The following is a 47,350-nucleotide window of genomic DNA, read 5'->3' on the forward strand; positions in this document are numbered from 1 at the left end:
ATGATTTAGTCTACAAAACTCGGGAAGTTGAAAGACCAGGTAGAAAGCTACCCAGGCTCAAAAAGCCAAAAAAACCTCATTATATGAATTATAAACCAATTTAATCCTTAACTAAACGACATTGAATCAAAATTATTTTTTTTAAATTGTAAAAAATACTCCGATATAACTATGTTTTTAATATCAAAAAGAATACTATCTAGTGTCGTTCTAAATATTTTTTTTATCACCTTTCCTTTCTATGCACATTCCCAATATAAGTTAGAAAAAACAGAAGAATTTACAATCAATTCTCTATACCCTATTGAAATCCTTGACTACTATCCCAAAACTCGACTCTATTTAGGATATCTAAGAACTCCTGATGGTCTTAAAGTATGCCTTGTTAATCACGAGGGCAAAATAATTGTTCAAAAAGTGTTGGTTGGAGAAGGGCCTAATCAGATATCAACTGCAAGTAACAGTATGGCATTTTCGAAGGAAGGGGAAATTTGGGTACAGTCCCCCACTGAAATTGTCTTGTTTGATCAAAAGCTAGATATTAAAGCTAGAACAAAGTACCAGCCGGGGACTAATGTTCAAATATACGGAAGGATGGAATATTTTGAATATTATTATTCTCAAAATACTTCTTCAAGTTTAATTTTTTCTACTATTCCTAGTGGTACCAGTAGATATTTGGATGGTAGGAATTTTATAACAAGTCATTTGATTGAATTTCTTGATCTTAAAAGAGGAAAGTTGTTTGAATTAGCCTCAGTTTCCGAAAGAAATAATTTTGAACGACTTGATAAATCTATTGGCTCAATTTATTTTCCGATATATAAAATAGATAAATCAAATAATAAACTTTTTTTGACTACTTCATTAGATGATGAAATTACAATTTATGATTTAAATTCCCACAAATTGGAGCTTAGATTAAAAATTCAACATGGTGAATTTAAATTGCTCAATAGTGAGCGTATTTCATTATCAAGTTTACCCTCCTATAAAGGAAGGATCAGCTTAAGCTCAAGAAACCATAATATTTTTCTTCTGGATGGAGGAAAAATAGTTTTGGATTATATAAGAGAAATTCCCTTCGGCATCTATCAGAAAAAGATTGCTGAAAACCCCACTTACCATCATTTTCAAGATCCAAACTATCATAGACTTATAGTGTTTGATGGTACTAAACAAGTGAGTGGAGATATTGAGCTTCCAGTAAATGGTAAATTAATGACCGCCTTGCGGGGGAATCGGCTTTTGTTTCAAATAGTAGATCCAGAAGTGGAAGAGGATTTTATTCGCTACGCAACATACGAAGTTGTAAAAAAATAACTTTCAAATAAACTGATTATAATGGCTGATCAAAAAAGGAATCCTATTAATCACCTGCTTCTTTGGGGAATTTCCTTGGTACTTCCCCCTGTTTTTAAAATCCTGCAGATTTAATCCTTCTATTGATTTTCAAATTTATTCCCTTTTGAGCAAGCGAATGCAGAGCTGAAAAACCTTCACCCTAAATTAGTGAATCATACAATTTTCGAAAACACAGGGCATAATATTCATTATGAAAAGCCAAAACAATTTCTTGAGACTGTCTTAAGTTTTCTGAGCTCGCTTAAATGAGTTACCCCTTTTGCGTATAGTAATTGTAATCATTGATGACTCTCTCTAGGAAGCTCATGTTTTTCTCCTCGGGTTCTACTTGCATCATTGAGGCTGTTTTTTTAGCAAGCTTGTCGATAAGGTCAAAGTCTCCACTTCTCAATGCTTCGAATTTGATTTGCTTGATGTTTTGTATCTGTCTATCTGTAAGAGACATTACTTGGGGATATTTTGGTACATAATCCTCAGCTACTTCTTGAAGTAAAGTATGCCTAAGACCTATTGGGGATTGTTCCGAAATCACTGTAGTACCAGCAGCCAAATCACCAATTCTCTGTCCTTTGCCAGAGATAAGTATCCATAAAATCGCCAATCCTCCAGATGTGAAAGTAATATCGATCAATCTTGTCAGCCATCGGATGAAATAATTGCTCATCGCTGGTTTCGACCCATCCAGTTTTACTACTCGGATTTTCAGAGCCATTTTACCTGGAGATTGTCCATTCATGAAAATCTCAAAAAGTAGGTGATACAGTAATACAGGTAGTGATAGTAAAGTGTAAAGTGACCACAAATAATCCATGCTCTGAACACTTCCCGCTACGGCAAAGATCGCAAAAATGATATAAAAGAAAATAATCAAACTATCAATCAGGTACGCCCCAATTCGGGTGCCTACATTAGCAGCATTTTGACTTATACTAATATTTTGGGCAGTCTTGATTTGAAATTCTTTCATTTATTGTTTTCTTTGATGAAATTGAAGTTATAAATGCGGGAAGCAACTTTTATAAAACGAAATAAAGATAAATGGACCAAGTTTGAAAGTGTTCTAAGTAACAATCTCAAATATACTCCAGCAGAATTAGGAGATTTGTATATCGAAGTTACAGATGACCTTAGCTATGCACAGACATTTTATGCCGACAGCAATACGCATATCTATTTGAACCAGCTTGCTTCCAAAGCCCACCAAAAGATCTACAAAACTAAGAAAGAATCCCAAGGTAGGTTTAGGAAATTTTATTTGGAAGAATTTCCTGAGATGTTCTATCAATATTTGCCTCAGCTGGCCGTAGCCTTTGGGACTTTTATGCTATTCACGTTGGTTGGAGTCAATTCAGCTGCTACAGATGGAGCGTTTGTAAGGAGCATTCTAGGTGATAGTTATGTCAATATGACCTTGGAGAATATTTCCAAAGGAGACCCTATGGCAGTATATAAGGACATGAACAAAGTTGACATGTTTTTAGGGATCACTGTGAACAATATCAGGGTAGCATTGACAGCATTCTCTCTTGGTGTATTGCTGAGTGTTGGGACATTGTTTGTATTGATGAGGAATGCTATCATGCTAGGTTCATTTCAATACTTCTTTTATGATCAAGGTCTACTTTGGGAATCTGCTAGGACAATTTGGATTCATGGGACGATTGAGATTTCGGTGATTATCATAGCAGGATGCGCTGGAATTGTCCTAGGCAACAGTATATTATTTCCAGGTACTTACAGCCGATTGGTTTCTTTCCAGAAAGGTGCAAAAGCAGGATTGAAGATTCTCATCAGCACCATACCTTTCTTTATCATCGCTGGATTTTTGGAAGGTTTTATCACTAGAATTACAGATTTTCCCGATATCTTTAACATAGCGATCATCACATCTTCGCTGTTTTTAATCATTTACTATTACGTTATATTACCTATCAAGCTGCACAAAAAACTAACTCATGATAAACGGACACATTCAATTCAAGAAGCGTAGAGAACTAGGTGAAATCCTTTCAGACACTTTTTCTTTTACACGTCAAAACTATAAGCCTTTGATTGCAGTCTTGATCAAGACGTCTTTAATTCCCTATATTTTGGTCGTGCTGGCTTCAGTATATTATCAATATGTAGTAGCTGATCTTGCAATGTTGCAGTCTACTAATTTCGGGATTGGAATTGGAGCTATGGGGATTGCTTCTTTGATATTTTTCGCAACATCATCTTCAACAGTCTTTAGCTTTATCAAAGAATATGAGGCTTGCAAAGGGGTTGATCTTGATCATAACTATATTTTGGACGAAGCAAAGAGTAATTTTGGCAATATGATAGGCTTGGCATTACTTGCTTATTTGATGTTGATTTTTGGGTTGGTTTTTTTTGTTATACCAGGGATTTATTTTATGGTACCAATAGCAATGTTTTTCCCAGTGGTTTTATTTAGAGAAATGAGTATTTTCAGTTCAGTAGGAGAAAGTTTTCGATTGATAAAAGGTTACTGGTGGGTAACTTTTGGTACATTGATAGTGACCGTTGTTGTGATTGGAATCATGTCTTTTGCTTTTTCAGTTCCTTCTCTAGTATATACAATGGTCAAATCTATGGTGTCCATATCACAATCAGGGGACTTATCTACCGTAGGGCAATCACAGGATTTTATTGCTATACTCTTGAATGCTATAGCTTCTGCTGGTAGTAATTTGCTTTCCGTAGTTTTGTTGATAGCGCTAGGGTTTATCTATTTTGACTTGGATGAAGAGAAAAATAGAACTGGACTTAGGCAGAAAATTGATGAGCTAGATGCTTAATATGTACAAATACTTCTTTACTTTTTCACTATTGATGATTTCTTGCTGCATTTATGCATTTCAAGAGGAATCAACAACCTCTACTGGCTCTGAAACGATTTTGGCGCCAGTTGACTTTGGAGATGCCTATATCGACCGCTATAGTGCTGACCCAGATTTTCTGTATATTGAAGAGTCACTTGAAGAGTCTTGGATTGACAGACTGCAAAAGAAGTTTTTTCAATTAGTAGACAGATTTTTTTATTGGTTGATTGGAGATAGGGAGTTCGGGAAAGTAGCACAGTTTTTAATGCAATCTTTGCCTTACTTGGCTGTTTTCATTCTTTTGATCATACTGGTCTGGGCTGTGATGAAATATGATGATGAGGGTTCTGATAGAAAAATTGAAGGCTTTGCTGTAGCGGAAAGTGAGAATTTAGAGGTATTGGCACAAGAAGACATCAATAGTTTGATTGGATCGGCCATCGCGGTTGGAGACTACAGGTTGGCTGTTCGATACTCTTATTTATCTGTTTTGAAATCCATGATGGATAAGTCTCTGATCGATTGGGGAATACAAAAAACCAACCATGATTACATGAAAGAGCTGCCAAGTGGGAGTCTTAAGGCCAGCTTTGCAGCTGTGACTAGAATCTACGATTATATATGGTATGGAGGGTTTGATGTAGATAAAGAAGACTTTGAACGTGTGAATGCTGTCTTTGGAGAGTTAAAAAAGGAGCTATGAGACGAAAAAAGTTTAAAATACTCATAGGTGTACTTGTGTCTCTGATTCTGTTGCTTTTGTTCTTACAGACCCAGAGCAGACAGGGTACGAGCTGGCTAGAGAGCTATGATAAATCAGACAGTTCTCCTTATGGTGGTCGTGTGTTTCATGATTTACTTATGAATATTGACCCTGATCGACCAGTAGAGGAAATCGACCTATCTACTTATGAGTGGTTGAGGAGGAGTCCTGAAGATGGAGCACTTTTGGTTTTTAACCTTAACTTTTCTGTTGACAAAGAGACACAAGAGAGGCTTTTGAACTGGGTGAGCCAAGGGAATACAGCTTTCATTTCTGCTAGGGCGATTAGGCGGGAGCTCTTAGATACACTTGGTGTAAAGAGGCATTTGATATTCGCTGCGAATGACCTAAGAGGAGAGGCTATTTTAAGCCTGAAAAATAAAAGCCTTCTAAATCAGGATGAAATCCTTTTCAACCAGTCTTCTAACTTAGAATATTTCACCTTTAGCGATTCATTAGATATCAAGGTGTTGGGAAAAAACAAGTATAAAGCGTCAGAAAATGAATCTCAACCTAATTTTATTCAGGTAGATTTTGGGGAGGGAAAGTTTATATTACATACTTTTCCTTTAGCATTTTCGAACTACTTCCTATTAGATAAAGAAAGAAAAAGATACACTGAAGGCATATTGGCCTATTTCCCTCAAAAAGGAAAATTATATTATGACAATTATAACAAAATAGGTAGGAGAGTATATGATTCACCACTTTATCTTTTCCTTTCAAATAGGTATTTAAAAATGGCTTACTATGTTTTTTTAGTTGCGGTTGGCTTATGGGTAGTGTTCGAAGGAAGAAGGAAACAGAGAGTCATCCCTGTGGTTGTGCCTCTGGAAAACCAAACGGTGGCTTTTGCAGAGACAATTTCAGGGATGTATTTGGAAAAAAAAGCCTATTCAGAGAATATAAACCAACAAGTCTTGCTGTTCAATGAGTATTGTCGTAATCAGTATCGAGTAGATATTCAAGTGATAGATGAGGAGACAGTCACAAAGCTATCATCTCGTTCTGGGTGTCCAATTGGAGAAACAGAGGAATTGTTTGATATGATCAATCAGTTGTTGAAGCAAACTTCTCATAATGAAAGCCAGGTTTTGAAATTGAATAAGAAAATCCACGAATTTAAAAGTTATAATCATGGAAGAAAATGATACTATTCCCACAGGTGGGATGGAATTTGAAAGTAGGTTGCCACTGCAGGAGCTTTGTGAATCAGTAGCTCGGATCAAAGCCGAAATCAACAAAGTAATCGTAGGGCAAGAAGAGATGATTGACTTGCTCGTGATTGGACTCTTGTCAAAAGGTCATATATTGATCGAAGGAGTACCAGGTATTGCTAAGACTATTTCTGCCAAGCTTTTTGCTAAGACTATTAAAGTTGATTTCAGCAGGATACAATTTACACCTGATTTGATGCCAAGTGATGTACTTGGTACTTCAATTTTGAATATGCAGCAAGGGGTATTTGAGTTTAAGAGAGGTCCCATTTTCTCAAATATGATATTGATAGATGAGATCAACCGAGCTCCTGCAAAGACCCAATCGGCACTGTTTGAGGTGATGGAAGAGCGTCAAGTTACCATTGATGGAAAGCGATATGAGATGGATGCACCATTTATGGTTTTGGCTACGCAGAATCCTGTCGAGCAAGAAGGTACTTACAACCTTCCGGAGGCACAATTAGACCGATTTTTATTTAAGATTAAGTTGGATTATCCTAATCTTGAGGAGGAGTTTGATATTCTTCAGCGCCAGCATATGAGAAAGTCTGAAGAAGCACTGGAGCAGGTAGTTGGCATATTAAGCCCCGCTGATGTGGTTTCTTTTCAGGCGATTTCCTCATCCGTGAGTGTAGAAGAGAAAATTCTAAGGTATATCTCACAAGTAGTTGTGAAGACCAGGAATCATCCTAGCCTGTACCTTGGCGCCTCACCTCGAGCAAGCTTGGCGGTGATGCATGCTTCCAAAGCGATGGCTGCGGTCAATGGTAGGGATTTTGTCACGCCAGAGGATGTAAAGCGGGTAATTGTACCAGCACTACGCCATAGGATCATCCTAAATCCTGATCGAGAGATGGAAGGATTGACGACTGATACGGTGATAGAAGGGATCATCCAATCCGTAGAAATTCCAAGGTGATGATAAAGCGATTTTTTATACAGTTTTTTTTAGGGAAAAGGCTTTATGCTGCATTGGTGGCTATCTGCTTGACTTTTCTGGTGTCTTATTGGTTTACGGCATTGTTTACACTGGGTGTGATTTTGTTGTATACACTAGGTTTTTTCTTTCTTTTAGATACTGTTTTTCTATTTAGACAAGGTAATGGGCTGGTTGCTAATAGGCTACTTCCAGAGAGGTTTTCAAATTCAGACGCCAATCAAGTGTTGATTTCGCTTGAAAACAAGTATAGGTTTGCTGTGAAAGTCACCTTAATAGATGAAGTTCCAGCCCAGTTTCAGATGCGAGATTTTGAGATTTTTGATCAGTTGGAAGCCAAGGAAAAGAAAGAGGTCTTTTATACATTGACCCCATTGGAGCGAGGTGAGTATATTTTTGGTGATCTTCATGTATTTGTATTAAGTAGAATTGGTCTGGTGAAGAGGAGGTTTAGTTTTCAAAAAGGGCAAATGGTCAAGGTTTACCCCTCATTTATTCAAATGCAACAATTTGATTTTCTGGCGACTAATATCCGACGGTTTGATTATGGCTTTAAAAAAATCAGGAGAATCGGCCACACGATGGAGTTTGAGCAGATCAAAAATTACATCCCCGGAGATGATATCAGATCCATCAACTGGAAAGCAACTGCCAAATCAGCTGACTTGATGGTCAATCAGTTCCAAGATGAAAAGTCTCAACCTATTTATTCTATCATAGATATGGGTAGGGTCATGCAAATGCCATTTAATGGGCTCAGTCTATTAGACTATGCGATCAATAGTTGCCTAGCATTCTCCAACGTGGCTATCAAAAAGGGAGACAAAGCTGGTGTAATTACATTTTCGCATCGCATGCAAAAGTCTATGCAAGCAAGTAGTCGGAAATCTCACCTTTTAGGGATTTTGGAGATGTTGTATGGCTTGGATACTGATTTTCTAGATACAGATTTTGGCTTGCTTTATAACTGGCTGAAGCGAAAAGTAAGTCAAAGAAGTATGTTGCTGATATTCACAAATTTTGAGCATCAGACAGCCCTTCAGCGGCAATTGCCCTACCTCAAGGCAATTGCAAGACAGCATTTGCTCGTGGTGGTTATGTTCGAAAACACACTTCTAGAGAGCCTAACTGAGCAAGTGCCAGACAAGATTTCAGAAGTTTACAAGCAGACAGTAGCGGAGAAATTCATGTATGACAAGCGACTTATGGCTAAGGAGCTCAATCGCCACGGCATTCAAACTATCTTGACCAAGCCTTCCGAACTCAGCATCAATACGATCAACAAGTATTTGGAGTTGAAGGCCAGGGGGTTGATTTAGTAAGGATGGTATTTTTAAAGCTAACAGCTTGAAGTAAACAAAATTTCAGTGCTCAACAACTAGCTCATTCTACCCAAAAGCTGAATCCTATGAGAGTCCAGTTTGATAAAGATAAATAGGAGAATAGTGAAAGACCACAAAGAAGAGCCTCCATAGCTGAAGAATGGAAGTGGGATACCAATCACAGGAAACAGCCCAATGGTCATTGCGATATTGATCGTAAAGTGAAACATCAGAATAGACACTACACAGTATCCATATACTCGAGAGAACCTATTCTTCTGTCGCTCTGCCAGCATGATTAGCCTGATCAGCAAAGCACAAAAGAGGAATATCACCACCAGGCTACCGATCCAGCCAAACTCTTCACCCAGAGTGCAAAAGATGAAATCAGTATGTTGCTCTGGTACAAAGTCAAATTTTGTTTGGGTTCCTTCCAGGTAACCCTTGCCCAAGAAACCACCAGAGCCTATGGCGATCTTGGATTGAGTCACATTCCAGCCTACACCTAGCGGGTCAAGATCTGGGTTGAAAAGCACCATAATCCTGTTCTGGTGATGCTGAGGAAGCTTTGATACCACGTAGTCTAAGCTATAGCTGTAAGCAATCGCAAGAAGACCAATCAGGGAAAGTGAAATGATTCTTCCCACTGATTTTTTCCCTAGGAGTATGATTATAATGATCACCAATACTATTCCAGCCACCAAGTAAAGGTTGTTTTCTATTCCTAATGCGAGGAGAGAAACAGCTACCATTGTCAAAGCAAGTGCGTAGTACTTTTGGGGCATCCCCTCCCTATACAGCATGATGAAAAATGCCGAATAGATCATCGCACTTCCATAGTCAGGTTGAAGACATATCAGGATCACAGGAATCATGATGATAAGTAAAACCTGCATTTGGTATTTTGGTTGGCTCAAATCGACACTTGGTCTTTCCATGTATTTGGCCAAAGTAAGTGCTGTTGCAAATTTGGCAAATTCCGCAGGTTGTATTCTGAAATTTCCAAAACCAATCGATAGGATTTGACCATTCACTTCTTTTCCTACATAGGGTGTGATAAGTATGAGGAAAAGAAATAGCCCATAGAGTATCAAGGATAGGTTTTCAAATAGCCTGTAATCTGCCACCATGATCAATGTAATTAGCAATACAGCTGTTCCAATCCATACCAACTGTTTTCCTGAATTGATCGAAAAATCAAAAATGCTCTTGGCTGCTTGCTCGTCATACACGGCAGCATAAATGTTGATCCAACCTATGCAGACCAATGCCCCATAGATAAAAATGGTAAGCCAATCAATCTTATTAATATATAAATCGTCCTGTCTCAATATTACATGAATTTTCCAGCTAGAACATATTCTTCCAAGGCAGGTCTGGTAACTTCACCTCTGATATATCTTTCTATCAACAAGCTCGCGGTACTTGCCGCAGCTCTACCTCCCCATCCAGCATTTTCCACATACACAGCAATTGCGATTTTTGGATCATCTTTAGGAGCGAAGGCTACAAATACAGAGTGATCTTCCCCATGCGGGTTTTGTGCGGTTCCAGTTTTTCCTGCTATCTGAATGTCGGGTATGGCTGCTCTTGCTGCTGTTCCAAATATAGCTTCCGCCATTGCGTCTTGGATCAAGTCAAAATGATGAGCATCTACTCCGACATCTTTTCGTGTACGGAACTCTGGTTTGATTCTGTCAGGATCACCATCTATGGCCTTTATCAAGTGTGGAGGGTAATAATACCCTTTATTTGCGAAAATTGCAGCCAAATTGGCCATTTGAATGGGTGTGACCATCATCTCACCCTGACCTATGGATAGGGAATAAATGGTGGAATATTTCCATCGACCTTCTCCGTAGACCCTGTCATAGTAAGTTGAAGAAGGTATGCTTCCCGATTTTTCATTGTAAATATCTACTCCCAAACTACTTCCTAATCCAAATGCAAGCACTTTTTCTCTCCATTGATCCAAACCAATTTTGGTGTCTTTGAAAGTGTTGGAAGATGCTTCCCTATTGATCATAGCCCGGTAGGCCTGATGATAATATGGATTACATGAGTTTCTTATTGCACCAAAGAGGTTCACTGGGCTGGCATGATTGTGACATGCTACCAAAGACCTATTGCATGCATAAGTAGTATTTGGTGTCAATATGCCCATTTGAAGACCAATCAGCGACTGAACTATCTTGAAAATCGACCCTGGGGGATAAGTAGCCATGATTGGCCTATTGTATAGGGGTAGTTTTTCATCTTTATTCAAAGCGGAGTAATTGGTCCCAAACTTAGATCCTGTAAGTAAATTTGGGTCATAAGTTGGAGCTGATATCATGGCAAGGATTTCTCCTGTTTTTGGTTCAATGGCTACCACAGTGCCAACTTTACCAGTCATGAGCATTTCTCCATATCTTTGTAACTCCAAGTCAATCGTAGACGTAAGGTTGATTCCTGCGACTGAAGTGGTGTCGTATTCACCATTCTTAAATGATCCTTTATCTACACCTCTTACATTGACCATTTTGTATTTGACACCTTTGACACCTCGAAGTTCCTTTTCATAAAAGCCTTCAAGTCCAGCTAATCCCACAAAGTCCCCCTGTCTATAATATTTTACTGTATCTCTTTCCAGTTGTCTTGCACTAATTTCTCCAATATATCCAAGAGCATTGGCTGCTACTGGCTGTGGGTATGATCTTACTGACCTTGTAGTTACAAAAAGACCAGGGTAGTCGATCAAGTAGTCTTGAATTTTCGCAAATTCAGTAGTGGAAATTTGCTTGATCAATGGGGAAGGCTTTACAGATGAGTATTTCCTTGCTGCTGTATAGCTTTCTATGAGGTGCTCTTTGGTGATGTTGAAAATCTCACAGAACCGGGTGGTGTCTTTTACAGAGAACTCCTTTGGAATGATCATCAAGTCGAACAAGGGGTTGTTATAAACCAATATTTTCCCTGTACGATCATATATCAATCCTCGGTAAGGATGATCCACAAGCCTTTGCACAGCATTTCTTTCAGCTCTCTTGAGAAAGCTGTCATCTGCTACTTGAATCAAGAATAATTTTGTCAATAAAATAACACCGACCAATGATATTACAATGATCAGTACGATGGGCCTTTTGTCGTTCATTATATGCCTCTCCTTCTCCTGTAAAATAACAGTTGAACAATTATACTCATTACAAATACAAAAATAGTACTTGCTATGATCTTTTGAACGACAGGAAAGAATAAATCAGTACCTAAATTTTCTATAAAAAAGAAAACTAAATTGTAAATCAGTAATAAAGGCAAACTGTAAGTAGAAAACCAACCAAAGCCAACATTGAGTAAAGTAGGTCTCATGTTGTCATCGTAGCCTCCAGTAGGTGTCAGTATTTTGATCCATGGACTTCGTAAAAATGCTATCACGAGCATAGATGCAGTATGAATTCCGATAGTGTCATAGAACAAGTCAACAAACAATCCAAGTACAAACCCTATAAATAAGCTTGGAATAGTCTTGGTCTCTATAGGTAACAAAAGCAAAAACAAAACATGTAGAAAACAGAAGGCGGTACCAAAAAGGACAAGATTCTTAAGGACAATGATTTGCACCAGTGAAAATAAGATAAAACTTGCGGTCAATATAAATGCCCTGCTACTGTTCATTTTTGATTCCGGAAATACTGTATAATGAGTCTAATTCTGCTTCTACGGTGTTTTCTACTAAGTACACATATGAAATTTTAGTAAAATCGGTAGCCAATTCTACAGTTATATCAAGATAGTTGGTGTCAGAGCCTTGTTTTACTTCTGAAATCACTCCCACCTGGATGCCTTCAGGGAAGACTGCATTGTATCCAGAAGTCACGATGTTGTCACCTTCGGCAACTTTAACGTGCCTTGGCACATAAAGCATTTTTGCAAACCGTGGACTTACACCGTCCCATTTGATTGAGCCAAATACTTCTGAAGAATCTACTTTGGAAGAAACTAGCAATTCAGTATGTAATAAGGAGATTACAGTAGCAAAATTGGTAGATACACCTTTGACTCTACCTACAACGCCTTCACCATTGAATACACCCATACCTGGTTTGATACCATGTCTAGATCCTTTATTGATCGTGAGATGATTTTGACTTAGCCTAATCGAGTTGTTTATAACCTTGGCCCCTTTGAAATCAAAGTTTGCAGCCAAGGTGCTGTCTACAAAAACATATGCACTATCTGCTGGTTTCCTTCGGATTTCAAGCTCTGTGAGAAGCTCCGCATTGGTATCAAGCAAACGAGCATTGACATCAGCCAAAGAAAAGTACTCGGACACATTTTTCTGAGCAGTCAATACTTTGCCACTAAATTTGTTGGAGCTGTTGAAAAATGCAGAACCTTGCTGTGAATTGTAGGAGACAATCAACCATATGGCGATTGCCTCCAGAAATACAAATAAAAGAAATGCCCTTAAACTATATAAGAATAATAAAATGCGCTGCATTCAGTCATTAAGTCATCAAAACGGTTCTGAAATTGGAAATATTTTTCAAGGCGGTTCCTGTTCCTCTTACTACTGCCCTTAATGGGTCTTCAGCAATATGAATTGGCAGCTTGGTTTTTTGATGTAATCTTTTGTCAAGACCTTTGAGCAATGCACCACCACCAGTGAGGTGAATACCATTGTCATAGATATCAGCAGACAACTCTGGAGGGGCGATCTCAAGCGCTTTGAGTACTGCTTCTTCGATTTTGGATACAGATTTATCAAGTGCAAATGCGATTTCAGAATAGGAAACTTTTATCACCTTCGGTATACCTGTCATCAGGTCTCTACCTCGGATTTCATAGTCTTCAGGTGCATCATCCAATTCTGTAAGTGCTGATCCAATGGCTATTTTGACCTTTTCCGCAGACCGTTCACCTATCAGGAGGTTATGTTGCCTTCTCATGTAGTCCAAGATGTCTTTGGTAAATGTATCACCTGCTACCCTTATAGATTGGTCAGCTACTATACCTGATAGGGCAATTAGTGCGATTTCAGTGGTGCCACCTCCGATATCTACGATCATCGAGCCCATTGGCTTCTCAATATCAATCCCAATACCAATGGCGGCAGCTATTGGCTCATATACCATATAGACTTCCTTTGCACCAGCATGCTCTGCAGAATCCCTTACAGCTCTCTTTTCCACCTCGGTAATGCCTGAAGGAATACAGATTACCATGCGGTGAGACTGAGGGAACATGCCTTTCTTGTGACCTGGAATCATTTTGATCAATCCTCTGATCATTTGCTCAGCAGCATAGAAGTCCGCAATCACCCCGTCTTTCAGGGGCCTGATTGTTTTGATGTTTTCATGCGTCTTTTCGTGCATGTTCATCGCATCCTTACCTACCGCCAACACCCTGTTGGTCGTCCTATCTATAGCAATGATAGACGGCTCGTCTACGACGATCTTATCTTTATGTATGATTAGCGTATTTGCGGTACCTAAATCTATAGCAATATCACTGGAGAAAAAATCGAATAATCCCATTATTTGATTGATTGAATTTTATATTGTGAATTTGTTTAAAGTTAGCACCCCTGGTGCATAACATGAAACGTGGGACAGCAAAATTATTATCTTAATTGCAATTTCTTATCAATAACTTGATTTTTTTTAAAACATTGTTGCAGCATGCCTATTAGTTGGGATGAGTGCGGTTTTTTTGAGGGCAAAACTTTGTTTTGTAACAAGCAATTAATAAGTTAGGTGTTTTTTAAACAAAATAAGCAATGTAATTGATTAGTAGATGTCATTCGTAGTGAGATTTTTTGAAAAATGTATCAATCTAAGTCCTAGTAAATAGACACTCTTTTTTTTATGGAATTTTTTTTATTAACTTTGTGACGTATTAGCCGAATATTTGGAGGGGACGACAGTCCCCTCTTTCATTATGGTAAGCACTAAAATATGAGCATAAAACAAACCATAGAGGAGATTGTCGAAAAGCATCTGCCAGATGAAAAACATTTCATCGTAGATGTTCAAGTGATAGAAGGGAAGGGAAAACCTCAAGTCAAGATTCTTCTCGATGCTGATCAAGGTATACAGATAGATACTTGTGCTTTTGTTAGCAGGCAAGTGGGAGAAGAGATAGAGGCTAAAGAGCTGCTTGATGCAGCTTATGTGCTAGAAGTATCCTCTCCAGGGGTAGATTTTCCACTTAGCTCACGTAGACAATATCAAAAAAATATTGGAAGAAACTTAAAAGTTACTTTCACAGACGGTAGTGAAGCCGAAGGAGAGCTACTCGCCGTAGAACCCACGACGATCAAGTTGAACGTCAAAAAGAAAGAAAAAGGAAAGAAAGCCACAACAGAAGAAGTGGAAATTCCTTTGGAAGAAATCAAAAAATCAATTGTACTAGTCTCTTTTAAGTAAAAAAAATGGATGCTAAAGTTCTTATAGAGTCATTTGCAGAATTTGCAAGGTCAAAAAACGTGGATCGTCCTACCATGATCCGTATTCTGGAAGATGTGTTTAGAGCGATGATTCGCAAGAAATATGAGACCGATGAAAACTTTGACGTAACGATCAATGCGGACAAAGGTGATCTCGAAATCTTAAGAATCAGAGAGATTGTAGACGACAATTCAGAGGATATTTGGGATTTTGACAAAATCAGCTTGACAGATGCTCGTAAGATAGAACCTGACTTTGAAGTTGGAGAAGAGGTCTATGAAAAGATTGAATTGATTGAGTTTGGAAGAAGAGCGGTAATGATGGCTAGACAGACTTTGATTCAAAAAATCAAAGATTTGGAGAAAGACTTGCTTTTCAATCAATATGAAGAGTTGGTTGGAGAGATTATCGCTGCTGAAGTATACCAGATCTTAGGTAGAGAAGTGCTCCTAATGGACGGTGAGGGTAATGAGCTCATCCTTCCTAAAGGAGAGCAGATACCTAAGGATAGGTTTAGAAAAGGAGATACAGTAAGGTCTATCGTCCACAAAGTGGAAATGGTAAACGGTAATCCAAGAATTATCCTTTCACGTACATCTCCAATTTTCTTGGAGAGGCTATTTGAAAATGAAGTGCCAGAGGTTTACGATGGCTTGATTACCATCAAGAAAATCGTTAGAGAGCCAGGAGAAAGGGCTAAGGTCGCAGTAGAGTCTTATGACGACAGAATAGATCCAGTAGGTGCTTGTGTTGGGATGAAAGGAAGTAGAATTCATGCCGTAGTGCGTGAGTTACAGAATGAGAATATTGATGTTATCAATTATACGGACAACTTAGAGCTTTACGTATCAAGGGCACTAAGTCCAGCCAAAGTAACTTCCATCAGTGCTGATCACGACCGTAAGAGGCTTTCAGTGTTTTTGAAACCAGACCAAGTATCTATGGCTATTGGTAAAGGTGGTTTCAATATTCGACTTGCAAGTAGATTGGTAGGATATGAAATCGATGTATTCAGAGAGCTGAACGATATCGAAGATGAAGAAGATGTAGTATTAGATGAGTTCGTGGATGAAATCGATGGATGGATCATCGATGAATTGAAAAAAACAGGCTTAGATACTGCCAAAAGCGTACTTTCTTTAACCAAAGATGACCTTTTGAGAAGGACTGAGCTTGAAGAAGAGACCATTGATGAGATCTTCAAAATTTTAAAACAAGAGTTTGAACAATAAATAAAGACCTAAATACCCAAATATAGGTCTTATATTTGCCAAAGAATTAGAAATAGGTTTTTAGCGTATGTCAGAAGAAAGAATGATGAGACTTGGCCAAGTTGCCAGAAAACTCAATGTAGGTATTTCTACATTGGTGGATTCTATGGCAAAAAAGGGCTTTGAAGTCGAAAATAATCCAAATTCCAAAATCAACATAGATCAATTCAACATGTTGGCTAAGGAATTCAAATCCTCTGCCCAAGAAAAGGAAGAGGCTTCTCATCTATCGATAGGTAAAAGACACCATGAGACTTTTACGATCGAGGCTGAGTCGGAGGCTCGTGAAGAGCCCAAGGCGGAGCCTGCCAAAAAGGTAGAGCCAATAAAAGAGGAGAAAAAAGAAGTAGCACCACAGCCTGCAAAGCCAGAGCCTGCTGCTACAAAAGTGGAAGAAGAGCCAAAGCAATCAGTTGAAGCTCCAAAACTTCCAGGTATTAAGGTTTTGGGGAAAATTGACCTGAACCCTAAGAAGGAGGTCAAGCCTGAGCCTGTAAAGAAAGAAGAGCCAGCTCCTAAGCCAGTGGCAAAGGAAGTGACGGAAAAACCTATCTCCACAGAGAAAGTTGAAGAAAAAGTAGAAAACAAACCTCAGGCTGTGAAGCCTCAGCATCAAGACAACGCTAAATCACAAAAACCTGCTTCTACTCCTACTTCGACTGACACAAATACGCCAAAAGATAGGCCAAAGCCAAAACAAGATTTTCAAAAGCCGAATCCTAATCCGCAGCTAAAGCCTCAGTCTCCACCACAGGTGAAGGCAGAAGTTAAGCCGCAAGATAAGGTAGAGAAACTTGATAAGCCTGCTCCAGAAGTAAGTCAGTTAATTGAAGCAAAAGCTGATTCTTTGAAAGGTCTTACTGTATTGGGTAAAATCGAGCTCCCTGTAGACAGGGCTAAGAAAAAAGGTAAGCCTGTAGCTTCTTCTGACGAGAGAAATAAGGACAAGAAGAAAAGAGTTCGTAAAAGGATAGATAAAAATCCTCAAGGTCAGCCAAACAAACCTGGTCAGCCTCAAAGTGCAGGTCCAGGAGGACAGCCAAGACAAGGCGGCCAAGGTGGTGGTCAGGGCGGTCAAGGAGGAGGTAACAATCCTCGTGATAGAAGAAATCAGAACAATAGAGGTGGTAAAGGTGCTCCTCAACAAAATAGGGTTCAAAAAGCAGAGCCTACCCAAAAGGAAATCCAAGATCAGATCAAACAAACCCTTGCAAGATTGCAAGGTGGAGGGAAATCTGGAGGAAAAGGAAAGAACAGAAGGGATAAGAAAGCTGAAAGAAATAGAGAGTTTGAAGATGGTTTAGAAGATGGCAAGATATTAAAAGTAACAGAGTTTATCTCTGCTAATGACCTTGCGTCACTAATGGATGTATCTGTGAATCAGGTGATTTCAACTTGTATGTCATTGGGTATGTTTGTGTCTATCAATCAAAGGCTTGACGCTGAGGCAATCACTATCATTGCAGATGAATTTGACTATGAGGTAGAGTTCACCAAGCCTGATGAGGAAGAGAACACTATCGAAGAGGTAGATAGCCCAGATGATCTATTGGATAGAGCACCTATCGTTACGATCATGGGGCACGTCGATCACGGTAAGACGTCTTTGCTTGATTATATCAGAAAATCAAAAATCACAGGCGATGAGGCAGGTGGTATCACACAGCACATCGGTGCTTATGATGTAACTACTACCAATGGAGATAAAATTGCGTTTTTGGATACACCAGGTCACGAAGCCTTTACGGCTATGAGGGCTAGGGGTGCCAAAATCACTGACGTAGCAATCATTGTGGTAGCTGCTGATGATGACATCATGCCACAGACCAAAGAAGCGATCAATCACGCTCAAGTAGCTGGTGTACCGATGATTTTCGCTATCAATAAGATCGATAAACCGAATGCTAATCCTAACAAAATCAAGGAGCAGCTAGCGAATATGAACCTTTTGGTGGAAGAATGGGGTGGTAAATACCAGTCTCAAGATATCTCTGCCAAAGTAGGAACTGGTATTGACGAATTACTCGAAAAGGTATTGCTTGAAGCTGAAGTACTAGAGCTTAAAGCTAATCCTAGCAAAAATGCTGTAGGTACAGTAGTAGAAGCATCTTTGGATAAAGGGCGTGGATATGTAGCTACTGTTATGGTACAAGCAGGTACCTTGAGGGTTGGTGATGTGATGCTTGCTGGTCAGCATTATGGTAAAGTAAAAGCCATGACTGATCACAAAGGCAAAAGGCTGAAAGAAGCTGGGCCTTCTACTCCAGTACAGGTACTCGGTCTTGCTGGTGCACCTCAAGCTGGTGATACCTTCAAGGTATTTGACTCTGAAAGAGAAGCTAGAGAAATCGCTAACTCAAGAGAACAAATACTTCGTGAGCAAAGCATGCGAACCAAGAAGCATATTACCTTGGATGAAATCGGTCGTCGTTTGGCAATCGGTAGCTTTAAAGAGCTTAACATCATCATCAAAGGTGATGTGGATGGATCTGTGGAAGCACTTTCCGATTCCTTATTGAAATTGTCGAAAGATGAGGTGTCTGTCAATATCATCCATAAGGGTGTAGGTCAGATCTCTGAGTCAGATGTGCTTTTGGCATCTGCTTCTGATGCGATCATTTTAGGCTTCCAAGTTCGACCTTCTACCAATGCAAAGAGACTTGCAGAACAAGAAGAAATCGAGATCAGACATTACTCTATCATCTATGATGCGATCAATCAGATCAAAGATGCTATCGAGGGTATGCTTGAGCCAGAGTTTGAAGAAGTCATCACTGGTAATATTCAGGTGAGGGAAGTATTCAAAATCTCTAAAGTAGGTACTGTAGCAGGTTCTTATGTGACGGATGGATATATCACACGTAAGAATAAAATCAGAGTTATCAGAGATGGTATCGTTATACATGATGGAGAGATCGATCAGTTGAAGCGATTCAAGGATGATGTAGCAGAAGTGAAGGCAGGATATGAGTGTGGTATTTCTATCAAGAAGTTCAACGATATCTTGATAGACGATACGATCGAAGGCTACATGATGCAAGAAATCAAGAGAAAGAAATAAACATAAATTGAAAAATATAAAAAAGGAACTTTCATTCGGAAGTTCCTTTTTTACTTTTGGCCTAGTTTGTCAAGCCAATCTTCTATTAAAAAAAAGTTTGTTTATTTGACTGGTGAAAAGACTGGCTGATTAAGTAAATTGATAATGGATTAAATTTATGATAGAATCAATAAAGATAATTCTCCAAGTGCTTGCTATGTACAGTGGTGCATCTCTGATGTTGGGGCTGTATAAGCCGGTATTTGTGCTTTGGTTCATGGATAGATTCAATCGGATGAAGGTGATTAAGGTGTATGGTTTGGCTTTGGTGATATTGATCTTGGTTATTTTACTTTTTTAGAATTGGGAGTTTTTTCTTAAGACCATTCTATATTCTATTTTTTTCAAAAGAATTTAACTTAATATATAGAGTAATTGATTTTCAAAAAATGTTTATTACATTTAGAAACCAAAAATGCCTAAAATTGAGAAAAGTAATTGCCATATTTTTATTGTGCGTATTTTCGCTGTACCACTTTGGGTACTATGGATTTTATTATTCATTTAATCGTTCTCTAGAAGCTCATTGGGGGGATAAAATTTTTGATACAAATGTAGAGAATGAGGCGATCCTTGAAGTTCCCATATCGGTTCCTTATATGGCTGATCAAGCTGATTTTCAAGCTACCAATACGAAATTTGAAAAAGATGGTAAATATTACCGAGCCATCAAGCAAAGATATCAAAATGATACCCTGCAGATCGTGTATGTCCCTGATACTGCAAAGCAAAAGCTTGACACAGTAGTCAAGCAATGGGTAACTTCATTGATAACTGATGAAGTGCCGGCGGAAAATGGAAATTCCACCTTGTCGAAATTATTTGTTAAGGATTTTACACAGCCTGAGTATGCGTATACATTCAGTGCTGGGTTAGATGATATCACGATTCTCATAGGTTACATTTTTTCAACTGATTATCAGATTTACATCAGTAATATCACTCCTCCTCCTGAGTTAGCTTGATTTTTCTGTCATTCAATTTGACTAATTTTATTTAGGATGATTATTATGAAGTGAATTGGTTTTTATGGATATCTATGTTTACTCAAAGGGGTTTGTTGGGCATGGATTGAAACAAAATACTATACCTATTATAGCGTCCTGTTTAATACTGAAGCATTCAATTCATTTAATTTCTATCTGATTTTCCGATTCGGCGGATAATTGTAATTAGGAGTATTGGCATTGATTGCAGTTAAATATTGAAGACAAAAAATTAGGGTCAGCTGAAAAAATCCGGATTTTCCTGAGTTTATTACAAGCTATTAAAATAGCATAAATGTTGTGTTCATAAGCATGCACATGCAAAAGTATGCTAATTGGTTAGCTGAAATTGTTTTACAATTTTAATCAAGTTAGCCTTAGACTTCAATTGCAGTTTATCTATATAACTTCATTTTAGCAACTTGTCTTCAATTCAAATCTGATTTTCAGTTGATCCTAATTATACAGTTTTTTAGAAGAATTATTTACAAAGCTTGATTAAAGGATTAATATGAATAAATTATTACCAATAATTTTAGGGTTGGTTGCTTCATTTTTATTGCATTTTAAAGCCCAAGCGCAAACACCTTGGGATGAAGTAATGATGGATAGGGGGGAGGTTTGCGTAGCACTTATGTATGAACATTCCTCATGGGATAGGTACTGGGAAGGGGATTTGATACGTGGGAATGCAAATATTGGAACTTTTACAAGGAGAATGGCAATGCCAATGATAGCTGTGGGGCTTACCAAAAAGGTTAATATGATTGCGAGCTTACCCTATGTGGGTACAAAAGCATCAGGAGGTACTCAAGTGGGGCAGAATGGGATTCAAGATTTAAGTGTCTCAGCAAAAATTGATTGGGTTCAGAAAAGAATTAATGGCGGTAGATTGCTATTTCTGACCAATGCACATTTCAATAGGCCTGTCGGCAATTACCTTTCGGATTATATGCCCTTCAGTATTGGGTTTGGAGCGCCTGAGATTGGATTGCGAGGTATAGGTGGTTACAAAATGGACAATGGATTAGTTTTTAGAGCCTCTTTTGCATACTTATGGAGGGGACAGACAGAGATAGAAAGAGACTATTACTATCAAAATGGCAGTGTTTACTCTCGGTTTATGAATGTGCCAAATGCTTTAAATTTTCATGGAGCAATAGGTTATTGGGCATTTGACAATAGGCTTAGGATGGAAGCTACATTTATGAGTTTAAATTGCCTTTCTGGAGATGATATACGTGCTTACAATAGACCTCAGCCAACCAACAAAATGGAAGTAAGCCAAGTAGGAGCATGGGTACAGTACTACATAAAATCTGACAGGGGATTAGGGGCTTTAGCTTATTTCAACCAAACTGTAAGTGGTCGAAATATGGGTAGAGGTAGTACTATTGGACTAGGTCTAACTTATCAGTTTAATGCATATTAGAATTAGTCATTATGAAAAATATAAACATATACTTATTAGTATCACTACTTGTCGTAGCAAGTTCTTGTATTGAAGAAACTCCAAGATACTATGAATTTGAATCATATCAATTTGAAAGAATGGATGAAGATGGGGGGACATGGAAGACGTTTTTAGTTACCGATCCCAGTCAAATAAGTATTACCACGCCTTCAGATGTTAATTCTTCCGAGTATCAAGCTGAATTAACACAAGTTAAGAATCAGATGTCAGGATTAAACACTGGGCAAAGAGCGGTAATAAGGTATTGGACGAATAACCCTGTCTTAAGGTGGAACGAGATCGCTTTAGAACTTGCTGCTAAATACAATTTGATTCCGGGCCCAAATCCAGATGATACCTATACATTACCAAATCCAGCTAATCCAGAAGGTCCTCCTGCCTTCCCTTTTGCCCATCCTCCATATACCAGTAGGATGTTGGCATATTTAAGTGCTGCTCAATTTGATGCTTTAGTTGTAAGTTGGTATTATAAGTTTGAGTATGATCGAAAATCTCCTTACAAAGTAGATGATAGTATCGTTCCAGCTTATACTACTAATGAAATACCCTCATATCCCTCTGACGGAGCTTCAATTGCGCAAGTTTCAAAGGAAATATTGACGGCAATGTTTCCTTTGGAAGCTGACTATCTTGAGCAAAAATTTCAAGAGCATATAGTTAGTTTGATTCAGGCAGGTCTCAATGTCCCCAGTGATATCAATGCAGGATTGACCATAGGAACAGAAGTGGCTAACTTAGCAAAACAGCGTGCTTCTTCAGATGGAATGTCAAGAGCCCAAACACCCAAACCTGTTTCTGACTCTATCGCCAATGCTGCTTTCGAAAGGTTTGGCTGGAAGTGGCAAAATATGGAAACTCCCCAAAGACCAGTTGGTCTGACTCCATTATTTGGTAAGGTTAGCATGTGGAATGTTCCAAATGTGGAAGAAGTAAGGGTAGGCCCTCCACCAGCCCCAGGTTCAGTTGAGTTTGAGAAAGATGCACAAGAACTCCAAAGATTTGCGAATAATTTGACTACCAATCAGCGTAGAATTGCCAATTGGTGGGAAGATGGCGTAGGATCATATACTCCTCCAGGCCATTGGAATAAGTTTGCAAAGGAAACTATAGTCAAGAATAAATTAAATCCACTTAGATCCGCTCGAGTTTTGGCATATATGAACACAGCTATTATGGACGCGGGTGTCGCTTGTTGGGATACTAAATACTACTATCACTACCCAAGACCTGTTGAGACAATTCCAGGATTCAAAACTATTTTAGGAACCCCCAACTTCCCTGCATATACATCTGGTCATAGCACATTTTCAGCATCTGCTGCTGAGGTTCTATCCTATTTTTTTCCAGATGACGCTACCAAATTCAAGAATTGGGCAATGGAAGCAGCAATGTCGAGAGTTTATGGCGGAATTCACTATAGATTCGATGCAGAGGTAGGTATAAAGCAAGGTGAAAATGTCGGAAAATATGCGGTAAATCGAGCAAAGTCTGATGGGGGAAATTAGGCTAGGTATAAGTTTACTAACTAGTGTTAAGGGAAAACTAATTTTGGTTAAATAGTCAATCATGATCGATTAATTAAGAACGTGTAGGGCGTTTGAATCATAGGCTAAAGATTGAGTTCTCATATTGATAGAATATTTGTATGTCAAAAAAGGTATAAAATGTATTTATAAAAATTCAAGTGTTAATTATTGCATTGGTCTTGCTCAATGTAAAAGATTCTTTAGGACAAGGCTGCGTAGCAATCAGGCAATTTTCTGGTATTGGAAATGCGGTTGGTCAAGGGAATATTCTTGAGAAAGGCGAATGGAACATCAGTTCGAACTATCGATATTTCAGATCATTCCGCCACTTCAGTGGGACTGAAGAACATCCTCAAAGGGTGGAAAATAATACAGAAGTGATCAATTGGTCACATGGTCTGGATTTCAATATCAGCTATGCATTGACAGATCGAGCTTATGCAGTTGTTTCATTGCCTTTTGCTTACAATGAAAGAAGCTCACTGTACGAACATGGAAGAAATTCTCGCCACATGACTTATTCTCAAGGCTTGGCTGATATGCGTGTCGGTGCTGGTTATTGGTTGCTCTCGGGTGAAAAAGCTAAAAGTGGAAATACAGCTATCGGCCTAGGGATCAAATTACCAACAGGAGATTATAATGCTCAAAGTACTTTCTACAATGTGGGTCCAGGAGGTTCACCAGAAGTCAGGCCAGTGGATCAGTCCATTCAGCTTGGTGATGGAGGCTGGGGCTTGATCGTAGATACCCAAGGTATTTGGAATTTACCTTCCAATTTCTTTTTGTACTATGATGGCTTCTACATGTTCAATCCAAGAAATACGAATGGAACCCAGACAAATAGGGCTCGAGCTTCAGAAGCTATCATGAGTGTACCTGACCAATTCGCATTCAGAGCAGGTGTATTCAAGCCAATATCTTTTGTGCATGGCTTGGGACTTTCTCTAGGGGGAAGAGTTGAAGGTGTGCCAGTGAGAGATTTGTTAGGAGCAAGTGAAGGTTTTAGAAGGCCTGGATATATCATTTCAGTAGAGCCTGGTGTGAGCTACATGCTTGGAAACTTCACTACTACAGTCAATGTCCCTATCGCTTTGGTAAGAAACCGTACCAGAAGCCTGACGGATATAGCAGATTCTACCCCAGACAATCGCAGGCATGGAGATGCTGCCTTTGCAGATTATCTGATCAATGTGAATTTGGCTTGGAGGATTCCCAAGAGAGTGAAAGGGGTATTTAATAGTGTTGATTGATTTACAATGTAACTCTAAATTAAAATCAGAGTGATGGAGTATTATAATTGATACCGCAATCAATATCAATACAAATCGAATTTATCCAGAGAAATAGTTTAAATATGTATCCAATTAGATACATCCGTTATGTTTTTTATTGAGAAAACGACTGAATTTGACAAATAGTTAAGGAAGGTAAGAGACCTGAAAGCAAAATCGAAGATTTTGTTTAGAATTCAGAAATTAGAGAATGATGAGCATTTTGGTGATTGCGAACCAGTTGGAGATGGGATTCGAGAGTTGAAAGTGAATTTCGCAAAAGGTTATCGAGTGTATTTTAAAGAAAAGAATGGAAAGATAATCATTCTCTTATTAGGTGGAGATAAATCTACTCAGCAAAATGACATTAAAAAAGCAAAAGCGATTTGGGAAAAATTAAATAGTTAAAAATGGGATCTTCAAAATTTGAAATAGCGGATTATTTAGAAAGTAAGGAAATGATTGCGGAATATCTTAACACGGTGTTAGAAGAGGGGGACAACGCTGATGTTATTAATGCAATTGGACATATTGCAAAAGCAATCGGAATGACAAAAATTGCGGAAGAAACTGGAATGAGCAGACCGAGTTTATACAAAGCATTATCTGATGGAGCAAAACAGCAATTTGCTACGATAATGAATGTTTTAAAAGCGATTGGCGGACAAATTCAAGTAAATCCAGCTACAAGTTGATGTTGAGATGAATCTGAAATAAATGGATAAGTGTCAGTTTAAAAGTTTTGTTCACTAGTTTAATTTTAAAGGGCTGTTTGCTTTATATTGCAAACAGCCCTTTAGTTTTCTTATATGTAGGTGGTAGTTTCTTATAAAGTGCCTGGAGATTATTCTAGTTGTTTTTCTCTTACATATTACTTAAAAGGGCGAAGTGTTAGGTTTTTCGATCTCTTTTGACAAGTCTCTGAATATGCTAAAATGTGATTTTTTGAAAGAATGATCAGTTTTTCAAACCTATCTCCTTCCTTATACTCTTCACTGCCAGGAAAATAAGCGCAAAAGAAAGTAGAAATAACACAATAGCAATTCCGGCGAGTACATAGACCTGATCTTGATAATTTTTCCAAGCAAACAATGCCAAAGAAGTTAATGTCACCGTGAACATAAAAAACATCGGAATCAAGACAAATGTGGCATTGGTTTTTTGCTTCATCAACCATACTGAAATCGTCAGTAAGGCTAAAGCTGCGAGCAGCTGATTAGCAGATCCAAATATCGGCCAGAGGATGCTGAATCCTCCCGATCCCAATAGCAAAACGGCAAGTATGACAACTACTGAAGTGGAGAGATACCTGTTTTGGGCTACCTTTGCCCCAATGGGATTCTTAATATCTTCGAAGTATTCTTGCAGCGTGAATCTTGCTAATCGGGTACAAGTATCTAAGGTTGTCAGTGCAAATGCAGAGACTGTCAATGCCACAAAACCAATTGCAAAGTCTTCTGAGATGCCCAAGCTTGAAATAATATTGCCTAGACCATTAGCAAATAAAGGTACAGGGCCGAGTGTTTCTATTTTCTCCAAGTATTCTGCTCTTGATAACACAATCACGGCTGCGATGGCGATGATGGCGAGAAAGGACTCAATCAGCATTCCGCCAAATCCAACTATTTTGGCATCACTTTCTTTGTCAAGTTGCTTGGAAGTCGTGCCAGAAGCAACCAGTGAATGGAAGCCACTAATAGCTCCACAAGCTATCGTGACAAACAGTACAGGAAATATGTACCCAAGATTTTCTGAGCTGATATGCACTTCTGAGTCCATGACTATTGCGGGATTTGCTATAACTACACCTACCACTGCGGCGATGATCAATCCATAAAGTAAGAAGCTATTCAAGTAATCACGGGGCTGAAGCAACATAGATACAGGTGCAACTGATGCGATAAAAGCATACGCCAAGAGGATATATATCCACAGTTGATAATCTATGGCTATGGGGATTTGCATTCCTAAATAGACAAAATAATACATCAAAGCTATTCCAATTATAGAAATCACTACAAATGCAACCTTCTTGTCACCGACCAGTTTGCTTACTATTCCAAATGCTACAGCCAGAAGGATAAATAGCAAAGATGCTGATGCGACTCCTGGATTACTGATGAAAGTTTTGGCGATGATGTCTGCGAACACCCCGATGATTAGGATCAAAGTTGAAAAGCTGAATAAAATAAATAGTTGCTTTCCTCTATAGCCTATCGTATTTTGGATGATCACACCTATAGATTTCCCTTCATTTCTCAAAGAAGCCGCCATGCTTCCTAAGTCGTGCACTGCCCCAAAGAATATGCCTCCTACCAATATCCAAATCACTGCAGGGATCCAGCCAAAAGTCAATGCAATGATAGGCCCAACGATTGGGCCTGCCCCAGCTATTGATGCGAAATGATGTCCTAACACCACAATGGGTTTGCTTGGGATGTAATCTATGCCGTCTTTTAAGGTATGAGCAGGAGAAGGCTTTTGGTTGTTCAATCCAAATTTTCTATAGACGTACTTGCCATACACAAAATACGCAATCAATAGGATTGTTCCCGAGATGATAAGTAGAGAAAGAGTGCTATTCATATAGGAAATGGTGTGATTCGGAACATGAATATCTCCTTTATTTGGTAATTGTCAAAAGCCCCATTGAATGCCACTGTGTTTAGGAGATTTTCTGCTAGGCTTCAAAATCTTTAAATGGTGCTCAATAAGTTGATTTTTAGTAATTTAATGATGTTTTGATGTACTTACTTGACTTGGAGATTTTATTTAATGGATATTACCTATAAATTTGTAATCCTCGAATTTCAATTTGAGGTGAAAACTTAAAGAAATATATGGCTTGGTTTAAAAGAACAGATAAAGGAATTAAGACCTCTACGGAGGAAAAGAAAGATGCTCCTGACGGCTTGTGGTTCAAAACACCAAAAGGAAATATCATTCATACCAGAGAGCTTAAGCAAAACTCTTATGTATGTCCTGACGATGATTATCATGTCAAAATAGGCTCTAAAGAGTACTTTGAGATATTATTTGATGGCAATAAATTCAAAGAGCTAGATGCAAATATGAAGTCAGGAGATCCATTGAAATTCGTGGATACCAAGCCATACAGCTCAAGAATTGATGCTACTATTAGCAAGACTGAACTCAATGATGCAGTCAGATCAGCAGTAGGTAAGATGAATGGGATTGATCTAGTCGTAGCATGTATGGACTTTAATTTTATTGGAGGGTCGATGGGTTCTGTGGTAGGAGAGAAGATAGGCAGAGCGATAGATTATTCGTTAAAAGAGAAAGTACCATTTTTGATGATTTCCAAATCTGGTGGAGCCAGAATGATGGAAGCTGGATTCAGCTTGATGCAGATGGCTAAGACTTCTGCTAAGCTAGCTTTGCTAGAAAAAGCAGGTATTCCATACATTTCACTTTTGACCGATCCTACTACAGGAGGAGTGACCGCTTCATACGCCATGTTAGGTGATTTTAATATAGCTGAGCCAGGAGCATTGATAGGTTTTGCAGGGCCAAGAGTGATTAGAGAAACTATCGGTAAAGATTTACCAAAAGGATTCCAAAGTTCTGAATTTGTACTTGAACATGGATTTTTGGATTTTATCATCGATAGGAGGCAGTTGAAGAACAGATTAACTACTTTGCTAAACCTCTTGAACAACTAATCAGTTGTACCTATAGCTAAATACCAGATAAATAGTCAAAATTCGTTATGAATATGGTCGATTTTATCTATTAATAAATATATTTGTATTCCCTAAGTGGGTCTGAAATACTGAAAAATAAAAAAGTAAAAATCAATCTAATAAATGGGTTCAGTAATTATTACCTCGATAGTAGCATTTACTTTGATTATTCTGCTACTCGTTTTTATCCTTTTGTTTGCTCAGTCTAAGCTGGTTTCATCTGGAGATGTGAAGATCATCATCAATGGTGATGAGAGCAATCCTATTGTGACTTCAGCAGGTTCGACCTTGTTGAACACCTTGAGTAACAAAAAAATCTTCTTGCCATCAGCTTGTGGTGGTGGAGGTACTTGCGCAATGTGTAAGTGTGTGATCGAAGACGGTGGTGGTGAAGTTCTTCCAACAGAAGAAGGTCACTTGAGCAGAGCTGAAAAGCAAGGAAAGGTGAGACTTTCTTGCCAGGTCAAAGTAAAGCAAGACATGAAAATTAGAGTTCCAGAAGAAATTTTCGGAATCAAAAAGTGGGAATGCGAAGTTATTTCCAACTACAACGTGTCTACATTTATCAAAGAATTTAAAGTAAAACTTCCGGAAGGAGAAATCTTAGATTTCGAATCTGGTGGATATATTCAGATTGATGTTCCTACAGTGACGGTAAACTTCAAGGATATGGATATCACTCCACATCCAGAGTTGGGTCACCCAGCTGACGTTTATCAAAGTGACTGGGATAAATTCGGTCTATGGGACTTGGTAATGAAAAATGATGAGGAGCTATTTAGAGCTTACTCCATGGCCAACCACCCTGCTGAAGGTAACATCGTGATGCTTACTATCAGGATTGCTACTCCACCATGGGATCGTGCAAACAACAAATGGATGGATGTAAATCCAGGTGTTTGTTCTTCTTATGTGTTTTCTAAGAAGCCTGGTGACAAAGTAACTATTTCAGGGCCTTACGGAGAATTCCACATCAACCCTACAAATAGAGAAATGATTTATATCGGTGGTGGTGCTGGAATGGCGCCTCTGAGATCACACATTTTCCACTTGTTCCATACAGAGAAATCTGACAGAAAAGTGTCTTATTGGTATGGTGGTAGATCTAAGAAGGAATTGTTCTATGTGCCTCACTTCAGAGCTATTGAAGAGGATTTTCCAAATTTTGCTTTCCACATTGGTCTTTCTGAGCCACTTCCTGAAGATAACTGGAAGGTTAAAAAGTCGCTTGAGGACAAAGAAGGTGATGGTTATGTAGGATTTATACATCAAGTATTGTATGATAACTACCTGAAAGATCACCCTGAGCCAGACGAGGTTGAATTCTACCTATGTGGTCCTCCATTGATGAATGCAGCTGTATTGAAGTTGCTCGATGATATGGGTGTTCCGCAAGAGAATATCAGATTCGATGACTTCGGAGGATAATATAAAATGAGTCCCGCTTTTGCGGGACTTTTTTATTTCCCTCTCATTTTTTTGACTATTTTTGAGTTGATCTATCTGAATCTTCAATAGCTTGCCTTGATAGATTGAATAAGAATATCGGCTAGTCCTACGAGATTATCCTGCACAACAACTATATCCTCTCAGACCTTTGAGTACAAAACATACTTATGAATATCAAATCATTCTTTGACCCAGTTCCAGAAGAAATCATCAATCAAAAGTTTGCCCATAACTCTTTCTTCAACTTTATACATTATCATGGTGAGGTTTTTCCTGATATCAAAGGTGTGCAGCTTGCTATCATTGGACTGAGAGAAAAGCGAGGTATGAAAAATGCCAATACACTAGAACAGGGTAGTGCAGAAATCAGAGAGAAGCTATATCATCTCAAAAAGGGTGAAGGGCTGTACAAAGTGGTTGATCTTGGAGATTTGAAGTCTGGTGAGACATTAGAAGAGTCCATAAATATTATCAGTGCAGTAGGTGAATTTTTGATAAAGCGCCAGATATTGCCAATTTTCATTGGTGGCACCCATGATTTGGATTATGGCCAATACCTAGCTTATCAAAACATGAAAAAGCTGGTGAGTATGGTGACAGTTGATGCTAAGATCGATATGGATGAAGATGGATTGCCATGTCAAAATCATATTCAAAACATCATATTACATCAACCAAACTTTCTTTTCAACTATACTCATTTGGCTTATCAAAGCTTTCTAGTTGACAAGGACTTGATCAACGTGATGGAGAAGCTGTATTTTGATCACATTAGATTAGGGGCTTTGAGAAGTAATTTTAAAGAGATTGAACCTCTTATCCGTAATGCGGACTTACTGAGTTTTGATGTGTCAGCGATTCATACAGGCGATGCACCTGGGGCAGCAGATGGACAGCCTTTTGGACTGACAGGTGACGAAGCATGTCAAATATGTAGATTTGCAGGGATGAATGAGAAATTGAGTTCATTTGGAGTCTTTGGTTATCAGCCATATTATGATGATCCAAGGCACAAGACTGCTTCAGTGATAGCGACTATGATTTGGTATTTTATAGAAGGGTTTTATGATAGAAAGGATAGCCTGAGTTTCAAGAGTAATGATTATATTAAATATACTGTCTCATTAGATGCAAATCCTTCCTTGATCATTTTTTACAAAAGCAAACGCAGTGAAAAATGGTGGATGGAAATACCTCAAAATGACAACGATCGATTTGATCGTACGACAATCATTCCTTGTAGCTATCAAGATTATCAAATGGCTCAGTCTGGTGAAATCCCAGAGCGCTGGATCAATGCCCAGCTAAAGTTGTTTTGATGATGAAAACTTATACCAAACAGCAGCTTGCATTAAGAAATGGGCAGGATAAACCAGAAATTTGGGTGGCTTACAAAGGGCATATTTATGATGTGACTGAATCAAGGCTATGGAGAAATGGGAAACATTATGAGCATTGGGCTGGTCAAGACCTAACAGATGAACTTGAGGATGCCCCACATACTGAAGCAGTATTTGGGAAGTTCTCTACTATTGGAATTTTAATTATTTAAGCATGATATTGATAGCAGATAGTGGTTCCAGCAAAACTGACTGGAGAATTATTAATAAATCTGGTGATATTTCTCAGCATAGAACAGTGGGGTTTAACCCAACTTATCAGACAGAGCATGAGATGATCTCCGTACTTGAAAGTGATGAGAAACTGACAGGTATGGCTACCGATGTAAGTAAGATTTACTATTATGGTGCAGGATGCTCAAGTGAAAAGATGAAGCATCAAGTAAATTTATCTCTTTCAGGAGTGTTTCCAAATGCAGCTATAGAAGTGGATCATGATTTACTTGCTGCGGCTAGGGCTACCGCTGGCCATGAGCCAGGAATAGTTTCGATATTGGGAACAGGGTCAAACAGCTGCTTTTATGATGGTCGTGATATTTCTGTTTCAATGCATGCGCCGGGATTTATTCTTGGTGATGAAGGAGGTGGGTCGTATGTTGGTAAACAATTTTTAAAAGACTTTATTCATAATGAAGTCCCTTCAAAAATCAGAAAATTAGCTATTGAAGAGTTGAATTTAAACTACGATGAAATCATCGATAGGGTGTATAAGCATGCTTTTCCTGGGAGATATATGGCGAGTTTCTGCAGGTTTATCACAAAGTATCAAGCTGATCCTTATTGCTACAAGTTATATTATGAAGCATTTCAGGATTTTTTCAAAAAGTATGTGATGAAATTCGATGAATATAAATCTCAAAAGATATTTTTTGTAGGCTCTATAGCGTTTTATAATAGTGATATACTGAGACAAGCAGGCTCTGACTTGGGTCTTGATGTAAGCATGATCTTAGAAGGCCCTATCGCAGGTCTTACATTATACCATAAAAGCAAACTATGAGCACTACAGAGAGCAATTCACTCTATGATCACTTGGAATTGGCGGATACTACGACAATTTTAAAAAATATTAATCTAGAGGATCATAAGGTCCCTCAAGCAGTTGAAAAAGCTTTGCCTCAGATAGAGCGTCTTGTGGATGAGATAGTGATTAGGATGAAAAAAGGTGGGAGATTGTTTTACATTGGGGCAGGAACTAGTGGGAGGTTAGGGATTTTGGATGCATCTGAGTGCCCACCTACATTTGGTGTTCCTCATGATCTGGTGATAGGGATCATCGCTGGTGGAGATAAAGCCATTCGAAAAGCTGTAGAAAATGCTGAGGATGATATACGTCAAGCCTGGGTAGATATCCAATCATTTGGATTCAATGAAAATGATACAGTTATTGGAATAGCAGCATCTGGCACTACTCCATATGTTTTGGGAGGAGTAAGAATAGCTGGTGAAAAAGGACTTTTGACAGGTTGTGTTACTTGCAATTTGGACTCTCCATTGGCTTCTGCTGTAAAGCTTCCTGTAGAGGTGGTTGTGGGTCCAGAGTTTATCACTGGGAGTACGAGGATGAAAGCAGGGACAGCCCAAAAGTTAGTGCTAAATATGATCTCAACTACGGTGATGATCAAATTGGGGAAAGTTAAGGGCAACAAGATGGTAGATATGCAGCTCTCCAACGAGAAGTTAGTGAAGAGAGGTACAAAGATGATTATGGAAGCTACTGATCTTCAAGAAGCTCAGGCAAAAGATTACTTGTTCAAACATGGTTCTGTAAGGGCAGCAGTAGAAGCTTTTTATCAAAAATAATCCTTACATTTGCATCCCGCATAAAAAAGGTGGTCCAAAATTCGCTTTTCTTATGCTTTGAAAATCAAATACAGCAGAGATGCTGAATGACATGAAAAAAGACAATAATAGAAAACAGGATGCACAGCGTGCGTCTCAAAAAAGACAAGCAGGTAGAGGTGACTCTTCACCAAATCCTAGAAATGAAAGAGGGGGTAAAGGTAGCCGATCAACCTCTCAAGAGAAAGGGGCAGGCCAAGAAAATAGGTGGTCTACTCGAAAAGATAGCGCCAAAAAATCAGATAGCTCTTCGGACAAAAGAGCGTTTAGTCTAGAGGGGCACCCCAAGAAAAAGTATACTCCCAAAACAGATTCTGGTAAATTTAAACCAAAAGGAAAGCAGGATTCGTCCTTAAGAGGAAGACGTGAAGATCAACCGAAAGATGGCGACTTCAAGACAGTATATAAGGGTAGAGGTAAGGATGAAAGGCCTGTCTTTGAGACCATAAAAAAATCAGACAAATCATCTCAAGGCTCAAAGAAGAAGTTTAACAAGGTTTTGCCTGCTGAGCTTCCCAAAGAGCCAAGACCGGAGTATAATTTTGATAACCTAGAAAAAAAGCTGAACAAATCTAAAAAAGAAGACGCTATTCGGTTAAATAAGTATATTTCGAATGCGGGGATCTGTTCTCGTAGAGAAGCGGATAATTTGATTCAGAATGGTGAAATTAAAGTTAATGGGGAAGTTGTAACAGAGCTTGGATATAAAGTTGCTCCAGGTGATGCTGTTACTTACAAAAGCAAAAGGATCAATCCTGAAAAACCTGTATATGTATTGCTAAACAAACCGAAGGATTTCATCACAACGACAGATGATCCTATGGAGCGTAAGACAGTGATGCAATTGGTTTCCAATGCATGCAAAGAAAGGATATTTCCAGTAGGGAGATTGGATAGGAATACTACAGGCTTGTTATTATTTACTAATGATGGAGATCTAGCGGCAAAACTTTCACATCCATCAAATCAAATCAAGAAGATCTATCAGGTAACTTTGGATAAGCCACTAACCAAAGGAGACGAAGAAGTGATCATGGAAGGCTTCGATTTAGAGGATGGTCCTGTAAAAGTAAATGATATGCAAGTATTGTCTAAGGACAGGACGATATTAGGTTTGGAAATCCATATCGGTAGAAATCGTATCGTACGAAGAATTTTTGCGCATTTCGGCTATGAAGTGATTGCGCTCGATAGGGTAATGTATGCTGGGTTAGATAAAAAAGACCTGACAAGGGGGCATTATAGATTTCTTACAGAAAAAGAAGTGATCAATCTAAAGTATTTCAAATAATAGAAAAGGCTTCCTAAGAATAGGAAGCCTCTTTTTTTGAGTTGTTTGAATTTTCACCTTGTGGTGAAGCTCTGATTTTATTATTTAGCTGCAATCAGCTTTGAAAATCCATTTTCTGACTGGATGTAGAATTCTACATTTGACTTGTTTCTGAAGTGGTCGTTGCTAAATACATAGGTTTTCTTAAATCCTTTTGTATTGTGTAACTTTTCAGAGTGAACCAAAACATTGTTTTCGTAAATCATAACTGACATATCAGTAGGAAGCAATGAGTTTACAAGTAACTTGTACTTATTTCCTTCTTCTACATCAAGTTTTGAATAAACTACTGGTTCAGCATTTTTTTCTTCAAGCTCTAGATCCAAATGGTCTATCTCTCCATTGGTGTTGTAGATTCCAACTTGATATTTACCAGGAGCTAGTTTTGAGAAGTCATAAGCTTTTGAAAATGCCTTCTTAGCTTTGATTCTGTCCATGTGAACAAGTGAATGCTTGCTGTCGTAGATTTTAACCAATAATGGTCCTTCTGGTGTAGATCCATAGATCAATTGTACCTTACTGTCTTCAAGTTGCTTCAACTTGACAGTAGCTTCTGTTCCTTTTTTCTCTGCATGTGCTGCAAATGTTAAACATAATGCAAGAGTGAGCGCTGTGAATAATCTCATAGTAGTGTTGTTTTGAATGTTTAAAGATTTACTATTTTGATTAACCTCATGATTCAGCGGGAGCTGAATGGTTTGTTATGAGGCCAGCTATTTTGGGATAACATTACAAACTTAGCAGGCTTGAATGTTAATTGCAAATATTTCAATAAAAATAATCTAAAATTATGAAATTGTTTAGTGATTTTAATAAATGTTGCCAAATTCGTAATAATGTAAAATTTGTTCGGAAACGTTTTCATTGAGTGAAGAATTGTTATTTGCTGCTTTTCAACAAAATAAAATTTTTATATTTTGTTAATTTCAAATTTCTTACTCGTTTGATGTCTTGATGAAAGTTTTTTTACAAATTTTTAATAGGTTTTAGGGAACTTCCATCAAGTTGAGAGATTTTGAACAGGTATCATTAAGTATATAAAAGAAAAGCCTAGAAGATTTATGTCTTCTAGGCCTTAAAATTTCAACTTAAATTAACTAAAGTTTGTATGCAGTTAACTTTCTAGCTTTCTGTTTTTAAATTAAATCTTATCAAATCCTAAATAAGGTACAAGTACTTTGGGCATCTTGATGCCTTCTGCGGTTTGATTGTTTTCCAATATGGCAGCTACGATTCTTGGTAAAGCTAATGCTGACCCATTCAATGTGTGCGCTAAGTTAGTTTTCTTATCTTCACTTTTGTAGCGTAGTTTTAATCTATTCGCTTGATAAGTCTCAAAGTTGCTTACTGAACTCACTTCAAGCCACCTTTCCTGCGCAGCAGAATATACTTCCATGTCGTAAGTGAGTGCTGATGTGAATCCCATATCTCCACCACATAGCTTAAGTACACGATATGGTAGTTCTAGCTTTTGTAATAGACTTTGAACGTAAATGCTCATATCTTCAAGTGCTTCATAAGACTTGTCAGGATGGGAGATTTGAACAATTTCCACCTTATCAAATTGATGAAGTCTATTCAATCCTCTCACATGAGCCCCCCAACTTCCAGCTTCTCTTCTAAAGCATGGGGTGTGTCCGGCATTTTTGATTGGGAAATCTTGTTCTTGCAAGATAACATCTCTAAAAAGATTGGTGATAGGAACCTCTGCCGTTGGAATCAAAAACAACTTGTCGGCAGTAGCTTCATACATTTGACCTTCTTTGTCTGGTAGCTGGCCAGTTCCGTACCCAGAATCTTCATTGACCAAGATTGGTGGCTGAACTTCGGAGTATCCATTTTTGACGGCTTCGTCCAAAAAGAAATTAATCAGAGCACGTTGCAGCCTCGCACCTTTGCCTTTGTATACAGGGAAGCCCGCTCCCGTGATTTTCACGCCAAGATCAAAATCTATGATGTCATACTTTTTGATCAGCTCCCAGTGAGGAAGCTTGTCATCATTTAGAACTGGGATGTTTCCATTTTCTAGCATGACAATATTGTCATCTGCTGATTTTCCAGCAGGAACAGAATCGTGTGGAATGTTTGGTATTGAGTAAAGTAAATGCTTGAGCTCTTCTTCTATCTGATTGTAAGCTTCCTCAAGGGTTTTTACTTGTGCCTTGATTTCGCCTGTCCTAGCTTTAGCTTTTTCTGCCTCTTCTTTTTTCCCAGATTTCATTAGCATTCCAATTTCTTTAGAAATGCTGTTTGATTCTGCCTGTAAATTGTCTCGTTCATTTTGCGCCTCTTTTCTTTTATTGTCAAGTTCCAATACTTGCTTTAAAGTCTCTTCGGCCTGAGGGAAATTTCTCTTCTGAAGTCCAATAACTGCATCTTCAAATTTCTCTCTTATAGTATTTACCAGTAACATATGAATGCTTCTAAGGTTCCTGTTTGTTTATAGCTCGCAAAGATAAGGATGTTATTCGAATACCATGCTTTTAATAAGGTGGAGTAAGCTTTGATGTTATTGGATTACTACTCTTTTTCTTATAGAAGAAAAAGGCCCATCTAATTCCTGGCCATCCTGTTTCACCAATTTGACATTGATAGCATGCTCTCCTTTAGGTAAGTCAGAAATACGAACAGGTGTCACTTCATTGACATCATACTGAAAATCATCGATTGAGATGATTACTTTTAGTTTGTCCTGTTTCAGATCGCCTCCCATAAGCAAGAAGTCAATAGTAACTTCTTCGCCAGTGTTGTATGTCTGGCCATCTTTGGGAATATTGACCGCTATGTAGGGTTCTGCAGAAAATGGAAATGGGCGGGTGTCGCCAACTCTAAAATCTCTGTCAACAAAGTTTCCGAATTCTTTTAGCGCAAGTCCTTCTTCATCCACAAGGTAGGCGATTGCTCGATAGGTACCTTCGTTGAGTTCTCTTTGAAAAATGGGCATATTGTATCCAATAGGATCGCTTGAGTTGAGTATAAGCTTAAGCTGAAAGTCATTCAGTCCATCTCCAAAAGGGTAGTTTTTAATGTTAAACTCAAAAGGAACTTTACCTGGCTTGAATACTTGATTACCCAATGGGCTGAACATTTCTAAAATGGCATCGGGGTAATCATTTTTTTCTTCATAGAAATAAAAGCTCACTTCAGGGGAATCATTTTCTGAAGAAACAGACTGGCTTTTTGGGATTTTTACTTCTTCTTTTTTTTCTCGTTTTATGTCACAAGAAAAGGTGATCATGAGGCTAAAAAGAAGAGTGATGATGGTTGTGTATCTCATAGGTTTAGACTTGTAGTTTAAAGATATTTAATTTTAGCTTAAAAAGCTGTACCTTTCAGCGTAAATTATACCCTTATGACTGAGATTTTATATGATGAAATTCCATCGTTGGATTTAGCGGATTTTACCTCCGGCGATGCAGAGAAGAAAGCGGCATTTGTTGAGAAGTTAGGCCAGGCTTATAATAACATTGGTTTTGTAGCTATCAAGAACCATGGCTTGAGTCAGGAATTGCAGGAAAAACTGTATGATATCATTAGAAGGTTCTTTGCGCTCTCGGATGAAGTAAAGGTGAAGTATGAAAAGCCAGAGATAGGATATCAAAGAGGATATACTGGAAAAGGTAAAGAGCATGCGAAAGGAAGGAATACAGGGGACTTGAAGGAATTCTATCACGTAGGGCAGGAACTTTCTTCTATTCCAGATGCTGACCCTATCAAGTCAGAATATCCTGCGAATGTTTGGCCTCAAGAGTTACCTGAATTTGAGGAGATTGCGTTGGAAACTTACAAGACTTTAGAGGCGGCTGGCAAGAATATGCTTAAGGCTATAGCTATATACTTGGGATTGACAGAGGATTATTTTGAAGATAAAGTGGCTTATGGGAACTCAATACTTCGCCAGATTCATTATTTTCCAATAGAAAATCCAGACCAAGTACCTGCGGATGCAGTACGTGCTGCGGAGCATGGTGATATCAATCTGATCACGCTACTTATGGGGGCGAGTGCAGATGGATTGCAAGTACTTCGAAGAGATGGGAAATGGATTCCAATCACAGCGCTTCCAGATCAGTTGGTGGTGAATGTGGGTGATATGCTTGAGCGCTTGACCAATAAGAAATTAAAATCAACCATCCATAGGGTAGTGAATCCTCCTCGTGAATTGATGAATTCCAGCAGGTTCTCTATACCGTTCTTCATGCATCCAAGGTCGGAGATGGATTTGACTTGCTTAGATAGTTGTGTTGATGAGGAAAACCCAAAGCAGTTCAAAGATGCAACTGCTGGTGAGTTTTTAGATGAGCGTTTGAGAGAATTAGGTTTGAAAAAATAAGGTGGCAGTCAGGAAAGTAAGATATTATCTTTATCTCAAGGATGTAATTTTACTTTCTGTGACGGCATTTGGAGGCCCGCAAGCATTTCTCGCCATGATATTAGATCTCATGGTGAGAAAGCGGGCTTATATTACAGAGTCGGAGTTGTGGGAGTTGAATGCGCTTTGTCAAGTCCTCCCAGGCCCTACTTCTACACAAACTATTTCGGCAATTGGCTACCGTATTGGAGGGCCGGCCTTAGCTTATTTATCTCTTCTTGTTTGGATATTGCCTGCGACCATTTTGATGATTGCAGCAGCTTTTTTAATTGATTTTTTACAAGAAAGTACTCCTGGTGCGCTTAGTTTCGCTAAATTTATCCAGCCTATGGCGATAGGTTTTATTATCTATGCTGCCCAAAAGACGATCTTTAAGATGGTCAAAACGGCTGAAGCTACAGTGCTGATGATGTTGGCTGCATTTATTTCATTTTTCTATCACTCTCCTTACGTTTTTCCGATTCTGTTATTTGTGGGTGGGTTAGTGACTTCGTTGAATTATAAGAATCATCCAAGAGAGAAAGGAGATAAGAAGCTTAGGATTTCATGGTCGAATTTTTATTTGTGGGCAGGTATTTTGGTTTTTGCAGCTTTATTGGGTGCTTTGACTAAGAATCAATCGGTTCTGTTGTTTGAAAATTTTTATAGGAATGGAAGTTTGATTTTTGGTGGTGGACAAGTTCTTGTACCTTATTTGTATACGGAATTTGTGGAGTTTAAGCGTTTTTTGAGTTCTCAAGAGTTTTTGACAGGATATGCAATATCTCAAGGAATGCCTGGGCCTACTTTTAGTATTAGTTCTTATGTTGGAGCACTTTCCATGAGAGAGTATGGTGTAGTCGGCTTGCTGACGGGGGGATTTATAGCGGCTGCGGGAATCTTCCTTCCTGGGACATTTTTGATATTCTTTGTGATCAAGTTTTGGGATCAGCTGAAAAAGTATCGTCCTGTCAGGGCTGCACTTGAAGGAATCAATGCAGTAAGCTGTGGTATGTTGATCGCTGCGGCTTATTTGTTGTTTGAGCCACTTGATGCTAATTTGTTTAATGTCTTGGCGATTTTTGGCACCTATTTGTTGTTAAATTTTACCAGACTGTCTTCTCCTGTTATTATTATCATAGGAGTGCTTGCGGGAATAGGGTATAACTTGATTTTTTAAGGAAATCAATGAGCTCTGTTTGTTTTAAAGCTCATTGATAGCTAGTATGCCTTGTAAAGATACGGCCAATGTCTCTCCTCCTATGGGATAAGTTTCTGATCCTCCATATACAAGATACTTGTCTGTTGCCATGATATCTTCACAAGAGATCAAAAATCCCTTAGAGATCTTCGGGCTGAGTGTTTTCTTGATTTCTATTGCGATTACTTTGGTCTTGTATGTAATGAACAAGTCTATTTCTGCTCCCGAAAATGTCCTGTAATACCAGTATTCGGTACCTTTGGGTAGCTCGGAGAGTATGTTTTCGATGATAAATCCTTTCCAACTCATACCCAGTATTGGATGGTTAAGGAGATCGTCCATGTCACCGATATTGAGAAGGGCGTGAACAAGTCCTGAATCTCTAATGTAGATTTTGGGACTTTTTACGTTTCGCTTGCCTACATTTCTGTGCCATGGTCTGACACTCCTGATCAAAAGTAAATCTTCCAATAACTCAATGTAGCTTTTGATAGTGGGGGAACTTAAGTCCATGCTAGCGCCAAGTTGACTCATGTTGATTTGACACCCTTGCTGATGGGCTAGCATAGTCCACAATCGTCTTAGTCTATTGGCAGGGATAAATTACGCGATTTGTGGGATGTCCCTTTCTAAATATGTGCTAATGAAGTTATTTCTCTATCTTAAGCTGGCAGGATTAGATCTTGCTAGAAAACTGTCTGGGAATCCTTCTCGTAGCCATAGCTTTTCTAAGGCGTTCTCTTCTCCACTCACTTCGGTAAGATTGAATCCAAAGAGTTCTTCGTATGCAATTCAACCTACTAGTGTTTGATTAGTTCTAGTGAAGCAGAGCCTAAAATCAGGAACTGTCCATGTCTACATCCAACTTTTCTTCTTTTGTCAATTACTCCCCGGAGGATAGGGTAGAGTTCAGGTACTTGCTGGATTTCGTCTAGGATGATCAGCTTTCCCAGATGAAGCTCGAAATATTACTCTGGTTCTACAAGCTTGGTTCGGTCGCTGGGGCTTTCCAGGTCTTAGTAGATGGCTTCTTTGTCTAGCTTGATGGCAATCTCTTGAGAGAGCGTAATTTTTCCTACCTGTCTTGGTCCTAAGATGGATAAGGCATGGAAGTCTTGAAGTAATTCTTCTAATTCGCTAGCTATTCTTCTAAATTTCATCCTTTCAAGTTTAAATATTATTTTAAAAAAATCAATGAGAAGTATGTTTAAATGTTTTATAAAACCCTTCTATTGCTTCTAAATGGAGATTCGTTAATTTTCTTCTGTTTCAATATTTGTTTTTATAAAAGCTCCAGAAAGAGAAGTGATTGCAGAGATCAAAAAGAACATTAAACTGAATGCAACGGCTGTATTTTTATCTATTCCAATGTACTCGTGACTATAGATGAAGACGAGTTCACGAGCACCTACGCCCCCAATAGTCAAGGGAAGTACTGCTACAATGGAAGAGAGTAAAAAGACGAATTGATAGGCTAAGAATTTTTCATTTACACCCAAAGCAAGTAAAATAAAGTAAGCAGATATCATTTGAGCTACTTGTCCTAAGATGGAGTAGATGTTTGCTGGGGTAAAAGATTTGATGAATTTGGCAAATAGAAGTTTGTTCGATAGGTAGAAAATTGGATACAATACAAGAATAGAAGCTGTCGCAACCCAGTCTAGGGGGATTGAAGATAGTATACTGAGGTCTATTTCAATAAAAAAGTATAAGCCAATCAATAAAAAAAGAATGGCAATCAATCCACCTAGCCGGTCTAGCAAGGACGCTTGTATCAAGGGTTTGATTGGAGTTTGGAAATGTTTGTTCAGTAAGTATACTTTGTAGCCATCTCCACCAATACCTCCTGGTAGGAACAGGTTGTAGAACATGCCTATGGCGTAAAGCTTGAAATTTTCCAGTTCACTGATATGAATACCGATGTTTTTGAAGAATAAGTTTAGCCTTAATGCAGTGAGTATTTTACTCAACACGAAAAAAATGATGGCTACCAAGACCCAAGTTATATTCATGGATTTGACCATTGCGATCAATTGATTGGTGTCAATTTTTCTAAAGACCAAAAAAACAGCTAACCCGGTAAGGGTTAGCTTTAGAATAAGCTTGAGCGTTTTTTTATTCACCCTGATATACGGATTTGATTTTGTAAGTTTTCTTGTCTTGAGACTCGAAATAAGTTCTGATGATGATCTCAGCAATGATTCCAGTAGTGATCAATTGAATACCGCCAAGCAGGAAAATAAAACCAAGAAGCAGGATAGGTCTGCCCCAGATATCTCCTCCCATGAGTTTTTCTACTAATAAATAGAAGTTGATTAACACACCTATCATGAATGAAAACAATCCTAATGTACCAAAGATGTGTATAGGTCGCTGGAAGTACTTCTGGAAAAATAGCATTAAGATCAAGTCTGCCATTACTTTGAATGTTCTGCTTAGTCCATACTTGGAAGTGCCGTGAATTCTTGGGTGGTGCTTCACATCTACCTCTGTCATGCTTGCTCCCTCTTGCTTAGCAAGTACAGGGATGAACCTATGAAGCTCACCGTAGAGCCCCATGTTTTGTGCTATTTGCGCTTTGTAGACCCTAAGACTACATCCATAATCATTTAAATATACCTTGGTGCTGTGTCGGATGATGTAGTTAGCAATTTTACTAGGGAACTTCCTTAGTACAAAACCGTCTTGCCGGTTTGCTCTTCTTCCTGCCACGACATCCCAATCTTCGTCTATTGCTTTTTGAAGCATGCTAGGGATGTCTGATGGGTCATTTTGCAGGTCTCCATCCATTGTTGCTATATATTCGCCTTGCGCCAAGTCGATACCTGCTGCAAGTGCTGTGGTCTGACCGTAGTTTTTATTGAATATGATGAGCTTGGTTCTGTTATTAGCGTACTTTTTCACTTCCGCTACCGTTCCATCCGTAGCGCCATCCTCGATGAGGATTACCTCATAATTGATATACTGAAGCGCTTCATAGGTTGCATCCAGCAATGGTTTTATGTTTTCCTCTTCGTTGTAGACAGTGATTACTACTGAGATTAATGGTTTGGTCATGTATTTGGTGTTTCGTCAAAATTACGGTTTTATCTTTTTTGAGACAAACTAAAAAACTTAGCTATCTTGATGATCTAGACGTTACCTATTCAGAGATCTTTACAAGATACCTATTATCAATAGCATTTTCTCTTGTTTTTGGGTTTATGAATTCCCCCTTGAGTCTTGATACGTGAAAATTGACTGATTGTGCTATAATTTCACTTGACCATTTGTCGGACTGTAAGAGTTGGTCTATTGTTGGATCCATCGTGTACAAATAAAGCACTTTGTGCTCGTTAAGTTTTTGCTCTAATTCATCTTCATCAATATGCTTGTGCAGGTAGGCTGTGTAATAGTCAAATGCAAAACTATGTACACCATAGAAGTATACATTTTCATTTGGAATCTTTGCTTCCTTAGCCGTTTTTGCCAAGTTGTCTCCTGCTTGATATTGGAGCACTTTTGGATAGAAATTACCTTGCAAAAGAATATTGATAAATGCTCCTAGGATAACAAGGCTAAATAAAAAATGCTGTTCTTGATTACTCACATTTTTGATCAACCAAATGCTAAGTCCTGCAATGACTGTCACCAGTATTCCAAATAGAATCGACATTGGGAAGAAATATATGTTAAGGATAAGAACCAATACAGCTACCAAGAGAATCAGTCCCAGGTTTACTCGCTTCCATACATTACTTAACTTAATGCTGTCAAGAAAGTCAGCAGTCATCAAAGCCATGAAAGGAATCAAAGTGATGATATAATGAGGTAGCTTGAAGCTTGACATGGAATATATGGTGATCAATAGTGTGATCCCAGCCCATATTGACCAGATGAGGCCTTTTTCTCTCGAAGCTACTCTTTTGATCACATATATAAATGCAGTGAAGAATAAAATAGACCATGGAATAAGGCTCCACAGTGAAGTATGTAAGAAAAAGAATGGGTCTTGACCACCGTCTGAGCCAAACTCGCCACCTCCAAATCGTTCAAAATTTTGTCCCCAAAGGATGAAGTATACTCCTGAGTTTCCAGTAGTGCCTCGTATTTCTAGCTCTGGATGTAAATCAAACTGTGTATAGTAACCATAAAGTGATGGCGAAATGAATATGAAAAAGGCTGGTATGATCAACCAAAGCTTATAAGATGCGAGGATTTTCCAATCTTTTTTCTCCAAAATATAAAAAAAGAATATAATTGTAGGTACTGCAGGGCCTATCATCCCTTTGGTCATAAATGCTAAAGCCAATCCTAGTGCAGTAAGGATAAGAGATTTCCAAGATTTTGATGCTTGAAACATCACCATTTGCCAAAAAGCGAAGATCATAAATGATGCGAGCATGCCATCCATTCTTACATCGCTATTGGCTAAAGTGAAAGCAAATGATGAAGCGAGAAGTAGTGCTGCTGTTTCTCCTACTTTTTTATTGTAAAGCTCTGATCCAAGTTTGTATGTAGCGTAGGTTCCCAGGATTGAAGTGAGGAGCGTGGGTAGTTTGTAAGCTAATGTATTGACGCCGAAAAGCTTGAACGAAATGGCTGCTGTCCAAAACAGTAAATGAGGCTTGTCCATATAAGGCTTGCCTATATCGTAGAGAGACCAAAAGTCTCCCGTAAGGTACATTCTCAAGGCAATATTTGCATGATGCGCAGGATCTGTTTCGAACAAAGGCACAAATGATCCGAAGATATAAGCTAAAGCAATCAATCCTACAGTGAAATACTTGATGGTCTGATTTTCCTCCTGTATCGGATTTTTTGTTTTGTTGAAAAAAGCTTCCATTTACTATGATTTTAGCACAAAGTTATCAATTATTCTGACAGGAAGCTCCCTAGTCGATAATCTCCAAAGCTGATGAGCTAAAAAAAGACCCTCCGAGTATGGAGGGTCTAGATGATTTGTTGTGGTTTGGGTTATTGGTGTGCTAATACTACTTTTTCTTTAAATTTCTTGATTTGTCGTCTGAGTGCCTCTACAGCTTCATCAGCCGCAGCTTCAAAGGAGTCACTCTGGTGTTTTGCAAAAAGTTGCTTTCCTGGTACATTCAATTTGATCTCTATGATTTTATTTTCATTCTTTTCGTTTTTATCTAATCTCATAAAAACTTCACCGTCGATAATTCGATCATAGAAGGTGTCTAACTTGTCAGCTTTTCTTTGGATGAAATCTGTAAGTTTACGATCAGCATCGAAATGGATGGAATGCATTTGAAGTTTCATAATGGTATTTGTTTTAGTTAAACTTATATTAAGCTTTAGGATGTGCTTGTTCAAACACGGCCTTGAGTTTTTCCATGGAATTGTGCGTGTACACTTGTGTAGCAGCTAGGCTAGCGTGCCCTAGTAAGTCCTTGACCGCATTTAGGTCAGCACCTTTGTTGAGTAGATGAGTAGCAAACGTATGTCTCAACAAGTGTGGACTTCTCTTGGAAGTCTGTGCAAAAAGATCCAAATAGTGTCTTACGATTCGGTATATCATCATAGGGTAAGCGGGGCTTCTATCTTTTCTAACGATAAAGTAGTCACTCTCGTCTACAAATGAAAATGTTTCTTCAAATACTTTTTTATACGAAATAATATTTTTTGTAATTACGTTTGTCAAAGGAATTATTCTTTGTTTTTTACGTTTCCCTAGTATTTTGACCACCCCTTCTGTGAGGTCAAGATCCTTCCATTGGATAGATAGTAGTTCGCTGAGTCGTACACCTGTGAGGTAGAGAAACTCCATCACCATCTTATCTCGCTGCCCTTCAAAGTCAGTAGTGTATACTTCGGCTTCAAGAATTTTTTCAATAGATTCCTCTTGGACAAATTCAGGGAGTCTTTTGCCTGTTTTGAGTGCTTTGACTTTGTAGGTTGGATCTTTGGTGATTTCACTTGATCTAAGCAAAAACTTGTAAAAAGACTTTAGTGTGGCTATTTTTCGATTGATTGAGCTGGGGTTGAGCCCTTGCTCTACAAGATCGATGATCCATGCTCGGATCTCAGGGTGCTCGGAGAAGCTGATGTCTTCTCTTTCAAATGATAACTTACAGAACTCCTGAAATTGCTCCAAGTCTTTTTCGTAAGCCAAAATGGTGTGCTTACTGGCTCTTTTTTCGAATGCTATATAATTGATAAAAGAAGCGATCATTTGGCAAGTAATCTAGTTTTTGAAGTTAATCATTTTAGATGGAAAATGATAGAAATTTTGTAGAGATATCTTAATTACCAAGACCCTATTATTTTAAAATGGAATTATAAAATCCAGGAATAGGAAAGCGTAGAATCAATTTACGCTTAGTCGGGGTGGATGTGAAGTTAAAATTTTTGGTTTTTAATGAGTGGTTCTTCAGGATTGTATATTGCATTCATGGATGCTGCACTTTCTTCAACTGTATTCGTAAACCCTACTTCTTTTCTCCTGTCGTTGATTGACTCGGGTTTTTCAACTGGCCAAATTACCCAAGAGCCGTCATTACGCAATTTGCTACTGGCTTGTGTACCAAAAATCTGTTTTTTTCCTTGATACATCAACATTCTGTCCTGCATCATAGCAGCATGAATTTTACTTGCTTCATCGTTATTGGCTAATTCTTGCAATTGAGGAAAATATTTTTCTATTTCATTCAAATCAGCATGTTGTATTACTAAAAAAATTGATCGAGACCCTTTTTCACCTATTTCACTTTTTTTTGGCCAGCCATATTTATCAAGTTTGGCTTTTACCCAAGCTTGATTTGATGAATCTATTTTGTCCATTTCTGTAAAAATGTCACTAGGAAGCGGACTGTTTGATTGCATGGCTTCATTTATTTGCTTCCGAAGACCTTGGTCTAGTTCCATAATAGAGTCTAGAGAAGCTGCAAATGCACTATAATCAGGCTTTTCTGAATTTTCATTTGATTTTTGCGAGCATGAAGTTATAGCAAATGTTATGGAAATAATGATGAAAATTTTCATATCTAATTTTTAAGCTTTTACTAATTTAGGGTATAACGCCTTGGACTACTAAGTAAAAAGCCTAAGAAATGTTAAAGGCATAAAAAAAGCGCATCCACTTTCGGTAGATGCGCCAATTGAGTGTATCTCAAAAAGATAGCAAACAATAAAATGATATTATTTTGCTTCTTCAGTTTGGAGTCTTTGCTTATAAGCAGCTTTGATCCTCTGCTCTCTGTTTTTTACAGAAGGTTTCACAAAGTGTTGTCTCGCTCTAAGTTCTCTTACAGCTCCAGTTCTATCAAACTTCTTTTTGAAACGCTTTAGCGCTTTTTCGATAGATTCGTTTTCTTTTACGTTGACTATGATCATATGTTTACACCTCCTTTCAGGGTTGCAAAGGTAAGGAGAATATTTTGGTTTAAAAACAATTGCCAGCAATTCCGAGCATAAATTTTCAAGTTGATTGTTAGGTTGTTACAACTATGCTTAAGGATTAATCTTCGGGCTATTCAAAAGGAACGTAAAAAATCCTATATAACTGAACCTGAGTCACATGCATAGAATTTCCACTTTCCAGTGGAAATACCTATCTTTGGTCTCATATTTTATTATATGTTTT

General features: G+C 38.4%; 47 protein-coding genes and 1 pseudogene. 28 read left to right on the forward strand and 20 right to left on the reverse strand.

The annotated features are described in order from the left end of the window. The first annotated feature begins 171 nt into the window (after positions 1 to 171). Positions 172 to 1,323 carry a hypothetical protein gene (locus tag MM239_RS14480; protein WP_241348968.1) on the forward strand — a complete coding sequence of 384 codons (1,152 nt, stop codon included), beginning with the start codon at positions 172 to 174 and terminating at the stop codon, positions 1,321 to 1,323. A gap of 49 nt (positions 1,324 to 1,372) precedes the next feature. Then, positions 1,373 to 1,492: a DUF6625 family protein gene (locus tag MM239_RS21220; RefSeq protein WP_394801511.1), complete on the forward strand. Its 120-nt coding sequence runs from the start codon at positions 1,373 to 1,375 to the stop codon at positions 1,490 to 1,492. 123 nt (positions 1,493 to 1,615) lie between these two features. Here MM239_RS21220 and MM239_RS14485 read toward each other — a convergent pair whose 3' ends face one another. Then, complete coding sequence (locus tag MM239_RS14485; protein ID WP_241348969.1) at positions 1,616 to 2,332, reverse strand: RDD family protein; 717 nt, start codon at positions 2,330 to 2,332, stop codon at positions 1,616 to 1,618. 33 nt (positions 2,333 to 2,365) lie between these two features. Here MM239_RS14485 and MM239_RS14490 point away from each other — a divergent pair, with 33 nt between their 5' ends. The 6 genes from MM239_RS14490 to MM239_RS14515 are packed head-to-tail and all read left to right on the forward strand — an operon-like array spanning position 2,366 to position 8,429. After that, positions 2,366 to 3,355, forward strand: coding sequence for a stage II sporulation protein M (locus tag MM239_RS14490; protein WP_241348970.1), 990 nt, complete (start codon positions 2,366 to 2,368; stop codon positions 3,353 to 3,355). Beyond that, positions 3,321 to 4,166: a hypothetical protein gene (locus tag MM239_RS14495; RefSeq protein WP_241348971.1), complete on the forward strand. Its 846-nt coding sequence runs from the start codon at positions 3,321 to 3,323 to the stop codon at positions 4,164 to 4,166. Before MM239_RS14490 ends, MM239_RS14495 begins: the two co-directional genes overlap by 35 nt. A gap of 1 nt (position 4,167) precedes the next feature. Continuing rightward, the gene (locus MM239_RS14500) at positions 4,168 to 4,893 is read left to right on the forward strand and encodes a DUF4129 domain-containing protein (protein ID WP_241348972.1); all 726 of its coding nucleotides are present in this window, start codon (positions 4,168 to 4,170) and stop codon (positions 4,891 to 4,893) included. Continuing rightward, positions 4,890 to 6,104 (forward strand): DUF4350 domain-containing protein, encoded by a 1,215-nt coding sequence (locus MM239_RS14505; RefSeq protein ID WP_241348973.1) that lies wholly within the window; start codon positions 4,890 to 4,892, stop codon positions 6,102 to 6,104. The genes MM239_RS14500 and MM239_RS14505 overlap by 4 nt, the downstream gene beginning before the upstream one ends. Continuing rightward, positions 6,091 to 7,092 carry an AAA family ATPase gene (locus MM239_RS14510; RefSeq protein WP_241348974.1) on the forward strand — a complete coding sequence of 334 codons (1,002 nt, stop codon included), beginning with the start codon at positions 6,091 to 6,093 and terminating at the stop codon, positions 7,090 to 7,092. The genes MM239_RS14505 and MM239_RS14510 overlap by 14 nt, the downstream gene beginning before the upstream one ends. After that, positions 7,092 to 8,429 (forward strand): DUF58 domain-containing protein, encoded by a 1,338-nt coding sequence (locus MM239_RS14515; protein WP_241348975.1) that lies wholly within the window; start codon positions 7,092 to 7,094, stop codon positions 8,427 to 8,429. The genes MM239_RS14510 and MM239_RS14515 overlap by 1 nt, the downstream gene beginning before the upstream one ends. 59 nt (positions 8,430 to 8,488) lie before the next feature. Here MM239_RS14515 and rodA read toward each other — a convergent pair whose 3' ends face one another. The 5 genes from rodA to MM239_RS14540 are packed head-to-tail and all read right to left on the reverse strand — an operon-like array spanning position 8,489 to position 13,948. Beyond that, positions 8,489 to 9,763 (reverse strand): rod shape-determining protein RodA, encoded by a 1,275-nt coding sequence (gene rodA, locus MM239_RS14520; protein ID WP_241348976.1) that lies wholly within the window; start codon positions 9,761 to 9,763, stop codon positions 8,489 to 8,491. Positions 9,764 to 9,765: 2 nt separating this feature from the next. Further along, on the reverse strand, positions 9,766 to 11,565 hold the full coding sequence (mrdA, locus tag MM239_RS14525) for a penicillin-binding protein 2 (protein WP_241348977.1): 1,800 nt from the start codon (positions 11,563 to 11,565) through the stop codon (positions 9,766 to 9,768). Then, positions 11,565 to 12,086 (reverse strand): rod shape-determining protein MreD, encoded by a 522-nt coding sequence (locus MM239_RS14530; protein WP_241348978.1) that lies wholly within the window; start codon positions 12,084 to 12,086, stop codon positions 11,565 to 11,567. The genes mrdA and MM239_RS14530 overlap by 1 nt, the downstream gene beginning before the upstream one ends. Further along, a complete protein-coding gene (mreC, locus tag MM239_RS14535) occupies positions 12,076 to 12,912 on the reverse strand; it encodes a rod shape-determining protein MreC (RefSeq protein WP_241348979.1) in 837 nt (278 codons plus the stop codon). The genes MM239_RS14530 and mreC overlap by 11 nt, the downstream gene beginning before the upstream one ends. A 7-nt stretch (positions 12,913 to 12,919) precedes the next feature. Further along, positions 12,920 to 13,948 carry a rod shape-determining protein gene (locus MM239_RS14540; RefSeq protein WP_241295231.1) on the reverse strand — a complete coding sequence of 343 codons (1,029 nt, stop codon included), beginning with the start codon at positions 13,946 to 13,948 and terminating at the stop codon, positions 12,920 to 12,922. A gap of 420 nt (positions 13,949 to 14,368) precedes the next feature. Here MM239_RS14540 and MM239_RS14545 point away from each other — a divergent pair, with 420 nt between their 5' ends. From MM239_RS14545 to MM239_RS14590, 10 genes and pseudogenes are all read left to right on the forward strand, one after another. Then, positions 14,369 to 14,839, forward strand: a complete 471-nt coding sequence (locus MM239_RS14545; protein ID WP_241348980.1) for a ribosome maturation factor RimP — start codon at positions 14,369 to 14,371, stop codon at positions 14,837 to 14,839. A gap of 5 nt (positions 14,840 to 14,844) precedes the next feature. After that, entirely contained in the window at positions 14,845 to 16,092 is a 1,248-nt protein-coding gene (gene nusA, locus MM239_RS14550) for a transcription termination factor NusA (RefSeq protein WP_241348981.1), read from the forward strand. Positions 16,093 to 16,159: 67 nt separating this feature from the next. Then, the gene (gene infB, locus MM239_RS14555) at positions 16,160 to 19,192 is read left to right on the forward strand and encodes a translation initiation factor IF-2 (protein ID WP_241348982.1); all 3,033 of its coding nucleotides are present in this window, start codon (positions 16,160 to 16,162) and stop codon (positions 19,190 to 19,192) included. A gap of 157 nt (positions 19,193 to 19,349) precedes the next feature. Further along, a complete protein-coding gene (locus MM239_RS14560; RefSeq protein ID WP_241348983.1) occupies positions 19,350 to 19,532 on the forward strand; it encodes a hypothetical protein in 183 nt (60 codons plus the stop codon). A 124-nt stretch (positions 19,533 to 19,656) separates the two neighbouring features. Further along, positions 19,657 to 20,196: a hypothetical protein gene (locus MM239_RS14565; RefSeq protein WP_241348984.1), complete on the forward strand. Its 540-nt coding sequence runs from the start codon at positions 19,657 to 19,659 to the stop codon at positions 20,194 to 20,196. 532 nt (positions 20,197 to 20,728) lie between these two features. Continuing rightward, positions 20,729 to 21,649, forward strand: a complete 921-nt coding sequence (locus tag MM239_RS14570) for a transporter (protein WP_241348985.1) — start codon at positions 20,729 to 20,731, stop codon at positions 21,647 to 21,649. 11 nt (positions 21,650 to 21,660) lie between these two features. After that, positions 21,661 to 23,196 (forward strand): phosphatase PAP2 family protein, encoded by a 1,536-nt coding sequence (locus tag MM239_RS14575; RefSeq protein ID WP_241348986.1) that lies wholly within the window; start codon positions 21,661 to 21,663, stop codon positions 23,194 to 23,196. A gap of 179 nt (positions 23,197 to 23,375) precedes the next feature. Continuing rightward, positions 23,376 to 24,467: a hypothetical protein gene (locus MM239_RS14580; RefSeq protein WP_241348987.1), complete on the forward strand. Its 1,092-nt coding sequence runs from the start codon at positions 23,376 to 23,378 to the stop codon at positions 24,465 to 24,467. A 183-nt stretch (positions 24,468 to 24,650) separates the two neighbouring features. Next, positions 24,651 to 24,896, forward strand: a pseudogene (locus tag MM239_RS14585) (type II toxin-antitoxin system RelE/ParE family toxin); the annotation flags it as partial. 2 nt (positions 24,897 to 24,898) lie between these two features. Then, entirely contained in the window at positions 24,899 to 25,183 is a 285-nt protein-coding gene (locus MM239_RS14590; RefSeq protein ID WP_241348989.1) for an addiction module antidote protein, read from the forward strand. 262 nt (positions 25,184 to 25,445) lie between these two features. Here the strand turns inward: MM239_RS14590 and MM239_RS14595 are convergent, their stop codons facing one another. After that, the gene (locus MM239_RS14595) at positions 25,446 to 27,074 is read right to left on the reverse strand and encodes a carbon starvation CstA family protein (RefSeq protein ID WP_241348990.1); all 1,629 of its coding nucleotides are present in this window, start codon (positions 27,072 to 27,074) and stop codon (positions 25,446 to 25,448) included. Between the two features lie 254 nt (positions 27,075 to 27,328). Between MM239_RS14595 and accD the strand changes: the two genes are divergently transcribed. From accD to MM239_RS14630, 7 genes are all read left to right on the forward strand, one after another. Next, positions 27,329 to 28,171: an acetyl-CoA carboxylase, carboxyltransferase subunit beta gene (accD, locus tag MM239_RS14600; RefSeq protein WP_241348991.1), complete on the forward strand. Its 843-nt coding sequence runs from the start codon at positions 27,329 to 27,331 to the stop codon at positions 28,169 to 28,171. Positions 28,172 to 28,315: 144 nt separating this feature from the next. After that, entirely contained in the window at positions 28,316 to 29,620 is a 1,305-nt protein-coding gene (nqrF, locus tag MM239_RS14605) for an NADH:ubiquinone reductase (Na(+)-transporting) subunit F (protein WP_241348992.1), read from the forward strand. A 188-nt stretch (positions 29,621 to 29,808) separates the two neighbouring features. Then, the gene (locus tag MM239_RS14610; RefSeq protein ID WP_241348993.1) at positions 29,809 to 30,960 is read left to right on the forward strand and encodes a formimidoylglutamase; all 1,152 of its coding nucleotides are present in this window, start codon (positions 29,809 to 29,811) and stop codon (positions 30,958 to 30,960) included. Between the two features lie 2 nt (positions 30,961 to 30,962). Then, positions 30,963 to 31,193: a cytochrome b5 domain-containing protein gene (locus MM239_RS14615; RefSeq protein WP_241349011.1), complete on the forward strand. Its 231-nt coding sequence runs from the start codon at positions 30,963 to 30,965 to the stop codon at positions 31,191 to 31,193. A 2-nt stretch (positions 31,194 to 31,195) separates the two neighbouring features. Beyond that, positions 31,196 to 32,041: an N-acetylglucosamine kinase gene (locus MM239_RS14620; protein WP_241348994.1), complete on the forward strand. Its 846-nt coding sequence runs from the start codon at positions 31,196 to 31,198 to the stop codon at positions 32,039 to 32,041. Next, entirely contained in the window at positions 32,038 to 32,844 is an 807-nt protein-coding gene (murQ, locus tag MM239_RS14625) for an N-acetylmuramic acid 6-phosphate etherase (protein WP_241348995.1), read from the forward strand. Before MM239_RS14620 ends, murQ begins: the two co-directional genes overlap by 4 nt. A gap of 91 nt (positions 32,845 to 32,935) precedes the next feature. Further along, positions 32,936 to 34,174 (forward strand): pseudouridine synthase, encoded by a 1,239-nt coding sequence (locus MM239_RS14630; protein WP_241348996.1) that lies wholly within the window; start codon positions 32,936 to 32,938, stop codon positions 34,172 to 34,174. 80 nt (positions 34,175 to 34,254) lie between these two features. Here the strand turns inward: MM239_RS14630 and MM239_RS14635 are convergent, their stop codons facing one another. From MM239_RS14635 to MM239_RS14645, 3 genes are all read right to left on the reverse strand, one after another. Further along, on the reverse strand, positions 34,255 to 34,839 hold the full coding sequence (locus tag MM239_RS14635) for a hypothetical protein (RefSeq protein WP_241348997.1): 585 nt from the start codon (positions 34,837 to 34,839) through the stop codon (positions 34,255 to 34,257). A gap of 515 nt (positions 34,840 to 35,354) precedes the next feature. Further along, entirely contained in the window at positions 35,355 to 36,626 is a 1,272-nt protein-coding gene (gene serS / locus MM239_RS14640) for a serine--tRNA ligase (RefSeq protein WP_241348998.1), read from the reverse strand. A 96-nt stretch (positions 36,627 to 36,722) separates the two neighbouring features. Further along, complete coding sequence (locus MM239_RS14645) at positions 36,723 to 37,490, reverse strand: hypothetical protein (RefSeq protein WP_241348999.1); 768 nt, start codon at positions 37,488 to 37,490, stop codon at positions 36,723 to 36,725. A 75-nt stretch (positions 37,491 to 37,565) separates the two neighbouring features. On the opposite strand from MM239_RS14645, the gene MM239_RS14650 reads away from it, so the two are divergent. Together MM239_RS14650 and chrA are read left to right on the forward strand one after the other, a co-directional pair. Then, the gene (locus MM239_RS14650; protein WP_241349000.1) at positions 37,566 to 38,546 is read left to right on the forward strand and encodes an isopenicillin N synthase family dioxygenase; all 981 of its coding nucleotides are present in this window, start codon (positions 37,566 to 37,568) and stop codon (positions 38,544 to 38,546) included. A 1-nt stretch (position 38,547) separates the two neighbouring features. Then, positions 38,548 to 39,744 carry a chromate efflux transporter gene (chrA, locus tag MM239_RS14655; RefSeq protein WP_241349001.1) on the forward strand — a complete coding sequence of 399 codons (1,197 nt, stop codon included), beginning with the start codon at positions 38,548 to 38,550 and terminating at the stop codon, positions 39,742 to 39,744. Positions 39,745 to 39,768: 24 nt separating this feature from the next. Here the strand turns inward: chrA and MM239_RS14660 are convergent, their stop codons facing one another. Further along, complete coding sequence (locus MM239_RS14660) at positions 39,769 to 40,299, reverse strand: DUF4143 domain-containing protein (protein ID WP_241349002.1); 531 nt, start codon at positions 40,297 to 40,299, stop codon at positions 39,769 to 39,771. 109 nt (positions 40,300 to 40,408) lie between these two features. On the opposite strand from MM239_RS14660, the gene MM239_RS14665 reads away from it, so the two are divergent. Beyond that, positions 40,409 to 40,576: a hypothetical protein gene (locus MM239_RS14665; RefSeq protein WP_241349003.1), complete on the forward strand. Its 168-nt coding sequence runs from the start codon at positions 40,409 to 40,411 to the stop codon at positions 40,574 to 40,576. Here MM239_RS14665 and MM239_RS14670 read toward each other — a convergent pair. From MM239_RS14670 to rpsU, 9 genes are all read right to left on the reverse strand, one after another. Further along, on the reverse strand, positions 40,566 to 40,718 hold the full coding sequence (locus tag MM239_RS14670) for an AAA family ATPase (protein ID WP_317235641.1): 153 nt from the start codon (positions 40,716 to 40,718) through the stop codon (positions 40,566 to 40,568). The genes MM239_RS14665 and MM239_RS14670 overlap by 11 nt on opposite strands. 63 nt (positions 40,719 to 40,781) lie before the next feature. Continuing rightward, positions 40,782 to 40,925: a hypothetical protein gene (locus MM239_RS14675; protein ID WP_241349004.1), complete on the reverse strand. Its 144-nt coding sequence runs from the start codon at positions 40,923 to 40,925 to the stop codon at positions 40,782 to 40,784. 93 nt (positions 40,926 to 41,018) lie between these two features. Then, on the reverse strand, positions 41,019 to 41,888 hold the full coding sequence (locus MM239_RS14680; protein ID WP_241349005.1) for a lysylphosphatidylglycerol synthase transmembrane domain-containing protein: 870 nt from the start codon (positions 41,886 to 41,888) through the stop codon (positions 41,019 to 41,021). Beyond that, on the reverse strand, positions 41,881 to 42,822 hold the full coding sequence (locus MM239_RS14685) for a glycosyltransferase family 2 protein (protein WP_241349006.1): 942 nt from the start codon (positions 42,820 to 42,822) through the stop codon (positions 41,881 to 41,883). Before MM239_RS14685 ends, MM239_RS14680 begins: the two co-directional genes overlap by 8 nt. 85 nt (positions 42,823 to 42,907) lie before the next feature. Further along, the gene (locus tag MM239_RS14690; protein WP_241349007.1) at positions 42,908 to 44,590 is read right to left on the reverse strand and encodes an ArnT family glycosyltransferase; all 1,683 of its coding nucleotides are present in this window, start codon (positions 44,588 to 44,590) and stop codon (positions 42,908 to 42,910) included. Between the two features lie 131 nt (positions 44,591 to 44,721). Next, positions 44,722 to 45,027, reverse strand: a complete 306-nt coding sequence (gene hpf, locus MM239_RS14695) for a ribosome hibernation-promoting factor, HPF/YfiA family (RefSeq protein WP_241349008.1) — start codon at positions 45,025 to 45,027, stop codon at positions 44,722 to 44,724. A gap of 28 nt (positions 45,028 to 45,055) precedes the next feature. Beyond that, entirely contained in the window at positions 45,056 to 45,940 is an 885-nt protein-coding gene (locus MM239_RS14700; RefSeq protein ID WP_241349009.1) for a tyrosine-type recombinase/integrase, read from the reverse strand. Between the two features lie 167 nt (positions 45,941 to 46,107). Further along, a complete protein-coding gene (locus tag MM239_RS14705; RefSeq protein WP_241349010.1) occupies positions 46,108 to 46,749 on the reverse strand; it encodes a DUF6624 domain-containing protein in 642 nt (213 codons plus the stop codon). Positions 46,750 to 46,905: 156 nt separating this feature from the next. Then, complete coding sequence (gene rpsU / locus MM239_RS14710; protein ID WP_241295327.1) at positions 46,906 to 47,100, reverse strand: 30S ribosomal protein S21; 195 nt, start codon at positions 47,098 to 47,100, stop codon at positions 46,906 to 46,908. Between the last annotated feature and the right edge of the window lie 250 nt (positions 47,101 to 47,350).

Origin of the sequence: Belliella filtrata (assembly GCF_022549775.1) — a bacterium.
Classification (GTDB): Bacteria; Bacteroidota; Bacteroidia; order Cytophagales; family Cyclobacteriaceae; genus Belliella; species Belliella filtrata.

Excerpts from the sequence above, each read along its gene's own strand:
- MM239_RS14700 (WP_241349009.1), bottom strand. The coding sequence starts at position 45,940 with ATGATCGCTTCTTTTATCAATTATATAGCATTCGAAAAAAGAGCCAGT.
- MM239_RS14690 (WP_241349007.1), bottom strand. The coding sequence starts at position 44,590 with ATGGAAGCTTTTTTCAACAAAACAAAAAATCCGATACAGGAGGAAAAT.
- MM239_RS14615 (WP_241349011.1), top strand. The coding sequence starts at position 30,963 with ATGAAAACTTATACCAAACAGCAGCTTGCATTAAGAAATGGGCAGGAT.
- MM239_RS14545 (WP_241348980.1), top strand. The coding sequence starts at position 14,369 with ATGAGCATAAAACAAACCATAGAGGAGATTGTCGAAAAGCATCTGCCA.
- infB (WP_241348982.1), top strand. The coding sequence starts at position 16,160 with ATGTCAGAAGAAAGAATGATGAGACTTGGCCAAGTTGCCAGAAAACTC.
- nusA (WP_241348981.1), top strand. The coding sequence starts at position 14,845 with ATGGATGCTAAAGTTCTTATAGAGTCATTTGCAGAATTTGCAAGGTCA.
- MM239_RS14490 (WP_241348970.1), top strand. The coding sequence starts at position 2,366 with ATGCGGGAAGCAACTTTTATAAAACGAAATAAAGATAAATGGACCAAG.
- MM239_RS14645 (WP_241348999.1), bottom strand. The coding sequence starts at position 37,490 with ATGAGATACACAACCATCATCACTCTTCTTTTTAGCCTCATGATCACC.
- mrdA (WP_241348977.1), bottom strand. The coding sequence starts at position 11,565 with ATGAACGACAAAAGGCCCATCGTACTGATCATTGTAATATCATTGGTC.
- MM239_RS14530 (WP_241348978.1), bottom strand. The coding sequence starts at position 12,086 with ATGAACAGTAGCAGGGCATTTATATTGACCGCAAGTTTTATCTTATTT.
- MM239_RS14650 (WP_241349000.1), top strand. The coding sequence starts at position 37,566 with ATGACTGAGATTTTATATGATGAAATTCCATCGTTGGATTTAGCGGAT.
- MM239_RS14685 (WP_241349006.1), bottom strand. The coding sequence starts at position 42,822 with ATGACCAAACCATTAATCTCAGTAGTAATCACTGTCTACAACGAAGAG.
- nqrF (WP_241348992.1), top strand. The coding sequence starts at position 28,316 with ATGGGTTCAGTAATTATTACCTCGATAGTAGCATTTACTTTGATTATT.
- MM239_RS14590 (WP_241348989.1), top strand. The coding sequence starts at position 24,899 with ATGGGATCTTCAAAATTTGAAATAGCGGATTATTTAGAAAGTAAGGAA.
- MM239_RS14485 (WP_241348969.1), bottom strand. The coding sequence starts at position 2,332 with ATGAAAGAATTTCAAATCAAGACTGCCCAAAATATTAGTATAAGTCAA.
- MM239_RS14500 (WP_241348972.1), top strand. The coding sequence starts at position 4,168 with ATGTACAAATACTTCTTTACTTTTTCACTATTGATGATTTCTTGCTGC.
- MM239_RS14660 (WP_241349002.1), bottom strand. The coding sequence starts at position 40,299 with ATGAGTCAACTTGGCGCTAGCATGGACTTAAGTTCCCCCACTATCAAA.
- MM239_RS14630 (WP_241348996.1), top strand. The coding sequence starts at position 32,936 with ATGAAAAAAGACAATAATAGAAAACAGGATGCACAGCGTGCGTCTCAA.
- mreC (WP_241348979.1), bottom strand. The coding sequence starts at position 12,912 with ATGCAGCGCATTTTATTATTCTTATATAGTTTAAGGGCATTTCTTTTA.
- MM239_RS14620 (WP_241348994.1), top strand. The coding sequence starts at position 31,196 with ATGATATTGATAGCAGATAGTGGTTCCAGCAAAACTGACTGGAGAATT.
- MM239_RS14575 (WP_241348986.1), top strand. The coding sequence starts at position 21,661 with ATGAAAAATATAAACATATACTTATTAGTATCACTACTTGTCGTAGCA.
- MM239_RS14705 (WP_241349010.1), bottom strand. The coding sequence starts at position 46,749 with ATGAAAATTTTCATCATTATTTCCATAACATTTGCTATAACTTCATGC.
- MM239_RS14515 (WP_241348975.1), top strand. The coding sequence starts at position 7,092 with ATGATAAAGCGATTTTTTATACAGTTTTTTTTAGGGAAAAGGCTTTAT.
- MM239_RS14665 (WP_241349003.1), top strand. The coding sequence starts at position 40,409 with ATGAAGTTATTTCTCTATCTTAAGCTGGCAGGATTAGATCTTGCTAGA.
- MM239_RS14675 (WP_241349004.1), bottom strand. The coding sequence starts at position 40,925 with ATGAAATTTAGAAGAATAGCTAGCGAATTAGAAGAATTACTTCAAGAC.
- MM239_RS14480 (WP_241348968.1), top strand. The coding sequence starts at position 172 with ATGTTTTTAATATCAAAAAGAATACTATCTAGTGTCGTTCTAAATATT.
- murQ (WP_241348995.1), top strand. The coding sequence starts at position 32,038 with ATGAGCACTACAGAGAGCAATTCACTCTATGATCACTTGGAATTGGCG.
- MM239_RS14595 (WP_241348990.1), bottom strand. The coding sequence starts at position 27,074 with ATGAATAGCACTCTTTCTCTACTTATCATCTCGGGAACAATCCTATTG.
- MM239_RS14540 (WP_241295231.1), bottom strand. The coding sequence starts at position 13,948 with ATGGGATTATTCGATTTTTTCTCCAGTGATATTGCTATAGATTTAGGT.
- accD (WP_241348991.1), top strand. The coding sequence starts at position 27,329 with ATGGCTTGGTTTAAAAGAACAGATAAAGGAATTAAGACCTCTACGGAG.
- MM239_RS14610 (WP_241348993.1), top strand. The coding sequence starts at position 29,809 with ATGAATATCAAATCATTCTTTGACCCAGTTCCAGAAGAAATCATCAAT.
- MM239_RS14495 (WP_241348971.1), top strand. The coding sequence starts at position 3,321 with ATGATAAACGGACACATTCAATTCAAGAAGCGTAGAGAACTAGGTGAA.
- MM239_RS14570 (WP_241348985.1), top strand. The coding sequence starts at position 20,729 with ATGAATAAATTATTACCAATAATTTTAGGGTTGGTTGCTTCATTTTTA.
- rpsU (WP_241295327.1), bottom strand. The coding sequence starts at position 47,100 with ATGATCATAGTCAACGTAAAAGAAAACGAATCTATCGAAAAAGCGCTA.
- MM239_RS14635 (WP_241348997.1), bottom strand. The coding sequence starts at position 34,839 with ATGAGATTATTCACAGCGCTCACTCTTGCATTATGTTTAACATTTGCA.
- MM239_RS14560 (WP_241348983.1), top strand. The coding sequence starts at position 19,350 with ATGATAGAATCAATAAAGATAATTCTCCAAGTGCTTGCTATGTACAGT.
- MM239_RS14510 (WP_241348974.1), top strand. The coding sequence starts at position 6,091 with ATGGAAGAAAATGATACTATTCCCACAGGTGGGATGGAATTTGAAAGT.
- MM239_RS14505 (WP_241348973.1), top strand. The coding sequence starts at position 4,890 with ATGAGACGAAAAAAGTTTAAAATACTCATAGGTGTACTTGTGTCTCTG.
- hpf (WP_241349008.1), bottom strand. The coding sequence starts at position 45,027 with ATGAAACTTCAAATGCATTCCATCCATTTCGATGCTGATCGTAAACTT.
- serS (WP_241348998.1), bottom strand. The coding sequence starts at position 36,626 with ATGTTACTGGTAAATACTATAAGAGAGAAATTTGAAGATGCAGTTATT.